The organism is Pseudomonas algeriensis (assembly GCF_048847255.1).
Taxonomy (GTDB): Bacteria; Pseudomonadota; Gammaproteobacteria; order Pseudomonadales; family Pseudomonadaceae; genus Aquipseudomonas.
Window position 1 is genome coordinate 1 of record NZ_JBKKRK010000012.1, and the last position, 57,671, is coordinate 57,671.

Consider the following 57,671-nt stretch of genomic DNA (forward strand, 5'->3'; position numbering starts at 1 on the left):
TTATCCCCGCTGGGCTGCGAAGCGGCCCTAATACCAGGCGCCTCGGTGTGCCAGACAGATTGAGTTGACTGTGTTTGGGGCTGCTTCGCAGCCCAGCGGGGATAAATCCCCTCGCCACAAAGGCATCAATCACCCGACTTCACTATAAAAAAGACAATCGGAGACACGCCATCATGGCCTTGGATTTAATCGTCGTTCTCATCTACGCCACCGGCATGATCGCCCTCGGCTGGTACGGCATGCGCCGCGCCAAGACCCGTGACGACTACCTCGTCGCCGGACGCAACCTCGGCCCAGGCTTCTACCTGGGCACCATGGCCGCCACCGTGCTCGGCGGCGCATCGACCATCGGCACCGTGCGCTTGGGCTATGTCCATGGCATTTCCGGATTCTGGCTGTGCGGCGCCATCGGCCTGGGCATCGTCGGGCTGAGCCTGTTTCTCGCCAAGCCGTTGCTCAAGCTCAAGATCTATACCGTGACCCAAGTGCTAGAGCGCCGTTACAACCCGGCTGCACGCCATGCCAGCGCATTGATCATGCTGGTCTACGCGCTGATGATCGGCGCCACCTCGACCATCGCCATCGGCACGGTCATGCAGGTGCTGTTCGGCCTGCCCTTCTGGGTTTCGATCCTGGTGGGCGGCGGCGTGGTGGTGCTGTATTCAACCATTGGCGGGATGTGGTCGCTGACCCTGACCGACATCGTGCAATTCCTGATCATGACCATCGGCCTGGTGTTCTTGCTGATGCCCCTGTCCATCAGTGACGCGGGTGGCTGGAACGCGATGGTGGCGGCCTTGCCGGCGCGCTATTTCGATTTCACGGCCATTGGCTGGGACACCATCATCACGTACTTCCTGATCTACTTCTTCGGCATCTTCATCGGCCAGGACATCTGGCAGCGGGTGTTCACCGCCCGCAGCGAAGGCGTGGCAAAAGTCGCCGGCACCGCCGCCGGCCTGTATTGCGTGCTCTACGGCCTGGCCGGTGCGCTGATCGGCATGGCCGCCAAGGTGCTGCTGCCGGACCTGGAAAACGTCAACAACGCCTTCGCCAGCGTGGTGCAACACAGCTTGCCCAACGGGATACGCGGCCTGGTGATCGCCGCGGCCCTCGCGGCGCTGATGTCCACTGCGGCGGCGGGTCTGTTGGCGGCCTCCACCACCGTGGTCCAGGACCTGCTGCCGCGTCTGCGCCAGGGTCGTGAAAGCGGCAACGGCGACGTCCATGAAAATCGCATCGCAACCCTGCTACTGGGCGCCGTGGTCCTGGCGATCGCCCTGGTGGTGAGCGACGTGATCAGCGCCCTGACCCTGGCCTACAACCTGCTGGTGGGCGGCATGCTGGTCCCGCTGATAGGCGCCATCTACTGGAAACGCGCTACCACGGCCGGCGCGATTACCAGCATGTCGCTGGGCTTCGTGACCGCGCTGTTCTTCATGGTCAAGGATGGCCTGGACGCGAATACGCCGATCTACTACAGCCTGAGCGTGGCGTTGGTGAGTTTCGTGGTGGTCAGCCTGCTTTCGCCACGGTCGAATGTGGTGCCAAAGGCGGCTTGATCGTCAACTCTCGGCAAGAAGAGATTCCTGTGGGAGCGAGCTTGCTCGCGATGACGGCGGTACATTCAACATGGATGCATGCCGGTCACCGCTATCGCGAGCAAGCTCCCTCCCACAGGTTCTGTCTTTAAGAAATAAAAAGATCGCAGCTGCGGGCCATCTCGACTGAAATGGTCCGCAGCTGCGATCTCTCCAAATCCGGCGGTTTTACCGGCGGCGCGGCTGGCGGCGGCGTTGCTCATCGTCAGTGCGGATCGGTATCGGCTGCATGGGCGGCTCGATCAGGCCGAGCGCGACACCCAAGTCGTGAAGCCAGTTCTGGATTTTCTCTTTCATCGTGGTGCCCCCTCAGGTGGTGCGAGCGGCAGATTTCTGTGGCCCCTTCGCACTGATAATAGTCCGAAGTCCTACGCAATGCTCGTTACAGATTGCAATGATCTGTTACTGAATTGATCCGAATCCCAGGCTGTGAGTTCAAGCCGATTGCGCCGTGATCATTGGCGCCCGCGGCCACGCTTGTTGTTGCATCTCGATCCAGGCGTTCAGGTTGGCTCCGACCATGCCTTTACGCCACATCAACCACGTTGTCGCATTCGCAAATGGCTCGGCCAGTGGATGGACCATCACACGCTCGCGCCCCGGCAGGCTGGCGAGCATCGACTCGGACATCAGCGCCACCCCGGACCCGGCGATGACACACGCCAGCATCCCCTGGTACGACTCGATCTCCATCGCCCGACCCATGGTTGCATGATCATGGGCAAACCAGGCCTCCAGGCGCATCCGGTACGAACAGCCCCGGCGAAAGGTGAACACTGCGCGGCCTTGCACGTCCAGCGCACTGCGTACCGGTGCGTGGTCAGCCTCGGTGATCAGCACCAGCCGCTCGTCGCACAACGGCACGCCATCGAGCCCCGCCAGTTCCAGCGGGCCGTCCACCAGCGCCGCGTCGAGGCGATTGGTGAGCAGGCCTTCAAGCAATTCGCCACTCGGCCCCGATTGCACTTGCAGGTTCACCGCCGGGTAGGCCCGGTGATAAGCCGCCAGCAGATCAGGCAAATGCGTCGCTGCCGTGCTGTACATGGTGCCGAGCAGGAAATCCCCGGCCGGCTGACCGCCCTGCACTGCCGCGTGGGCTTCGTCATGCAGGGCAAACAGCTTGGTCGCATAGTCCAACAGGACTTTTCCCGCAGGCGACAATTGCAAACGCTGACGCTCTCTTAGGAAAAGATCCACGCCCAACTGCTCTTCGAGCTGTTTGAGCCGCGTCGACAAGTTCGACGGCACCCGATGCAAGCGCTCGGCAGCCCGGGTGATCGAACCTTCCTCGGCCACGGCCTGGAAAATCCTAAGTTGGCTGAACTCCATGACCTTCTCCAAAAAAGAACAAGTTACTCACTATTATTCATTTTTAATGAAAGTCAATCAGTCCTAGCCTGACGGTCATTCGCCTCAGCGCTGGAGTACGACCATGTCGCCCTTGATTCGCCTGCTCGCCAGTTTCATTGCCCTGATGATGGCCATGGGCATTGGCCGCTTCGCCCTCACGCCGCAGTTACCTCATTTGATCGGCGAAGGTCAGGTGGACTTGACCGCCGCCGGTCTGATCGCCGCTGCCAACTACCTCGGTTATCTGCTCGGCGCGCTCGACGCCATGTTCGCCCGGCGTCCGGAACAGGTGCAGCGACGGTTGCTCGGCGGCCTGTGGCTGTGCGTGCTGCTAACCCTGGCGTCGTTCTGGGCCTGGGGCTTCTGGCCGCACCTGGCGTTGCGCTTCGGCACGGGCGTGGCGAGCGCCTGGGTGATGGTGATGATTACCGCCCTGAGCCAACCCTTGGCTGCGGCGACGGGCCGGCCACGGCTGGGCGCACTGGTATTCGCCGGACCTGGTTTGGGCATTTTTCTTACAGGCTTGCTGGCGCTTGGCTCGAACCTGTTGGGCCAGACATCCGACGTCTTGTGGCTGGTGTACGCCGGGGCGGCGCTGTTGATGTTGCTGGTGATCCTGCCGGTCCTGCCGAAACCCGTGCCTGCGGCTACCGTTGCAGCGCCCACCGCCGTGGCCAGCAACCGCGGCATCGCCCGGCTCTGCGTGGTTTATGCCTTGTATGGCGTGGGCTACATCATTCCGGCGACCTTCCTGTCGCAGATGGCTTCCGCCCAGTTCCACGGGCAATGGCAGGCAGACCTGTTCTGGCCTTGCTTCGGCCTGGCCGCCGCCATCGGCGTGTTGTTGGTGAGCCTGCGCCGGCCCAACCCGAACACCACCAGCCGCTGGTTGATGGCGACCTTGTGGCTGCAAGCCGCTGGCGTATTTGCCTGCCTGCTGGGCAGCGGCGCGGGATTGGCGCTGGGCGTGATCCTGTGTGGCACGCCGTTCCTGGCTTGCATGCAATTGATGGTGTTGCGTTCCCGAGAACTGGCGCCCCATGCCATCCAGCGCAACATCGGGTTGCTGACCGCCTGCTTCGCCATCGGCCAGCTCAGCGGACCGTTGCTGGCGGCGCTGAGCAGCCATTTCAGCGGCGGCTTGCAACCCGCACTGATCATTGCCGGCAGCGGCCTGGTGCTGGCGGGCGGCCTGTTGCTGCGGCCCGCCAACCGAGGCGCGGCGGAGCGTTGCGCCCAGACCGTCCCGCGTTGATCAGGCCTGGCCGGCCGGGTTCAGCGATGTGTTCAGGTGTGGGAAAGGTTGGCGTCGCGCCAAGGCGAAATACAACACCCCGCCGAGGAAACAACCGGTGAACCAGGCGAAATTGGCCATCGGTTGCAGGAACGGCGTGAACGTGATCGCCACGCCCATCAGCGTCGCCGGGATCAACGCCTTCACCGCCGTCCAGTTGACTCCCCCGCTGTAGTAATAACGCCCAGTCGGGCCGTCGTTGAACAGCGCATCGACGTCGATCTGCTGCTTCTTGATCAGGTAGTAATCCACCAGCAGGATGCCAAACAGCGGGCCGATAAACGCTGCCAGCACATCCAGCGTGTAGTGGATCACTTCAGGGTTGTTGAACAGGTTCCACGGCGTGATGAAAATCGAGGCCACCGCTGCAATCATGCCGCCGGCGCGCCAGCTGATCTTGCTCGGCGCGACGTTGGCGAAGTCGAACGCCGGGGACACGAAATTGGCGACGATGTTGATGCCAATGGTCGCGGTGACGAAAGCAAAAGCCCCCAGCAGGACGGCGACGTTGTTGTCGATGCGCGCCACGGTGGCGATCGGGTCGTGGAGCATCTCACCGAACACCGGCAACGTGCCGGAAACGATCACCACGGTCACCAGCGAGAACGCCAGGAAATTCACCGGCAGCCCCCAGAAATTACCGCGACGCACGTCAGACATGCTCCGGCAGTACCGGCTGAAATCACCGAAATTCAAGGTTGGGCCGGAAAAGTACGACACAACCAGGGCCGTTGCCACGATCACCTGGCCGAATGCCTGCCAGCCGGACAGCGATTTTTCCGCCAAGGTAAAACTGATGTTGCTCCAGCCGGCCTTCCAGACGATCCAGCCGGCCAGCAGGAACATCACGGCATACACCACCGGCCCGGCCCAGTCGATGAAGCGACGGATCGACTCCATGCCCGTCCAGAACACCAGCGCCTGAACAAACCACAGCCCAAGGAAACCGAACCATCCCAGGTAGGACAACCCTGCAAAATGTGGCGTCGCGTAGACTTCCATCGAAGGAAAAAACCGCAGGACCACGATGATCAGAGCGCTGGACGCCAGGTACGTCTGGATCCCATACCAAGCCACGGCGATCAGCCCACGAATGACCGCCGGGATGTTCGCCCCGAACACGCCGAACGCCAGCCTGCAAATGACCGGATAAGGCACCGCCGCTTGCTGGCTCGGCTTGGCGACCAGGTTGGCGATCAACTGCACGATACAAATCCCGCCGAGCAAGGCAATCAGCACCTGCCAACTCGCCAGGCCCAAGGCGAACAGGCTGGCAGCAAACACATAACCGCCGACGCTGTGCACATCACTCATCCAGAACGCGAAGATGTTGTACCAATTCCATTTCTGCGGCAGCGGGCCCAGGTCTTCGTTATAGAGGCGGGGGCTGTAGCCGTTGGGCAATTGCTCGGACATTGCGGGGCTCCTTTGGGTGCCGCCGTGCCCCCGAGTTTGATTGTCCACCACACTGCGCACGGGAGCCGGCGTGGTTTGTATACGGGTTGCTACGCAGAATGCGTGCCATGGATGGTGGATACGAGACAAACCGCGCTTTTCAGCGCAGGTAAAAATGGAACGAACACAACAGAACGCCCACGAACGGGGCGCGGGTGCATGGTTAAGGTGCAAGGATTTTTGTATACAGCGAAGATTTGTGGCGAGGGGATTTATCCCCGCTGGGCTGCGGAGCAGCCCCAAAAATAACCACTCAATCTGGCAGGTACACCGAGGCGTTCGAATCAGGGCTGCTTCGCAGCCCAGCGGGGATAAATCCCCTCGCCACAGGATGACCTAGCCAACGGTGGTTTGCTCGGCCTAACGATCAAGTCAGCTCAATACGATCTGCATGAATGACAATCTGCCCATCCTTGTACAGCGCACCGATGGCCTTTTTGAAGTTGCCCTTGCTCACACCAAACATACTGGTGATCAGCGCCGGATCGCTCTTGTCGCTCACCGCGAGCGTGCCGTTGTTCTCACGCAACTTGGCAAGAATCTTGGCGTTGAGGCTGGTCGCCGCTTCCTGGCCCACCGGCTGCAAGCTCAGGCTGATCTTGCCGTCCGGACGGACTTCCTTGATAAAGCCCTTTTCCTGTTTGCCGGCGCGCATGAACTTGAAGATTTCGTTCTTGTGGATCAAGCCCCAGTGCTTGTTATTGATGATTGCCTTGAAGCCCATGTCGGTGGCTTCGGCGACCAGCAAATCCACTTCCTGACCAGGCGTGTAGTTGGCCGGGGTCTTGTCCAGATAACGATCCAGGCGTGCCGTCGCGGTGATGCGGCGGGTGTGCTTGTCCAGATAGACGTGGACCACGCAGTACTCGCCGGCGGTCAGCTGGCGTTTCTCTTCGGAATACGGCAACAGCAAATCCTTGGGCAGGCCCCAGTCCAGGAACACGCCGATGCTGTTGACTTCAACCACTTTCAGACTGGCGAATTCGCCCACCTGGACTTTTGGTTTTTCTGTCGTAGCGATCAGTTTGTCGTCGCTGTCCAGATAAATGAAAACATTGAGCCAGTCTTCATCTTCGCTGGGAATATCCTTGGGGATATAACGGTTGGGCAGCAGGATCTCACCGTCCGCACCGCCGTCCAGATATAAACCGAAGTTAGTATGTTTAACCACTTGCAAACTGTTGTAGCGCCCGACTAAAGCCATTTCCAAATACCCTCGTTACGTGGGCGGCATTCTACCCGGTTTTGGCGTGCGATTCGTCGCCGCCAGCATCGATCGGCGTGCGCCCCTTGATTTTTCTGGCTTTTTGGCCCGCAGGCGGCCATTCGTCAGAAGACACTGGGTTTGAATCGCCCCGCTTACGTTTTAAATTTCAAGACACGTTGTTATTTAAAACAGTGGCTTAGGTCAATACACAGGCATGAGTCGGTCGATATTCCAGCCCTACTGCAAATAATTCAGGGGGATATTTGCCAAGCAATTGTCAAGTATTTCCTGTACGATGCCTGGCCCAATTAATTATCCATAGGTTAATGGCCGTCATGCGCGTAAAAGCATCCAACAGCAAAGCAAAGCCAGCTCCAGCCGTTGAAACCAGCGAGTCGATCAACGACCAAATCGCTGCGTTCCTCAAGTCCGGCGGTGAAATCCAGCAGATTGCCAAAGGTGTCAGCGGCCAGACATTCGGCCCGTCCAAGCAGATCAGCCTGGGCAAAAAGTAATCCCCGCGTCACCTGGTCCCAAAGCGCTTTGAATCTCGAAGCGCTTGGACTGGAACCCCTCTCTCAGTCCCCTTCCCCGCAAAAATCGACGAACGGCCATCTCGGTCGAGCATTCGCCGGTATGCTTGCACCTCTCTAGCTCAAGCGTTTCAGCTTGGTTACGGTTCCCTGCTCCTCGCTATTAATGGAGTGAAGCATTGCGCATTCCTGTTGTCCTGCTGACGTTCAGTCTGCTCGCTTGCCCTGCTTCTTATGGGCAGGTGTTTCAGCGTGAGCTCGGTGACTTCGACCTTAAACTCGGCACCACACCCAGCCGCAGCATGGCACAGGGCCTCGTCACGCCGTCGAGCACCGGCTCGTTCCATGGCGGCCTGGACCTGAGCCATGACAGCGGCTGGTACGTCGGACAATGGTCACCCAGCGCCGGTTTCTCCGCTGACCTGGAAGTCGATTCCTACATGGGTTTCAAACAGCCCTTCGACCAGACCTTGGGTTACGAAGTCGGCCTGATCCATTACAGCTACCCCACCGTCGATACCGTCGACAGCCAGGAATTCTATGGCGGCCTGACCATTCTAGGTAGCCGCTTCGGTGCTGCCTTGAGCAACGACCCGGACAAACAGAACAGCACCCTGTTCGCCGACCTCGGTGGCAACGTGCCCTTCGGCATCGGCATCAGCGCCAAGTACACCACCCACCAGCTTAATACCCCGGTCTCGGTGGAGAATGGTTACGTAGGCAGTTTCAGCGACTGGTCGTTGAAAATATCCCGTCCCTGGAAAGGCATCGACCTGGACCTGATCTACAGCGACTCAAGCCTCAGCGGCAGCAGTTGCTCGGCCTATTCCGGGCACAACAGCGAATGCGACAGCCTGCTGACCCTGAAGATGGCCCATCCTTTTTACTAAGCGTTACTTATTCGTTCGGCTGAACTGCCACGCGCCTGCCATGCTCAAACAAATCACCTCCGCCTTCGCAAGGACCCGCTCATGTCGCGCTGGTTAACACGCACCGCCATGTTCATCGCCCTGCTGCTGACACTCACCGCTTGCAGCCGTGTCGGCCTGGCCTACCGCAACCTCGACCTGATCATTCCCTGGACCCTCAACGATTACCTGGAGATCAACGGCGAGCAAAAGGACTGGTTCGACGATCGCCTCAAGGAACACCTGAGCTGGCACTGCACCACGCAACTGCCGGGCTATCTCGATTGGCTGGACCGCCTGAAGACCATGGTGCAAACCAACGCGGTAACCGACGAAGCCCTGCAGCAACGCACCCGCGAAGCCAAGGCCGCCATCGCCGAAACCGCCCGGGCAATCACCCCGTCGGCCATCGAACTGCTGCAAGGCCTGAGCGACGAACAAGTCGCCGACATGGACGCCGCGTTCGTCAAGGATCAACAAAAGCGTCAGCGCGAATACCTCAAGCCGACGTTGCAGCAGCAGATCCAGGAACGTGCCGAGCGCATGGAGAAACGGCTCAACGACTGGATCGGCCCGCTCAACGACGCCCAGCGCCAGCGTGTGATGGCTTGGTCTACCGCTCTTGGCGATCAAAACCAGCAATGGATCGCCAACCGCGCCCACTGGCAAAACCAGTTCAGCGAGGCCGTCGCCCAACGCCAAAGCCCCGACTTCCCGAAACGCATCGAGCAACTGCTGGTAAACCGCGAGAGCCTGTGGACGCCCGCTTATCGCGAGGCCTACAACAAAACCGAAGCCCAGGCCCGCAGCCTGTTGGTGGACCTGATGGCCGACAGCACCCCGGCGCAGCGTGAACGGCTATTGCAGAAAATCGACGGCGTAAAGAAGGATTTCAGTGATCTGAAATGCTTGAAGGCAGCACGCTCGTAAAACCACTGTGATCCATGTGGAAGATCCAATGTGGGAGCGAGCTTGCTCGCGATAGCGGCCTGACATTCAACAGGTGTTTTGCCTGTTTAATCGCCATCGCGAGCAAGCTCGCTCCCATACGGTTCAGTGCCAGCCTTTCAGGCAATCTGCGCCTTCGAAGCCAAATCATCAAAGGTAAACTCATCCAGCGCATCTTCCTGTTCATCCAGCACCTGACGCGGATGATCATTGCCCGGAATACTGCTGTCGATCAGGCTCAACAACCGCGAGCCGCGAGGCGTCAGCACGAAGTTTTCGCCATTGCCGCCCTCTTCCTCCGGCCGAGGCTCGATATACCCACGCTCCAGCAGTAATTTTTCGTACTCTCCGGCGACCGCTTTCAGATGATCAAGGTTCTCGATTTCCTCGCCCTGAGCCGCCTTTTCCGCCGCGTGCTGCTCCGCGTAGGGCCGAGGGGTAAAACTGTGGCCGGCGCCGTTCTGCACTTCGTGCAGCAACCGTTCGATCAAGTCCCAGTTATAAGTCGTCATCCTGGTCCATCCTCTAATGCTTAAAGAGTGAGATGCCTACTTAAAGTGTGACCGAGGCGGTTCAGCGCCGTTCAGCTTGGTTTTCCAACGGATCCACCAGCCAACCGACCAACGGTGTGTCGAAACCGTGGCCGCCCAAACGACTAGGCATTGCAAACGTCGATAATTGAATCCCTGAGGAGAAGCCCCATGAACATCGAGCACCCTCCGGTCGTCTCGCGGGAAGCCTGGCTCGCCGCCCACCGCGAACACTTGGCCCACGAAAAAGCCTTCACCCGTGAACGAGACAAACTCAGCGCCGAACGCCGCGCCCTGCCCTGGGTAAAAATCGACAAACCCTACCGCTTCCAAGGCCCCCAAGGCGAATTGAGCCTCGCCGACCTGTTCGGCGGCCGCAGCCAACTGATCATCTACCACTTCATGTTCGGCCCCGGCTGGACCGAAGGCTGCCAAGGCTGCTCGTTCCTGTCCGACCACATCGACGGCGCCAACCAACACCTGGCCCACCACGACGTGGCGGTGGTGGCCGTCTCCCGCGCCCCCTTCGCCGAATTCCAACCCTTCAAACGCCGCATGGGCTGGGCCTTCGACTAGGTCTCGTCGCAAGGCTGCGACTTCAACTACGACTTCGGCGTCAGCTTCAAAGCCGAAGACACCGCCGCCGGAACAGCCACCTACAACTACGAAAAAACCGACACCACCGAAGGCGAACTCCCAGGCCTGAGCGTCTTCTATCGCAACGAAGCCGGCGACATCTTCCACACCTACTCCACCTACGCGCGCGGCCTCGACATCCTGGTCGGCACCTACAACTACCTCGACCTCACGCCCAAGGGCCGCAATGAAGACGAGATCATGGATTGGGTTCGGCATCATGATAAGTATGAAGAGGCCAAGCCGCGTGGTTGCTGCCACAGCTGATGCGCCAAGCAGCCCAGTCGAGCGACGTGGCGAGGGAGCTTGCTCCCGCTCGGCTGCGTAGCGGTCGCCTTCTGTGTCCGCGGGCACCAACAGGATGGCTCAGGCGAAAGCGAGCTTCTTAACTACAACAAATCAATGTGCTGACGAGCCACCCAGAGATCGTAAGCATCCTGCATCGCCAGCCAACTCTCCGGCGAGCGGCCAAATACTACAGACAGCCGCATCGCCATTTCGGGCGACACGGGGCTAGTGCCCTTCAAGACACCGTTCAGTGCCGAGGGGGCTACATCGAGTTTTACTGCCAGCTCACGGCTGCTGATGCCGTTGGGCTCTAGATAAGTCTCAGTAATGAACACCCCGGGATGGGGAGGGTTGTGCATGTTAATCAGCTCGGCGCGGTGGAAGAAGTCCTCGTCTAGCGGAGGTATATCGCTGGTATCGATATCCGAGTCGTTCATCTTGAGCAGGCGCTCCCAATCGGTTTTCGATGTTTCCGACATAACGTATGCCTTCTATTTAGTAGCTATCGGGTGGAGACATGCAGACCTCATCGCCTCGCCGTTCGGTGTAGCCCACCACGCCAACCACATACTGATCAGACCAATGGTTCGACGCGGCGCACCTTTGACCAAAGAGACTACTGTCGAAACCGTCCTTCTGAAATCAGACGCGTCCCGTATAGAAGTACGAAGGATCCCGCTCGAAGGTTGAAACTTCCTACAAACGGACAGATGACAAAACAGCTCGTAAATGGAAGAAACGAGGACTTATCCGCATCCCAACGGACGCTAAGAGGCCAAGCCCTGCGGCCACTGATGCGGATAAGCACAATCTAGCCGAGCACCGCCCCGTGGCGAGGGAGCTTGCTCCCGCTCGACTGCGCAGCAGTCGCTTGCTTTAAGCCGACAAATGCCAGGCCAAACGTCCTACATAAAGCTCAGAAAGCGGCGTCTTGTGGCTCCGGAGTGGACCAGCTTATAGTCCCTCGTCGCCCAAAAAGGCGACCGGGTTTGGCGACCCGAATAAACAGAGAGACTCATCAACTTCCGAGGCTCTTGCTATGACTAGATTCATGCCCATCACTGGCGTCGACTGCACGCCCGCCACCCTGCTCATCGACACCGAAGCCCCACTCGACGTCCTCTTCGAAACCGCCGACTACCGCATCCGCACCGTGACCCAACTGCTGGAAAACATCGCGTTTCGTTCGGATATCAGCTCCGATACGGTTGTGCTTTCGGACTTTTGCAAAATGCTGACGATAGCGTTGCGTGATGGGTGTGACGTGCTGGATGTAATTGGGAGACGGTTGCGGGCGCAAGCTGCTGAGTGACGAAAACGGGCGACCTTTGGGTCGCCGTTTTCACATGTGCGGAAAGCTAAACAAAACCAGGGACACAGATAACGTAGTCTGTCCCCGGTTCTGCTTAGCTCCATCTGTGCTCTCATTTAAGGTTTGTATTGTCTGGTCCTGAAACGGCTGTAAACCTATTTCAGGACTAGACATCCTTTTAAGGACAAGCCAACACTTAACGACCTACAAAATTAGACGGAATCGCTGCTTGCTTAAATAAATAAACCTTCTCAACAGGGCAATCGGGATAGATCCATTTGGCCCAGTTCTTAATCAGCCATTCCCTTGAAATCTCTCGGGTATCTGAAAAACGACTTTCAAGAGGTAGGCGCACCACCAAAAGCCCCGCCTTATTACCGGACGCAACGGCAATAGAATGCCCGTACTGGTCGTCCGGAATATCAACGACCATGAAATCTACGATCTCCTCATACGGCCATTTAGCAGGGAGTCGGAATATCTGCCCACGAGTTATCGCTGGAGCCAGACTATCGACTAATTTGATACCTTTCATTATTTAACCCTCAAATCATGCCCACCAGATGTGTCCTTTGAATTAGGAACAGCAACCAAATCAAAATAATATTCGCCAATGTGTTTTCCTGTTTTGCCGTGCACCTGCTCCAACCTGCCAGGAAAAACGGGGACGGAAAAACGGGGACAGACCCTGAGGGATCCCCGAATTTTCTTATAGAAAATCAAGAAGTTGGAATATTGAAGAGACCTGCATGAGTCGGCAACTTGGTTTGCACCACGCAAAAACAAGATCCCGAACCCATGCAGGCCATCCGATTTTTACACAGAGCGCTCGCTCAAGCACTTCCCTCTGTCCATTCCCGTCGTCTGACTACGTTGATGAGTTGTGTTAGTTCATTGCTGCAAGGCCGTCGTCTGACGCTGACAGGACTAGGGCGGTCGATGCCAGGCCGGGCTTACCCCAAACATGCCATCAAGCGAGTAGATCGATTGCTGGGTAATCAGCACCTCAGAGCAGAGCGCCCACTGTTCTACTGGGTGATGTTACGAGCGTTGCTGGGCTCGCTAAAACATCCATTGATTTTGGTCGACTGGTCTCGAATTGACGCCCCAGGAGACGCGTTCTTGTTGAGAGCAGCGATTCCGTTGGCCGGACGCTCATTTCCCATTTATGAAAGTGTGCATGAGCGTGAGAGTTGCCCGAGATACCAAAAACGATTGCTCAACACACTGGCTGAACTACTGCCTGACGGCTGTATTCCCATCTTGGTAACTGACGCGGGTTTTCGGCGTCCATGGATGAAGGCGGTGGCAGCACAGGGCTGGTATTACGTAGCTCGCATACGAAATCGTGAGCTTTATCGCACTGGTGGCGCTGACTGGCAACCCGTGAAAAGCCTATATGCTCTGGCCACTTCATCACCCAGATCGTTGGGCCATGTCGAGATGACCCGTAGCGCTCCCCATTTCATCGACTTGTATTGTGTCCGGCACTCAGCCAAAGGACGAAAGCATCAACGCGTCACAGGCTCAATCGCCAAAAGCAAGCTCAGTCGACAGTCCGCCAGGCGTGAACGTGAACCTTGGTTGCTGGCGAGCAATCTGGAGCACAGTGAGTGGAATCCGGCGAAAATCGTCGCGATTTATAAAAGGCGCATGCAGATCGAAGAAGGCTTCCGGGATGTAAAAAGTGAGCACTTGGGGTTGGGGCTGAACCTGCATAGAAGTCATTGCCCTCGGCGCATTGAGGCGCTGCTGTTGATTGCGGCTCTGGCCAACTACCTCATCTTCCTGACAGGGCTACAGGCCCGTGAAAGCAAATTGGAACAGCGTTATCAAAGCAACAGCCTAAAAGATAGACGGGTGCTTTCGTTGTGGCGCTTGGGACTGGAGTATTGGCGTTGCTGTACGGACTTTGGCGGACGAGAGCATTTAGAAAAGCTCGAGCAGGCCCTGCGTGACGAGGTGCATTATCAGGCGCAGAGCCTGGCGTAGATTTATGGGGATCCCTCAGGGACAGACCACGTTTTCCTGCTATCGGGGAAACGCACATATAACGTGGTCTGTCCCCCGATTCTGCTGCCTGTCCCCGATTCTGCCTCGGTTCTTGCCCTTTTGGACCAGCACGAAGCCGGTGTTTGATTATTCGAAACCTCTACACATTAAGTACACCTACTAAAAGCCAAGCGCAGGGCCGCACCTATATCAGAAGGGCTACTACCGCTGGGGATAGTGACATACTTACTCTCACTTATACCCTTGCCGCTCCAAGCCTCTAGCTTTTCGTGATGGCTGGGGCGAATAGTGATCTGATCGCTCTTATTTTCGATACTGCACTTCCTCATATCTTTAAATAATGCACGCTTAGTCTTGTAGCCATAGCGTTCCAAAGTGCTGCCAGCCCACTGATCATATCGTTGATTGGTCAGATTGTAATCGTAGAGCTCCATATCAAAAGTAGCTTCAGGATGAATCCAAACATCCTTACGCGGCTCGGGAAGCACAAATCGGCTATGAGCCAAGGCGTCAAGCACAGCAAGGCCTAGCTCTTTATCGGCAGCGTCAGGGCTGAAAAAATGCTCTACACCTTGTGGGTCTGCTTGGCTACTTCGATATCCAGAAAAAGTTTTTATGGAAATGAAATTTTTATTCATTTTCGCATCTGCCCAAGCTGTTTTTACGACATCACTCATCTTAATCTACCTTGGTAATTTTCACCGTAACGCCTTTGCTCTGACCATACTCAACAGCTCTATTAATTTGATCCCATTGAGCACTCGTCGTAGCCTTTGGAACTGCCACTTGCAATTCACGACTAGTAATTTGACTAGAGGATACTGTTACGTCCTTCAAACCGTACTCAGTAAACCCTGCGGCGGTATCAATATTTCCCTTGAGCGATGAATAAACCTGACTTGGATTGGCAATTTTAACCGCAGTGGTCGTATAGACAAAAAGAGACAAAAAGGGGACGGATTTATTTTCCAGTCTTCACCCTTGGCCGCCCCTGACCTCGTTGTTCTACCCGGATACCAACTATCCGCTCTACCTCATCAACGAAGCGTCCCGTCCCAGTCAACTGGCCTCGCTGCAACGCATCACGGATCAAACGGACCTGCTCTGCAGGTATGGCCTCGCACACGAAAGCCTCATACCTACGACGCCGCTCCAAAGCTGTAGCGCCCAGAGCAACGAAGCAGGGATCGACATCCAGCCATTCGCTGTCAGGCCCATCACCCACCCTGCTTCTGTAGCTCGACCAAAGGTAGTCCGCCACATCGGCCACCATTTGAGCGCGTACGGGATTCAATTCAATGTAACGACAACAGGCAAGGAGATAGGCATCTGATTGCACCACGCTGGATTTGTAACGACTTTCCCATAGCGTACCGGAGCGCCCTTCGAGTCGATTGCGGTAACGCGTGGCTCGCGCCGCTAAAGCCTTCATCATCTGTCCCAATCCAGCGATGGACTCACCCGGAGCCAGTAACAGATGAACATGATTGGTCATCAAACAATAGGCGTAGACCCTGACCCCAAACGCGTCCTTGAGCTCGCGCAGATCCGTCAGGTAGCGTTGATAATCCTCGGGGACCGCAAAAACTACCTGACGGTTGTGACCGCGTTGCACGATATGGTGTGGGTAATTCGGCAAAACAATACGTCCCATCCTGGGCATATTTGACCTCTCCTCCGTGGAAGCTTCCAGCGTAGCAAAGGCTTAGAAAATAAATCTGTCCCCTTTTCCTTCCTTTTCCTTGACCCCAAACGCGTCCTTGAGCTCGCGCAGATCCGTCAGGTAGCGTTGATAATCCTCGGGGACCGCAAAAACTACCTGACGGTTGTGACCGCGTTGCACGATATGGTGTGGGTAATGCGGCAAAACAATACGTCCCATCCTGGGCATATTTGACCTCTCTTCCGTGGAAGCTTTCAGCGTAGCAAAGGCTCAGAAAATAAATCTGCCCCCTTTTTCCTGACAAAAAATGAATCTGTACCCTTTTTCCTGATTACCGAATCCGTACCGTGACCCAAGTGCTGGAAAATATCGCATTTCGTTCGGGGACCAGCTCCGATACGGTGGTGCTTTCTGATTTTTGCAAACTGCTGACGATATCGCTGCGCGATGGATGTGACGTGATGGATGTGATTGGGAGGCGATTGCGGGCGCAGGTAGTGGAGTAAATCAATGGCGGGCGATCTATGGGGTCGCCCGTTCGTATGTTGGCACTTATCGATACTTTTTGATAAAGACTGGGATTACTACCGGCGAAGCCGATCTGGGAGAACTGATCAAGCCCTCGCTTTTCACCACCGGCACACCTTTGCTTTTGATTGCCTCAAACAAACTCTCGGTGGCTGTCCCGTTTATAAATTCGCCGCCATCGGTAGACACACTCAGCGCTATTTGGCGTCGTTCCTCGGTCAGTTGGAGCTGTTTGGTCCGAAAGAAGTTGTGCAAGGCAATCTTCTGGAGCTTCGAAATTTTCACGTGAACGATTTCTACATACCTAAGTGCTTTGGCATCCCATTCTTGCACATAAAGCCCGTTCGCAGTCAGCGCGTAAGTGCACAAATAGTAAGCGCCCGTATTGGAGCCAGGCGTTGAAATAATCGTTGAGCAACGGCCATGCTGAAGGATCGGGTCCGTCAGCTCGGGAAAATCTTTGACGAGTTGAGCAGGAAATTCCTCACGATCATAGTAGACCGTGGCCTTGCCGTAAGGGGTTGTATTGCAGGCCGATAAGATCATTGTCAGGCTAAGAAAGGCACAAAGATAAAAGTAACGCATAACCCCCCATAAAACTTCATATCGATACGACAGAGTAGAAATAGGCCACGCCCTAGCCGCTCTCAAATCAAGGATAAAGCCAAACTCTTGCCTAACTTTAAGAAGGAGGCAAATCAATTCAGCAGCGATGCGCAACCTTTAATAATGTACCGAACGCCCCGTTCGTCGCCAGAAAAAGTCTGCCCTCTTTTTTGTTTTTCCGACAGTTACTACTTAGATACCACCACCTGATCATCCTTCAAGCTGTACAACCCTTGCAACACCCCTGTCAAACTAGGTAATTCAAAAACACTATCCGAAAAAAATGAAATGGGAAAATCCGAACGAATCTTTTGCAGTTCCGGAGAATAATTCCCCCATATCGGCTCGCTCATTCCATTCCAAAAATTAACGCACTGACCCTCACCAACAAACATAACAGGCTGCAGATGACCAATGGCTGAACCACTGCTCCAATAGATATATCCTATATTTTTTTCACCACAACAGGTTTCAAACCAAGTCCTGACAATGACTTGAAATCCGATATCAATCACATCCTTAGAGCATACAGGACGCACTGTCAGCTCATTTTGGACAGTCTCATCCATAGGAAAATACCAAGCACCATATTCTTCGATATCTAGCGCCGTTAAATCGTACACCTGTTTATCAAGCATAACCCACCTACTTAATTAAATACTTAACAGATTCAAAGAGCTCCGGACGTCCAATATCTTTATAGGCCTGCTGCAACCCCGTTTTTATTTGATCAGGGGTATAGATTGCTTTTTTGCCATCCTTCATCGGCGGCAGATATTGACTGATCGCCTTATGCATGGCATCCGGATTAATCGCTCCAGTGTGAGCATATTGAGTAATCAAAGTAGCCGGATGATCAAGCATGTCGTTACGGGTGTATCCCAACATTTCTCCCAAATATTGCGGTAGAGTGTGATGCGCTTGAAAGCCTTTATTCAACCCCTTTAACTCCCTGTAGGTCGGGTTGAGCATTTCAGGCAGGGTTTTCCCTGCGTCTTTTGCGTCCGAAGCGTAAGTCGCCAAGCTTTCAAGTAGATCACTGGCTTCCTGCGCCTTGCCCTCCTTCAGCAGGGCTTTGCTCTCACGCATCCCATAAGCAAAAATATCACCAGCGCCAGGGACCACACCTATCGAGGCAAAAATATAGTCCCATGCATCCTCAGCTTCTGCAAAAGCCTTTACATCTCCAACCCCCGGAGCCAGGTCAGTTCCTATAGAAAACAGGCTCTTGCTGATACCGGTCGAAATTTGCCGAACGACCGCATCATCAAGTACCTTGATGCTGCGAAGCTCTCCCAGAACGGTGAAATTCACTAGGTCAGGATCTTTCAAATCCTGCTCCAACTGCGCTAGCGCCTCCGGAGTGTCCAAATGCCTCAAGAGGTCAAATCGAGCTATCTGGGCTTCCGTTCGCGCGGCGGTGCAGGCTGGGCTCCTGGCAGCTCCATCACACGCCGCCCAAACGGCTTTATCACGATTCACGTCCAGTAGATTAAGCTCGTCCCTGCGGGCACAGGCCTGCATATCGCCATTGTTACAACGCTTAACGGCCTCCAAACGCTCAGTATTTTCAGTGTGATTAAGGAAATTGTTCTGCGTCGCGTTGGCGGCGATGCCTGCTGCGATGCGCGGGTCGCTGCCTGAAACCACCGCTGTGAGCACACCAAGCAATTGCGACATGGCCAGTAGGTTGGCTTCAGCCTGCTCGGCGCCCGGCTTGTTCGGATCATATCCCTCGGGTAGCGCCAGCTTCGCCAGATACCCGATAAGCGCTTCGTTGGCGCCTCCCGCCAAAGCCCCTGTTTTGAAATCACCGCCCATGGCCATCGATTTCAAGCCACCAACCAAGGCGTGGGCAGCGATTTTGGAGGGGCTGCCTTCGACCATGTGGTCGCCGACCGAATTAGCGGCAACAGCTCCGGCAATATCAATGACGGCACCGAGGAGGTTATTGACTAAGTTATCGCCCAGACTGCCGCCTTGTAGGGCGGTTTGAACCGCCGTCTCCGCGCTCGTCTTCAAGACGATTTGGCCGGCGCTGTTCCAATCGAAGCCTAGTTTAGTAGGGTCGTAGCCGAGGCTGTTCCCGATACCGCCCATCATCCCTGAAACCACATATCCCTTGAGACTTTCGCTGCTGGTGATGTCTTTTAGAACTGCGCCCAAATCACCTTGGTTGCTAATGGCGCTGTTCACTGCGCTGGTTTCCACCGCGATCAAAACCGCATTGGCAAAGCCTGCCGAGAAGGTTCCAGCGCCGGCCCCTACCAGGCCCGCACCAGCACCGCCCGTGACCACCGCCAGCACAATTGCCAAGACCATTTGGGCGGCGACGCCAAGACCCGAGTTCGAATACTGGAAACTCTGGTGGATTTCTTCCACACGACGCCAATCGACATCGCCTCGCTTTTCAGCCTCCTTCAACCACGCCAATTCGGGGTCGGCCTGTACCATCGCATCGATGGTTTGGCTGACGGTCTTCTGATCAATGTGCTTGATGTCGATTTTCAAGCCGTCGACGGCTTTGATGACCAGATCGCCCTTCGCCACTAGCTCACTTTGACGCAGCGTTTCGTCAGTGTGGCCTTTGCCCTTCATGGAATTCCAGGCCATGCTCGAATTGGTTTTTGTGTGGCTTTCCTGATCGAGATCCTTGACGCCTTCAAAGGTAATGGCGCCTCCGCTTTGCAGAGTCAGATCACCACCACTGTTCAACTTGGCAACTTGATATTTCTGATCCCCCCCGCTCATCAGTTTCAAGCCACCGCCGGTGGTTATCTCACTACCGACGTGAGTGACTTTGGTAACCTCTTCCCGCTTAAACTGCTTGCCCCAACGGCCTTTCTTTTTCCTGTCATACAGCGAGTAATCGCTGTCTTGCGCAGCCAGCAGTTCAAGTTTTTCGCCAGCTACCAGATACGCCTCGTCCCCCGCGGTGATCTGCGTGGAGACCACCGCCATGTTCTTGCCGGCGCTGAGGAAAATATCTCCCCCTGCCTTTATGCTGCTACCGACCTGTTTGACGTGGTCCTCTTGGGTCGTAACTTTCTTGGATTTGGAATAAGAGTGGCTTTCGTTGGCAGCGGAGCTCAGGAATACGTTCTCCACAGCCGTCATGCCGATGTCGCGCTTGGCTTCAATCTGGCTGCCCACTTCCGCGAGGTTTCGTCCGGCACGAACGACCAAGTCCCTGCCAACATCAAGCGTGGAGCCATACTGAGTGACGCTCGAAGTCTGTCTGCCAAGCGTCCCGCTGTTACGCTGTTCGGCGGTGACAATTTTGGCATCGCCGACAACATTGATAGTGGTGTCTCGCCCGCTCTGAAGGACTCCGCCATTGCTGGTGAAGTTGCCCCCAGCCTTGATGGTCAAATCGTTCGCGGCTTCGATACGTGCAGCACTGTCGACGTATTCGCGATGCAGGCGCTTATTGTCACCGCTGGCCGTGATGGAACGCTCAATGAGCACATCACCGGTGGAAGTGGTCAGGTTCACATCACGTCCTGCAAGGATACCGCCGGCCTTGTTGACGATATTCTTATCCGCCAACAGATCCAGCCGCCCAGCCGCTTCGACCAGCCCACTGTTAACGATGTCGTTCGTTGCCTTGGCACTGAGGTTATTGGTCGCTCGCAAAGTCCCCGCATTCTTCAGGTCCTGTCCGGCAATCAATTGGACATCAGCCCCCTGAATCAACGCCCCGTTCGGTGCCAGGCGGTTGTTGGCCTGGGCCATGTACAACACCGGCACCAAGACTTTCTCACCGTTCACCACATGCTCTTCAAGCCAGACAATGTCGTGCGTCAGCGCCGCGACTTGTTCCGAGGTCAGGCTTACGCCCACGGCCAGGTCCAGCTCTTGCTTGCTGGCGATGGCGTTGTTCATCAGGTACTTGAACATGTCCTCATTGGAGGTCTGGCCGTCAATGAAGCGCTGGCCGGTTCGGGCGACGACGGCCTCTTGAATCAACCGTTGTTCGTATAAACCATCGCCCAGGCGCTTGGCGCTTTGATCCGGGTCGTAGCCAAGGTTTTCCAACAGGTAATCCGAACTCATGAACTGCTTGAGGTCGGTGAGCACTGGGTTGGTTTCGATCAGGTATTTCTGTGGGTTGGATTTGAACGAGGTGTCTGGCAATCCCTGCACCCTTGCGACCGTTTGACCGGCCACCGACGCGCTCCCCGAAGAACCATCGCCAGCCTGCACTGGGGTGGCGGCAAGGGGATCGTTTTGGGCGGGCAATGGTAGTGGGCTTGCACCGTTGCTGAACAGATCACCCAAGCCTTGTTGACGCTGGCCGGTACTGATCGAGGCGCCGCCCAGTGTCCAACTCTGCGGCCCGGCGTTGGCCTGGGTCGCCTGTTGCGTGGCTCCACTTTGTCCACTTAAGCGAAATAGACCGTTTTGCCCCGTAGGCAGGCTGAAGCCGGGCAGGGTCAACGGATTGAGTTGCTGCTGTGCAAGATTGGGCGGTAGTTGCCCGTGAATCTCTACGATTGCCGGTGTCATTTGGCCGCGGAGTTGCGTCGAGCCTACTTTTGAAGCTCCGCTGCTTAACGTGACGCCTTCTCGAACCACGCTGTTGGTCAGGTTCTGGCTAGCATTGATGCGAACTGCACCGCCGGCTTGTACGACTGCGTTGGCGTAATCCGACGGGCCGTCGTAGGTGATGGTGTTTTCGAAGAATGCGGCATTTTTGACAAAAGCAGGGGCCTCGGTCCGCACGCCACTGTTGTAACGGGGTGGCGTGAACCCATAATTTCCGCCTTGGTATTCAACCCATATCCCACCAAAGTTGAGGTAAGTCATTGCCTCACCGCCACCGCGACGCCCCCCTATTCGCAAGAGAGATTCAACGCCTTGGCTATTCCATACGTGCAAGTTCGGACTGACAAAAGTTCCGTCCCGATAGCCCGCTGCTCCCGAATCATAGGAGGGATCATTGGCAGCGTTGTAATCCATGATCTGTCTCCAGAGAGGGAGGTATTTCATTTCATCATCCGGCGCTGCAAGTGAACGTCTTACACTGTAAGTACCAGCCCCCGCCCCTTGGTTCGTGAAGTTTTGCAAATTCAGAGTCAGGTCGTTTCCTGCACTAATGGTGGAGGCGTTGTTCAGCAATTCCCCACCATTACCGATAAAGTTTCGCCCCGCAGTCAGATTGGCTGATGCAGAATCCTTAACGATCTGGGATTGGTAGTTTTCCTCCCAAACCAGATATCCCGCAAAGTGAGGTTGAAATACTGCAAACGACGAACACGAATAACACTGAACCCCAATCGCCCCCGACACCAACCCACCGGTAGCCTCGAACACATCCTTACGGTTCTCAATATGGTCGGCAGCCAGAGTCAAGTCTCCGCCGCTTTCAATCGAGGCCGAAATATTGGCAATCGAAGCGCTCCAGCCATTGTTGTCATCACGACCAATGCTGACATTGCCCAGTCCATAAACATCGGCAAAACGGTTGGTGAAGTCATTGACGCGCAGCGCCATGTCGCCACCGCTGAAGATCAGGCCGTTCTGATTCAGCAGGCTGGACGCGGCCAGGCGAAGGTCGCCACTGCTGCCTAAGGTCCCGAAGTTGTTGATTGAGCCCGCGTTGACCGTCATCCCGGAAGCCGAAGTCATCCGGCCGGAATTGTTGAGCTGGCCGCTGATGTTGATGGTCGAGGTGCCGCCACTGGCAACGCTGCCAGCAGTGCCGAGGCTCATCGAAGCGGCGGTCAATCCCAGATTGCCCAGGCTGCTGTATTGACCGTTACCGCTGTAAGTGCCGCCCAATAGAAGGTTGGCCGTGCCGTCGCTGGCGATCAGCCCGTCGTTGCTCCAGTTGCCACCGTTGCCCACAAGGTTGGTGGACGCCAGTAACTGTCCGCTACCGGTCTGGGTCAGGTTGTTGACGTTGACGGTCAGCCGTCCCGCCTGGATTACGCTGCTGTTGGTCCAGCTGTCCGCCGCAAGGGTCAAGGCTCCGCGTGTGACAAGGCTGCCGCCCGCATCGGTAAGGTTCGCGGTGGAAATATCGAATGTGCCACTGCCAGTGTGCAATAAGCGGCCATCCAGGTTTTTGAATCCACTGGAGTTAAGAGTTAGCTCGCTGTTTGCCGTTTCGATTCTGCCGCTGCGATTGTCGAAGAGGCCACCAATCTGGAAATCGGTTTTTCCGCTATTACCCAGCGCACGCAGTCTGCCGCCCTGGTTATCCACACTCGCCGCGCGCACCGCCAACGTGCTGTCGCTTTCCAGGATGCCGTCAGTGTTGGTCAGAACGCCGCTTAGCCCAAGCTCGATGCGGTTGCCGGCGATCTGGCCGGCGCTGTTGTCCAGGTTGGCGCCGCTGACGTTGACCAGCCCGGTGGCGTAAATGCCGCCGCTGCGGTTGTTCAAATCGGCGGTCTTGAGGATGACATCCCCAGCCTGGGCCGCGATCCGCCCGCCGTTGTTGTTCAGCCCGGCCAAGGCGCGTATATCCAGGCGCTGCGCCTGGATCACGCCGCCCTTGTTGTTCACGTCGAAGCCGTTGCGCAATACACCCACGGTGCGCGCATCAAGGGCGCCCTTAACGGCAGCCAGGGTGCCGCCGCGGTTATCGATGTTGGCGGCGGTCAAGCTAACGTCGCCGGTCTGGGCGATGAGCTTGCCGCCCTGGTTATCGAGCTCACCACTCAGTGCGAGATCCAGGCCGGTCTGGCTCTGCATCTGACCTTGGCTATTGGCGAGGCTCGCAACATCGAGTTCGATACCCGCCGCCTGGCTGTAGATCAGGCCGTTGCTATGGTTCTGCACGGCGCTGGTGGCGGTGATCGCCAGGGCATTTTTTGCCGCGATGGTCCCGGTGTTGCTGTTATCCAGAGAGCCGGTGGTCAGGGTCATTTGATCCTGGCTGGCGATCTGACCGCCCTGGTTGTTGATCGCCGTCGCGCCTTTTATGGTCAGCGGGCCGGCGCTGGCAAGTATGGCGCCGCTGTTGTCGAGTACGCCATTGAGGTTCAGGTTGACCTCGGCGTTACCCACCAGCGTGCCCTGGCGGTTGTTTACGTCATTGGCGTCGAGGATCAGCGTTTGCTGCGCGTTGACCGCGCCACCAACGTTCGCCACGGAGGTGGCCTTGATGGTCAGGCCCGCGCCGCTGTCGATCAGGCCACCCTGGCCGTTATCGAGCGTGCCGCTGAGGATGAGACTTTGCGCGCCGCTGCTGCTGAGAATGCCTTTGGTGTTATCCACCGAAGCGGCTGTCACACCGAGGCTGCCTTGACTGACCAGCGCACCGCCGTTGCCGTTGAGCAGGTTGCCCAGCAGGTTGAGGTTCACGTTGCCGTTGCGGCTGGACAGCGTGCCGTTGTTGCGGTTGTCCAGGCTCGTGCCGTTGAACAGCAGCCCCTGCCAGCCGGAAATCAAACCGTTCTGGTTGATCAACGCCTGGCCGTCTAGGCCCAGGTTCTGGCTGCTGATCAACTTGCCGCCGCTGTTGTCCAGCGTGCGGCCTTTGAGGTCAAAGCTCTGGCTGCTGGAGATTTCGCCGCCCTGGTTGTTCAAGTCGCGCAAGGCGTTGAAGGTCAGCGGACCTTTGGCGGTGATCAGGCCGTTGCGATTGTTCAGGTCGCCGTTGCCCAGGTTTAGGGTGACGGCTTTTTCGCCAAGCAGGCGGCCGCCGTCTTGCGTCAGCGATGTCAGGGTCAGGTTGATGTCGCCCTTGGCCGACACTTCGCCACCGTCGCTGGAATCCAGGGAATCGGCGTCGAAGGTGAGGTCGCCTTGGGCGTTGATCAGGCCGTTGGTGCTGTTGTTCAGGGCCATGGCGTTGAGGACCAACGCGCCGCCGGCCAACACGCTGCCGCCCTGGTTGTTCAGGTTGCCGCTGTTGAGGGTGAGCAGTTGCGCGGCGCTGATCAGGCCTTGGGCCTGGTTATCGAGTTGTTGATCGACGGTCAGGACGAGGTTGCCGCGGCTGGTGATTGTGCCGCCGTTGTTGACCAGGCTTTGCGTCTGGGTATCGACGGTGGCCGCGCCGATCATGCCTTTGACGTTGTTTAGCGCCTGGGCGATGCGCAGGGTCAGGCCTTGGCTACTCAGCAGTTTGCCGTTGTCGTTGGTGAGGTTTTGTGCTGCCAGGGTGAAGGCTTCGGCGCTGGAGATCTCGCCACCCAGGTTGTTCACGCCGTTGAGGTTTTTCAGCAACAGCGTGCCCGGGGCGTTGATCAAACCGCCCTGGTTGTTGAGCTGGCCGTTGTTCATGTCCAGGCTTAACGTGGTATTGCTGAACAGCGTGCCGCCCTGCTGGTCCAGACCGGTAACCGACGCCGTCAGCGCGCCTTGGCTGCCGATGCTTGCGCCGCCCTGGTTGGTGACTTGGCCCGCGACGAGGTTCAACGTGCTGGCGCTGTTGAGGCGGCCATTCTGGCTGTTATCGAAAGCACCGGTGGTGACGTCCACCGCGCCTTTGGCGCTGATGCGGCCCTGCTGGCGATTGTCCAGCGCGGCGCTGGTGAGCAGCAGAGCGCCGTCGGTGACCAGTTCGCCGCCCTGGTTGTCGAGCCCCCCCAGACTATGCACGGTCAGGTCCTTGGCGCTGGACAGGCTGCCACCGGTGTTGGTCAGGTTGGCGGCGGTGACATCCAGCGAACCTTCGCTGCTGAGCTGGCCTTGGTTGTTGAGCAGGTCGCGGCTCAGGTTGATGCGCTGGTTCTGCTGGCTGATCAGGTAGCCGCCACTGCTGTCGAGGGAGCCGCCGTCCAGATCAAGTCCAGCCTTGGCACTGAGCAGGCCTTTGGTGCGGTTGAGCAGTTTATCGACCGTCAGCTTCAGCGTTTGCCCGGCGAACACCTGGCCGCCATCGCTGTTGTCGAGGTTCTGGCTAACCAGCGTGACGTCTGCGCTGCTCGACAGCTCGCCGCCACGGTTGTCGAGGTCGTCGACATCGAGATCCAGCGCGTTGGTCGAGCCGATCAAGCCGGCCTGGCGATTGTCGAGGCTGGTCGCAGTGAGCTTCAGGGCATCGGTGCTGATAAGCGTACCTTGACGGTTATCCACAGTGTTGACGGTGGCATTGAGCCCGGTCTTGCCGACGATTTCCCCGACACGGTTGTCCAGGCGATCACCAACCAATAGCAGCGCGCCGTCGGCGATCAGCGAGCCACGCTGGTTGTCGAGCAAGGCGTCGACCGTCAGGTCGAGTCGGTCACGGCTGCTGATCAAGCCATCGCTGTTGTCCAGGCTGTTGCTGCGACTGTCCACCGATGCCGCCGAGATGGCGCCGCGGGCGTTGTTCAGCACTTGGGCGATTCTGAGCATCAGGCCTTGGTTGCTCAGCAATTTACCGCCGCTGTTATCCAGGTTCTGTGCCGCCAGGGTGAACGCTTGCTGGCTGGAAATTTCCCCGCCCTGGTTGTTTACGTCCTTGAGATTGCTCAACAACAACGCACCCGAGGCGTTGATCAGGCCGCCCTGGTTGTTCAACTCGCCCTGGTTCATGTCCAGGCTGAGGCTGGCGTTGCTGAACAGTTCGCCGTCCTGTTGATCCAGGCCGGTAACGCTGGCATCCAGCGCTTTGGCGCTGGCGATGCGGCCAGCTGCGTTGTTCACCTGGCCGGCCTTCAGTCGCAGCGTATCGCTGCTGATGACGCTGCCTTGAGCGTTGAGCAGTTGCCCAGCCAGATTCAGGTTCAGCCCTTGTTGGGCAGAAACCGAGCCCTGGCGGTTATCCAGCGACCCAGCATTCAATTGAGCGTTGGTGCTCGCCGTGAGGCGTCCGCCCTGGTTGTTTATCTGGCCGCTGGCGGTGATGTTCAACGATTGCCCCGCCGCCACCAAACCCGCGACGTTATCCAGCGAGGCCACGCGCAACGTGATGTTGCTCAAGCTGCCAAGCTCGCCAGCGTTGTTGAACAACTGTCCGACATCAGCCGTCAGATTGCCGTTGCTGTTGACGATGCCTTGGGTGTTGAGGAGTTTGTCGGCGGTGACGTTCAGCGCGCCGCTGCTCAGCACACGACCCTTGTTCTGGTTATCCAGCGTCCCGGCCTTTACCGTGGCGGTTTGTCCGGCGCTGAGGGTGCCGCCCTGGTTGTTCAGCGTTTGCGCAATGTTGGTTGTGAGGTTACGGCTGGCAACGATGCTCTTGCCGCTGTTATTCAGACTTTGCGCAGTAACGCTCACATCCCCCGAAGCATTGCGCGTGTTATCCGCATTCACCCCCGCTTCAATAATCCCGTTGTTGCTCAACTGCCCACCGGCACTGAGGCTGATGCCATCGCGCGCCGCCAACGTCTGCCGGTTGGTTAAATCCCCCTGAGCCTGCGCATTCAACGTCGTCCCGGCATAAACCGGTCCCTGCACATCAACGCTCGCAGCCTTGACGTTGACCGCCCCGCTGGCCGAAGTATCGACCATGCTCAAATGCCCATTGGCATCGAGCTGGATATCCCCGCCACTGGCAATCAACTTGCCGTCCAGCTTCACCCCAACCCCGGCCTCGGTGCCGACCAACTTGATGGCCCCGGCATACATCCCGCCGAGGGCCGAGGAGTCGATCGCCAGTTCCGGCTTGGCGCTGCCATCGTCGGCACGGGCCGTGGCATTCAAGGTATCGGCGTTGACGTCGTTGCGACCGGCCACGATCGTCAGGTTCTTGGCCTGGATTTCGGCATTGATCTTGGCGCTGCGAGTGATGATTTCGAAATGATCGACGTTGTTCGCGTTGAGCCCCGCGCCTTCGATGGAGACGCTGCCCTGGTCCACTTGGTAGCGATCCAACCGACCATTTTCCACCACCGGTTTGCCGGTGCTCAGGGTCACTTTCGGGCTGTTGATGAAGCCGCAGCCGTTGCAGGTGATGCCATACGGGTTGGCAACGATGACGTGGGCCGACTGCCCTGCCACTTCGGTGTAGCCGCGCAACTGGCTGGGGTTGCCGCCGTTGACTTCGTTGAGGATGGTCGTGGCGGCCGTGCCGTTGAGATTCGGGTTGCCGAGGATGATCCCGCCCAGTTGCGTGGACTGGGTCCGGGATGTGGCGTTGTTGAGAATGATGCCGTTGCTGCCGACGTTGTAGTCGGTGAATGTGTTGTGGGACAGGCCGCTGCCGTTGGGCTTGGCGATGTTGACGATGGGCACGCCGTTGCCCGCCTTGCCGAGACTGGTGCCCGGCGCGCTGACCACGATGCCGTCGGCCTGGGCCCACAGCGGTTGCCAGAACATGACGTTGGCCAACAGGAACGCCAGGCCGCGCTTGGGCATGCCGAGGAACCGCTCGCGGTTTTTCAGGGCAGCAGAAGGTTGGCGGGCCAGGAAGGCGAGTTGGCGGTCGTCCATGATCGGGTCTCGTTGCAGCGAATCAGATGGATAGGTCGATGCGGAAGTAGATCGGTGCTTCGCGCTCGGTCAGGGCATCCGGGCGTTCCAGGGAATGGGCGAAGGTCACGCTGGCGCTCAGGTGTTGACCGCGGGCAAACAACTCCAGGGAATTGCTCGACATGCGTCCATGCTCGCTACCGTTGTAGCGATCGCCCCGGATCACGCCCTGGTCGTAACCCAGGCTGGTGCCGTATTCGGCGAACACCGGACGCAGCCATTCCACGGTCACCGGGCGGCTCCAGCGCAGGTCGTTGCGCCAGTAGCCACCGCTGTCCCCCGCCAAGGATTGATCCTTGTAGCCACGAATCGATGATTCCCCGCCCAGGCTCATGCGCTGCGGGCTGAACAACACGTCTTCGCTGCGCTGGCCGGTCATCAAGCTGCTGAAGCTGAAGGACTCTCCCCCTATCTGGAACGGTTGCAGATAGCTGAGTGTGGCGGTGTATTTGCGGTAACGGGAGTTGGCCTGACCCGGCCTCGGGTCGTCGTCACCTTGGGCATCGAAGGCGCCGATGCCTTGCTGCATGCCCAAATCCAGGTTGACGAAAGCGTTGCCGACCCGACGACCGTGGTTGATGCCGAACTGGCCTTCGCTGAGGCGATTGCTGCTGACATCGAGTTTGCTGTCCTCGATGTAACTGTTGGTACGCAGGTAGGCCAGGCCAGTGTTGAGAGAGGTTTTGCTCACCGCGTCGCGGTGGATCACCCGCTCGACGCGCAACTGATGGTTCTGGCTGTCGCCGGTCTGCTTGAAGTTGAAGCCATTGGCCGGGATCTGCGAGCGGTACTCGCTCTGGCTGTAGATGTAGCTGAAATTCCACCAACCCCAGGGCAGGTTGTAAAAGAGCATGGCGTTGTTGGAGGTGTGCTGGTGGTCGGTCATCGCATCGTGACCGCCGCGCAACATCAATTGATCGGCTAATCCCAGCGGACTGTCCCACTCGAAACGAGTGCCCCACTGTTGTTCGCCGGTGCTGCGCTGGCCGTCGTTGCTGCGAGAGAGGCCGGCGCGCCAAGGCTTTTGTGGATCGTTGGTGACGCGTACTTCACTGCCGCCAACGTTCTGGCCAGGGGTCAGCTCCATTTTGGCCTGGTTCGAAGGGAGGCGATTGAGCTGATCCACCAGTTGTTCAATTTCCCGCAGGTTGACCAACTCGCCGATCTTGCCGGGAAACGCCATCGCCAGTTCACGCTCGGACAACCGGCTGTTCTCGGCGCCCTTCAGGCCTTCCAGTCGCCCCTCCACGACCAACACGCTCAGGTGCCCGCCGGACAAATCCTGCTGTGGCAGATAGGCACGGCTGGTGACCAGGCCTTTCTCGATGTAGTAGTCGGTGATGACTTTGAGCAGTTCGTTGAGCTGCGGCACGCCCAGGCATTGGCCGATGTAGGGCTTGAGCAAACGCTCCTGATCGCTGGCGGACAAACTGTCGGCGCCTTTGAGCTCAATGGTCTTGATGGGAAAGCAACGGCTATCGGCAGGCGCTGTCGGCTGGGTAGGCTTCGCCTCCTTGCCCGGCAGGTCCTTGAGTTCTTCCAGACGCCGGCGCTGCTCTTCGAGCAAGCGATTCTGGCGTTCGCGGATCAGGTCGGTGTCGCCGGGAGTTGGGGCGGCATGAGCAAGGGAAAGCGGAGAAAGGCACAGCAAAGCCACGCACAACCTCGCCCAAGGGGCGGGTGAGAACATGTTCGATCCTTCGACAAAAGCGATATCAAAATAGTGGCGCGATATTAATGAGCCATCATTTTGGCGTCAACCAACCGTGCGTGCTTTGAGTTGATTGAGGCGTCCGTTCATCTGTAATCAAGCTGGTGCCGAAAAAGCGAGTTCCGCCACGCCCTAGAACGCCGCCATGGCGATCAAATGAACTTTCCAACGCAGCCCAGCCTCAACCGAATATCCGCCCATCAAAGGAATACGAGGCCCGAGCCATGAAAACCTTCCTCAAACTCACCCTCGCCGCCACCCTCGCCTGCGCCCTGCCCGCCTGGGCTACGTGCACGCCTGAAGAAGCCACCCTCAAGCGCGAGCAACTGGCGGATAAAGTGGCCAAGCTCACCGAGCAGGACCCGTCCAAGGCCAAGGAAATGAATGACGAACTGCAGGCCATGGATTTGGGAACGTCCAGCAAGGATCTGCCGGACAAGTGCCAGTTGATCGACAAGCGCTTGAAGGAGTTGGAAGAGGCGCAGAAGAAGGCGGAATGATCGCTGGGTCAGGCATGACCAGCTTTTGTGGCGAGGGGATTTATCCCCGCTGGGCTGCGAAGCGGCCCTCCCGATTAATCTGACATACCGAGTTACCAGATTTAGGGCCGCTTCGCGCCCCAGCGGGGATAAATCCCCTCGCCACGGGTGTCGTGTCAGATTCGTCTGTGCATAAAAAAACCGGACCCAAGGTCCGGTTTTTTCATGAAGCGCTAACGCCAACTCACTCAGCCGCCGGCGCCTCTGGCTTGCGGCGCTTGAGCGGGGCCATGCCGTCCTTGCTGACCAGTGACGGGGCGTCGGTCTTCGGGCGGTTGGCGGTCTTGCGTTTGGTCGGGGCCTTGGCGCCGGCCTTTTTCTTGTCGCCCTTGGCGTCGACCTTTTTCTTCTTCACGCCAACGGCCTTGCCCGATGCCTTGACCTTCTTCGGTCCGCTGTAGGTGCCTTTGACTTCCTTGATGGTGCGACGCTCGAAGCTCTGCTTGAGGTAGCGCTCGATACTCGACATCAGGTTCCAGTCGCCGTGGCAAATCAGCGAGATCGCCAAGCCATCGTTGCCAGCACGACCGGTACGGCCGATGCGGTGAACGTATTCATCACCACTGCGGGGCATGTCGAAGTTGATGACCATGTCCAGGCCTTCCACGTCCAGGCCACGGGCGGCGACGTCGGTGGCGACGAGGATTTTCACGCCGCCCTGCTTCAGACGGTCGATGGCCAGCTTGCGGTCCTTCTGGTCCTTCTCGCCGTGCAGCACGAACGCCTTGTATTCCTGGGCAACGAGGCGCCCGTAGATGCGGTCGGCCATGGCCCGGGTGTTGGTGAAGATGATGGCCTTTTCGTAGGTCTCGTTGGCCAGCAGCCAGTTCACGATCTGTTCTTTGTGCTGGTTGTGGTCAGCGGTGATGATTTGCTGGCGGGTGGTGGAGTTCAGCTGGCTGACCGCGTTGAGCTGCAGGTGCTCGGGGTTGTTCAGCACCTTGGCGATCATCTCGCGCAGGCCCGAACCGCCGGTGGTGGCGGAGAACAGCATGGTCTGCTGGCGGTTCACGCACTCGTCTACCAGGCGTTGCACGTCTTCGGCAAAACCCATGTCGAGCATGCGGTCGGCTTCGTCGAGCACCAGCACTTCGACTTCCTTGAGGTCGAGGTTGCCGGCGTTCAGCTGCTCGATCATCCGCCCAGGGGTGCCGATCAGGATGTCCGGAACCTTGCGCAGCATGGCGGCCTGGACCTTGAAATCTTCGCCGCCGGTGATCAGGCCGGACTTGATGAAGGTGAACTGCGAGAAGCGCTCCACTTCCTTCAAGGTCTGCTGGGCCAGTTCACGGGTTGGCAGCAGGATCAGCGTCTTGATGCTGACACGGACCTTGGCCGGGCCGATCAGGCGATTGAGGATCGGCAGCACGAACGCGGCCGTTTTGCCGCTGCCGGTCTGCGCCGTCACCCGCAGGTCACGCCCTTGGAGCGCGAGCGGAATAGCCGCTGCCTGCACCGGCGTTGGCTCGACAAATTTAAGCTCGGCCACGGCTTTGAGCAGGCGTTCGTGCAGGGCGAATTGGGAAAACACGGGTGCTACCTCGAAGAAATGCAAAAAAACAGCTGCATAGGGTAACGGTTTCGAGCGCGAAGGCCGAGTTTCTTTATGCAAACGGCCGCAAATCAGTGTGTTGTCATGATTGGATTCACGATCAACGGTCACTTCCCGCCGCTTAAAATGCTCTAATTCGCCCCTCGCGCTCATAAAAGAACCGACTCGCCCATGGATATCAAAAAACTCTGGCTCAACCTCCAGGATTTCTGGGGCGCCCTTGATCAACATCCGATCCTGCATTCGAGCCTTGCGCTGGTGTTGCTGCTGGCGATCGCGCTGGTGCTTGGACGGGTGGCGCGCTATTTGATCCTGCACGGCGCCAAGCTGATCGGCCGCCAGCCGGCGCTGCACTGGGTCAACGACCTGCGCCAGAACAAAGTTTTTCATCGCCTGGCGCAGACGACGCCGTCGCTGATCATTCAGTTCGGCTTGCACCTGGTGCCAGGGCTGAGCAAGACCAGCATGATTTTCCTGGGCAATGTCGCGCTGTCCTTCACCATCCTGTTCGTGTTGCTGGCCATCAGCGCCTTGCTCAGCGCCCTGCTGGACGTCTACGCCCGCACCGAACACGCGCGCACCCGCTCGATCAAGGGCTACGTGCAGCTCACGAAAATGGTGTTGTACGTGTTTGGCGCGATCATCATTGTCGCCACGCTGATCGATCGTTCGCCGCTGTTGCTGCTGTCGGGCCTGGGTGCGATGTCGGCGGTGATCCTGTTAGTCTACAAGGACACCCTGCTGTCGTTCGTCGCCAGCGTGCAGCTGACCAGCAACGACATGCTGCGGGTTGGCGATTGGATCGAAATGCCACAAGTGGGCGCCGACGGTGATGTAGTGGACATCACGCTGCACACGGTGAAGGTGCAGAATTTCGACAAGACCATCGTCTCGATCCCCACCTGGCGGTTGATGTCCGAGTCGTTCAAGAACTGGCGCGGCATGCAGCAATCCGGCGGACGACGGATCAAGCGCAGCCTGTTCATCGACGCCAGTGGCGTGCGCTTCCTGCATGACGACGAAGAGCAGCGCCTGTCCCAGGTTCGCCTGCTGACTGATTACATCGGCCGCAAACAGGCCGAGCTCAAGGCCTGGAACGAAGCCCAGGGCAACGTCGCGGCGATGTCGGCCAACCGTCGGCGCATGACCAACCTGGGCACCTTTCGCGCCTATGCCCTGGCCTATCTGAAAAGCCACCCCGAGATCCAGCCGAACATGACCTGCATGGTCCGGCAGCTACAGACCACCGCCCAAGGGATCCCGCTGGAGATCTACTGCTTCACGGGTACCACCGTGTGGGCCGACTACGAGCGCATCCAGGGGGATATTTTCGATTACCTGCTGGCGGTGATGCCGGAGTTCGGGCTGGGCTTGTACCAGCAGCCGAGCGGCACGGATTTGCGGGCGGGACTGCTGCCGGCGGCGCTGGGGGCGAGTCACTTGTCGGAGCCGGAGAAGCAGGCGGTCTAAAGCCAACCCCATTCGCCTGTGGGAGCGAGCTTGCTCGCGATAGCAGTGTGTCAGAAACATAGATGCTGACTGGTACAACGCCATCGCGAGCAGGCTCGCTCCCACAGAGGTCAGCGTGTAACGAGCGGTTGGCGTACCCCCAACCGACTGATCCACACCGCCGCCAGTATCACCGAACCACCCAACACCAACCGCCCCAGCGCCTCGTGCTGGTTCCAGATCAGCAGGTTCACCAGCAACCCCACCGGCACGTGCAGGTTATTCATCACCGCCAGCGTGCCGCCGTTGACCAGGCACGCGCCTTTGTTCCACCAGTAGAGGCCCAACGCGGTGGAAACCAGGCCGAGAAAGACCAGCACGCCCCACTGCAACGGCGCTTGCGGCCAGAAGTCGGCTTTGCCGAACAGCAGGAACGCCGGCAACGCCACCATCAATGCACCGAGGTAGAAATAACCGAAACGCCGGTAATGCGGCAGATCGCTTGGGTGACGCGCCACCAAGTGCTTGTAAAGCACCTGCCCGGCCGCGTAGGTGAAGTTGGCCAGTTGCAGCAGCAGGAAACCCATGAAGAAGTCCGGGTTGATCCTGTCATAACGAATCACCGCCGCACCGGCCACGGCCACCAGTGCCGCAACCAATGCCCAGGGATTGAAGCGCCGATTGAGGGCGTCTTCGATCAAGGTCACGTGCAGGGGTGTAAGGATGGTGAACAGCAGCACTTCCGGCACCGTCAACACCCGGAAACTCAGGTAGAGGCATACGTAGGTCACACCAAACTGCAAGGCACCGATCAAGAGCATGCCGCGCATGAACGACGGCTCGACCTGGCGCCAGCGCGTCAGGGGGATGAACACCAGCCCCGCCAGCACGACCCGCACCAGCACCGCGAAATAACTGTCGACATGCCCCGCCAGGTATTCGCCGATCAGGCTGAAGGAAAACGCCTGGATCAGCGTTACAAAAAGTAGATAGCCCATACCGCCCCTCGTTTTGAATGGCGGCGAAGATAGCGGGTTTTGGTGGTTGTCGCGAATCTCCGAACACTGAACCCTGTGGGAGCGAGCTTGCTCGCGATAGCGGCAGGCCGGCCAACATCTACATGGCTGATCCACCGCTATCGCGAGCAAGCTCGCTCCCACATGGGCATTCAGCGAATGGAATATCCCAGGCAAAAAAAAGCCCGATCTCGCTTAAGCGTTCAATCGGGCGGGTGCACTCAGGAGCTGTGAAAGTGCGAAGGGAGGTTCGATGCGCAAAACGGTTTGAAGGGAAGCGCCGAGTCACTAGAACACCCGGCGATTATCCGAAGATTAACGGCTCAGGCGACCTGGGAAAGCTTGGCGTTGGCCTGGTTCAAACCCTTCTCCTGGAAGTCGCCGCCCAGGTTCATGCCCTCGGCATGAATGAAGGTCACGTCGTGGATACCGATGAAGCCCATGACCTGGCGCAGGTACGGTTCCTGGTGATCGGTGGCGCCGCCGGCGTGGATGCCGCCGCGAGCGGTGAGCACGAAGGCGCGCTTTTCGGTCAGCAGACCTTGAGGACCGGTGGGGGTGTATTTGAAGGTCACACCAGCACGCAGCACATGGTCGAGCCAGGCTTTCAAAGTGCTGGGAATGGCGAAGTTGTACATCGGCGCCGCCATCACCAGGACATCGGCGGCCAGCAGTTCGTCAGTCAGTTCGTTGGAGCGTTCCAGCGAAGCGTTCTCGATGTCGTTGCGTTGCTCGGCAGGCTTCATCCAGCCGCCCAGCAGGTTGGCATCGAGGTGCGGCACCGGATTGATTGCCAGGTCGCGGACGTTGATCTCATCGGCCGGGTGCGCGGCTTTCCACTGGCTGATAAACGTTTGGGTCAGTTGACGGGAAACCGAATCTTGCTGGCGGGCGCTGCTTTCGATGATCAGGACGCGGGACATGGCTTGTAGGCTCCATCTGAGAATGTTGTCAGTCGATGGAGTGAAGGTTAAGCGTGATCATATCGATGAAAAAGCGCAAATAATTGCTGCGAACCATCGATATTTTCGTTTATAAGCGGAGCAAGCTTTGTGATGCTGCCCCGCCGCTGGCTATTTCGGCTTGCAGGTCAGCTCGATGCGCAGCTTGATGATGTTGCGGTTGAACTTGGCGGTGGCGTTCTTGAACTTGCCGGCGGCGACTTCGATGTTGCGGGTGCGCGGCGCCTCCGGGCCGTTGCGGAACACTACTTTGCAGGTTGCATCGGTGCTGCCGTAGTTGTTGACCTGGATCGAGCCGATGTCGGCGTCGGTGTCATAGGCGTTGTAGTCGATGCTCAGGCCGTTGAGGTGTTTTTCCACATCGATCGGGTAGGCAAATGCAGTCAGCGGCAGCAGGGCCAGCACCGCACAACAGATTTTTTTCATTCGGCAGTCTCCACCAAGGGACCGCCAGCTTAGGACAAGAGGAGCTCAATATGAAAGCGCCCCGCGTGACCCTTGATCAATGGCGAACGTTGCAGGCGGTGGTGGACCACGGTGGTTTCGCCCAGGCCGCCGAAGTGCTGCACCGCTCGCAATCGTCGGTGAGCTACACCGTGGCTCGCATGCAAGACCAGCTCGGCGTGCCGCTGCTGCGCATCGATGGGCGCAAGGCGGTGCTGACCGAGGCCGGCGGCGTGCTGCTGCGCCGCTCGCGGCAACTGGTGAAGCAGGCCAGCCAACTGGAAGACCTGGCCCACCACATGGAGCAAGGCTGGGAAGCGGAAGTGCGTCTGGTGGTGGATGCGGCCTACCCCAACGCCCGCCTCGTCCGCGCCCTCACGGCATTCATGCCACAAAGCCGGGGCTGCCGGGTGCGCCTGCGCGAAGAAGTGTTGTCGGGCGTCGAAGAAGTGCTGCTCGAAGGCGTGGCCGACCTGGCCATCAGCGGCTTCAGCATCCCGGGTTACCTGGGCGCGGAGTTGAGCGACGTCGAATTCGTCGCGGTGGCCCACCCCGAACATGCCCTGCATCGCCTCAACCGCGAACTGAGTTTCCAGGACCTGGAAAGCCAGCTGCAAGTGGTCATCCGTGACTCCGGTCGCCAGCAGCCCAGGGACGTCGGCTGGCTCGGTGCCGAACAACGCTGGACCGTAGGCAGCCTGGCCACCGCCGCGACGTTTGTCGGCAGCGGCCTGGGGTTCGCCTGGCTGCCGCGGCACATGATCGAACGAGAGCTCAAGGAAGGCTTGCTCAAGCGTCTACCCTTGGAGCAAGGAGGCAGCCGCAACTCGACTTTCTATCTGTTCTCCAACAAGGAAAAACCTCTGGGCCCGGCCACGCAAATCCTCATCGAGCTGCTGCGCACCTTTGATACCGCGCCGCTGGATGCGCCGTTCGCCGCACCTGAACAAGCCTGACAAGGAACTCGCCGATGGCCTATTTTGCGCACGAAGGTTGCAACCTGCACTATGAGGAATATGGCCACGGCGCGCTCCTGGTGCTGGTCCACGGGTTGGGCTCCAGCACACGGGATTGGGAAAAGCAGATCCCGGTGCTGTCCGCCCGCTATCGCCTGATCGTGTTGGATGTGCGCGGACACGGTCGGTCCGACAAGCCGCGTGAGCGCTACAGCATCGAAGGGTTCAGCGACGACCTGAGCGCCCTGATCGATTACCTCGGCCTGGGCGCGGTGCATCTGGTGGGCTGGTCCATGGGCGGCATGATCTGCTTCCAACTGGCCGTGGACGAACCCGCGCGGGTCAAGAGCCTGTGCATCGTCAACAGCGCCCCGGAGGTCAAGGTCCGCACGCCCGACGATTGCTGGCAATGGTTCAAGCGCTGGAGCCTGATGCGGCTGCTCAGCCCGGAAACCATCGGCAAGGCCCTCGGTGCCAAGCTGTTCCCCAAGCCCGAACAGACCGAGTTGCGCCTGGAAATGGCCCGGCGCTGGGCAATGAATGACAAACGTGCTTATCTGGCCAGCTTCGACGCCATTGTCGGCTGGGGCGTACAGGAACGCCTGTCGCAAGTTGCCTGTCCAACCCTCATCATTTGCGCCGACCACGACTACACCCCGGTGGCGCTGAAAGAAGCCTATTCAAAGCGTTTGCCTGACGCACGACTGGCAGTCATCACCGATTCACGGCACGCTACGCCGCTGGATCAACCCGAACGCTTCAACCAAACCCTGCTCGAATTCTTGATCGCAATCGATTCCACTACTCAGGATCACTGAACCCATGCTGAAAAAAATCGCCCTCGCCGCCGGCTCCGTCCTCTTTGCTGCCAACCTGATGGCCGCGCAACCGGCCAAGGCCCCTCACGTATTGCTGGACACCACCAACGGTCAGATTGAAATCGAACTGGACCCGGTCAAGGCCCCTATCAGTACCAAGAATTTTCTTGAGTACGTTGACAGCGGCTTCTACAACAACACGATTTTCCACCGTGTGATCCCGGGCTTCATGGCCCAGGGCGGCGGTTTCACCCAACAGATGCAACAGAAAGACACCAAGGCGCCGATCAAGAACGAAGCCAGCAATGGCCTGCACAACGTACGCGGCACCTTGTCGATGGCCCGCACATCCAACCCGGATTCGGCCACCAGCCAGTTCTTCATCAACGTGGCTGACAATGCCTTCCTCGATCCGGGGCGCGACGCCGGCTACGCGGTGTTCGCCAAAGTGGTCAAGGGCATGGACGTGGTGGACATCATCGTCAACTCCCAGACCACCACCAAACAAGGCATGCAAAACGTGCCGATCGACCCTGTGATCATCAAGTCGGCCAAGCGCATCGACTAAACCCGCAGGGCAAGCCTGGGCGGCGTCGGCGATCCCGCGCCGCCCACAGCAAGAAAGGAGAGCCCTGCCCGGGCTAGGTACCCCATGGTTTATCGCCGTTTCGAAAAACTGATCGACATCTTCCGCGACGCGCCGACTTCGGCCCCGCCGAACCGCGTCCTGCCCTTTTACACGTATTACCTGAAACAGGTCTGGCCCAGCTTCGCCGTGCTGCTGGTGGTCGGCCTGATCGGCGCGCTGATCGAAGTGGCGCTGTTCAGCTACCTGAGCCGCATCATCGACCTGACCCAGGCCACGCCCAACGCAGAGTTCTTCAAGCTCCACGGCCTCGAACTGGCCTGGATGGCGGTGGTCGCACTGGTTCTTCGGCCGATTTTTGTCGCCCTGCATGACTTGCTGGTTCACCAGACCCTGAGCCCCAGCATGACCAGCCTGATCCGCTGGCAAAACCACAGCTATGTGCTCAAGCAGAGCCTCAACTTCTTCCAGAACGATTTTGCCGGGCGTATCGCCCAACGCATCATGCAGACCGGCAACTCGCTGCGGGACTCGGCGGTGCAGGCCGTGGATGCGTTGTGGCACGTGCTGATCTACGCCGTCAGCTCGCTGGTGCTGTTCGCCGAAGCCGATTGGCGCCTGATGATCCCGCTGTTGATGTGGATCGCCGCCTACATCGGCGCGCTCTATTACTTCGTCCCCCGGGTCAAGGAACGCTCGGTGGTGTCCTCCGATGCCCGTTCAAAGCTCATGGGGCGGATCGTCGATGGCTACACCAACATCACCACCCTGAAGTTGTTCGCCCACACCAACTTCGAACAGCAATACGCTCGCGAAGCCATCGAAGAGCAGACTCAAAAAGCCCAGCTCGCCGGTCGCGTCGTGACCAGCATGGATGTGGTGATCACCAGCATGAACGGGCTGCTGATCGTCGGCACCACAGCCCTGGCGCTGTGGTTGTGGACCCAGTCGCTGATCAGCGTCGGCGCGATTGCACTGGCCACCGGACTGGTGATCCGCATCGTCAACATGTCCGGCTGGATCATGTGGGTGGTCACCGGCATTTTTGAGAATATCGGCATGGTCCAGGACGGCTTGCAGACCATCTCCCAGCCCGTCAGCGTCACCGACCGAGATCAGGCCAAGCCGTTGGCGGTGGCCCAGGGCGAAGTGCGTTTCGAGCAGGTGGATTTTCACTACGGCAAGAGAAGCGGCGTGATCAGCGACCTCAACCTGGTGATCAAGCCGGGCGAGAAAATCGGCCTGATCGGCCCGTCCGGCGCCGGCAAATCGACCTTGGTCAACCTGCTGCTGCGCCTTTATGACGTGCAGGGCGGGCGCATTCTCATCGACGGCCAGGACATCGCCCAGGTCGGCCAGGAAAGCCTGCGCGCACGCATCGGCATGATCACCCAGGACACGTCGCTGCTGCACCGTTCGATTCGCGACAACCTGCTTTACGGCAAGCCCGACGCCACCGACGCGCAACTCTGGGAAGCGGTACACAAGGCCCGGGCCGATGAATTCATCCCGTTGCTCTCGGACGCTGAGGGCCGCACCGGTTTCGATGCCCACGTGGGCGAGCGCGGCGTGAAGCTCTCTGGCGGCCAGCGTCAGCGCATCGCTATTGCCCGGGTGCTGCTCAAGGACGCGCCAATCCTGATCATGGACGAAGCGACCTCCGCGCTGGACTCGGAAGTCGAGGCGGCCATCCAGGAAAGCCTCGAGACGCTGATGCAAGGCAAAACCGTGATCGCCATCGCCCACCGCCTCTCCACCATCGCCCGGATGGACCGGCTGGTGGTGCTGGAGAAGGGTCGCATCGCCGAGACTGGCAGCCATGCCGAGTTGCTGGCCCAGGGTGGGTTGTACGCGCGGCTGTGGCAGCATCAGACGGGTGGGTTTGTGGGGATCGACTGAACCCTGGTTATGCACAAAACCCCGTGGCGAGGGAGCTTGCTCCCGCTGGGTTGCGTAGCAGCCCCAAACTGTATCTGGCACTGCGATGTGTCAGATACACCGCAGGGGCCTGCTGCGCAGTCCAGCGGGAGCGAGCTCCCTCGCCACGGGGGCTCAGAGAACTTCAGCACTGCCGATAAGGCAGTGCCGTTTTCGCTTCTTCGGCATACGCCATCACGCCCTCCTGCTCGCGCGCAAGAAAATCCGCCACCGCCGCTTTCAAGCCCGGATGGCGAAGGTAGTGCCATGAACGGGTGATCACCGGTTCGAAGCCGCGAATCAACTTGTGCTCACCCTGGGCCCCGGCGTCAAAACGATGCACGCCGTTTGCAATCGCGTAGTCCATGCCTTGATAGAAACACGTCTCGAAATGCAGCCGATCGAACTCTGCCAGGCAGCCCCAATAACGCCCATAAAAACTGTCGCCCGCCAACAGGCTGAACGCCATCGCCACCGGCCGTGAACCTTGCTTGGCCAGTACCACGCGAATGGCCTCGGGCATGCGCTCGGCCAGCAGGCTGAAAAAAGCACGGGTCAGATAAGGCGCCTGCCGACGCACCGCGTAGGTATTGGCGTAACAGGCATAGACAAAATCCCACTGCGCCTCGTCCAATTGATGGCCTTCCAGCCATTCGAAATCAATGCCCTGCCCCGCCACCTGCTCGCGCTCCTTGCGCATCTGCTTGCGCTTGCGGGAACTGAGCGCGTCAAGGAAATCCTGGAAATCCCGATAGCCGCGATTCTGCCAGTGGTACTGGCAACCGATTCGCTGCAACCAGCCCTCCTGCCTGGCCAATGCCTCGTCGGTGAAGGCGTCGGTGAAGTTGATGTGGGCGCTGGATAGCCCTTCGATCTCCAGATAGCCCGGCAGGCTGCCCAGCAGTTCCAAGCCATCCTCAACACGCGCCGTCAGCAGTCGCGGGCCGCTCACCGGACTGAATGGCACCGCCGTCAGTAGCTTGGGGTAATAGTCGATGCCGGCCCGGGCACAAGCGTCGGCCCAGCCATGATCGAACACGTACTCACCGTAGGAATGCCACTTGCGATAGCTGGGCAAGGCCGCCAGCAGCCGCCCCTCTTCAAGGTGCAGCAGATGCTCGGGCTGCCACCCGGAATGCGAACCCAGGCTGGCGCTGTCTTCCAGGGCGGTGAGAAAAGCGTGGCGCAAGAAGGGTTGGTTGACGGGCACCAGCGCGTCCCACTCATGTGGCGCGATGGCGGACAGGCTGTCCAAGACGTGAAGCGGCATGCGGTTCCCCGATATCCAGACGACGGATTGGGCGAGTATCGCCGATCCGAATCGCAAGGGGATAAAAAAACCCCGCCGGAGGCGGGGTTCAAAGGAGCTGTAACGGATGAAAGTGCAGCGGTGTATCAGGTCAAAATGGCTTAGAACACATACTGGGCACGGACTACGAAACCGTCGCCATCATCATCGCCGTTGGCGTTGGTGACTTTATCGGTCTTGGCCTTGACGTAGGCACCGGTGATTTTCACCGCTTCGTTGGCGTACCAGTTCACACCCAGGTTGTGGACCTTGGCTTCGGCATCGCCCACTTCGCGGGTCGCCGAGGCGGTGGTGATGTTGTCGTCTTCGACGGTCATGCTGTCGAAGCGGTAGAACACTTCCCAAGCGCCGATGGATTTGTTCTGAGGCTTGATGGCGTCGAATTTGCCGAGTTTATAGCCACGGGATTCACCGGTGAGGGTGTAGGCACCCTGGACGTAGAAGCCGTGACCTTTGAGGTCTTCGAACGCGTCGCTGTCAGCCTTGGTCTTGCGGGAGATGTATTCACCCTGGATAGACGCTGGGCCCATGGCGAAAGCGGCTTCCAGGCCGAAGGCGGTGTCGGTGTCGTAGGAACCGGCCGGCGAGTTGTTGGCGCCGCCCAGGACCGGACGGTTGCCGTTAGGGCCGGCGTCATTGCCGCCCAGGGTTTCAACGCCACGCATGCCCAGACGGGAGCGATAACGAGCGTCGAATGCGGTGTCCGAAACGTCACGCGAGGCCACGTTCAAACCGAAGTGCAGCACGTTGCCAGCTTCGTGCATCGGGGCAAATACGAAACGACCGTTGGCTTGCTTGATGCTGTTGCCGTCGGTGTCGTCGGTGTCTTTGCTGAACACACCGGCCGAGACGTAGAACGAATCGGCGAAGGTGCTGGAAGCCTGGATGCCCAGGCCGTTCTGGTGGCCGTTGGCCCAGTCGATCAGGTCGTAGGCGGCGTTACGCTCAGGTGCGGTGACCCATTTGGAGCTGGTGGCTTTTTCCAGGCCGAAATCCGGGTCGAAACGGCCGACCTTGATCGAAACCGGCTTGAAGCCGTTGTAGGCCAAGGAAGCTTCGTCGAAGTAGCCGTTATCGGAATCGCCGCTGTTGTGGGAGAAATCGTAGTTGATGGTGTAGGCCCAGTCCGTGTACAGCACACCGGACAACTCCAGGAAGCCACGGCGGATGTAAGCGGCATCGGCTTTGTCACCGTTGTCGGTGTAGATGCCATCGAACTGGCTGTAGTCAGCCTGCAAACGACCGCCGAGCTTGAAGCTGAACTCTTTGTCAGTGGTAGCGACCTCCAGGCCGCCCTTGGTCTTGACCACGATATCGGCGCCGTCAGTGGTCACGGTGCCGGCGAAAGCCTGGGCGGTTACTGCCATTGCCAGAGCGCTGGCGGCAAAACCTGCGAAGTGCTTACGGATCATCGAAGAATTCCCCTAGTTGGTAGTCTATGCGTTAGAAAACACGCGGAACTGGGCCCGCTGGTGTTGGGAGGGGATCTTGGCGATGGGGTGTGTCAGGCAAGTTGCTATCACATAAAGATTTTATGACAGCGGAACTTTTTACTTCGAAAGGGAATAACAGAAATGCCACAAAAATGTGGGAGCGAGCCTGCTCGCGAAGGCGGTGGATCAGTCAGATTCAAGTTGACAGATCTTCCGCCTTCGCGAGCAGGCTCGCTCCCACAGGAGTTTTTTACATTGAACGAGAGATCAACGCTTGCGCAGGATCACGCTGCCGATCGAATAGCCGGCGCCAAACGAGCTGAGCACCGCGACGGAGCCGCTGGGCAAGTCGTCCTGGTAGAGGTGGAACGAAATCACCGAGCCGGCCGAGCTGGTGTTGGCGTAGCGGTCGAGGATCACCGGGGCTTCCTCTTCGCTGGCTTCGCGTCCCAGCAACTTGCGCACGATCAGCTGGTTCATGCTCAAGTTGGCCTGATGCAGCCAGAATCGCTTCACTTCGCCGACGTTCAGCTGGTTTTCCTCCAGGTGGGCGCCGATCAGTTCAGCGACCATCGGGCAGACGTCACGGAACACCTTGCGTCCTTCCTGAACGAACAGTTTGTCCCGGGTGCCGATGCCCTCCTCCGCCGCGCGGTTGAGGAAGCCGAAGTTGTTGCGGATGTTGTTGGAAAACTTGGTGAGCAGCTTGGTGCTGACCACATCGAACTGATACGGCGACGTGGCCTGGTCCGCGCGCTCGATGATCACGGCGGTGGCCGCGTCGCCGAAGATGAAGTGGCTGTCGCGGTCACGGAAATTCAGGTGGCCTGTGCAGACTTCCGGGTTGACCATGAGGATCGCCCGGGCCTGGCCCAGTTGCACGCTGTTGGCGGCGGCCTGGATGCCGAACGTCGCCGAAGAACAGGCCACGTTCATGTCGAAACCGAAACCTTCGATGCCCAGGGCTTCCTGTACTTCGATGGCGATGGCCGGGTAAGGACGCTGCAAGTTCGAACAAGCCACGATCACGCCGTCGATGTCGGCGGCGGTGCGACCGGCGCGTTCCAGGGCCTGCTTCGCCGCGCCGACGGCCATTTCGCAGAGCACCGACCACTCGTCATTGGAGCGCTCGGGCAGGCGCGGCGTCATGCGTTGTGGGTCGAGGATGCCGTCCTTGTCCATGACAAAGCGGCTCTTGATGCCGGAAGCCTTTTCGATGAACGCGGCGTTGGATTCGGTCAATGCTTGCACTTCGCCGCGCTCGATGGCCTCGGCGTTATCGGCGTTGAACTGCGCGACGTAAGTATTGAAGGATTGCACCAGCTCTTCGTTGGAGATGCTGTTGGCCGGGGTGTACAGGCCGGTGCCGCTGATGACGACGTTATGCATGGTCGTGTCTCTATTCTGTTCAGGCAGAAAGTATTGGCACCGACGTACCAACACGCAAAGGGACTTTTCCCATCCGGGGGAAGCAGCCCTGGCATCGCTTTATTCCGATCCGCCCGTGACCTTGAAGCGCAAAACCACGGGACCGGTATTTATAGGCGCGAAGTTTGCCATAAACGCTGGCTTTTGGCCCATGTTCCCTTTTACCAGACAAGAATCCACAGGGAATAGGTGGTGGTCTGATCACCCCTCCACCAACCCCCACTGCTTACCCAGGCGCTTGTCGGAAATCGGCACCTTGGTCCCCAACTGCTGGGCGAACAGCGACACGCGGTATTCCTCCAGCCACCAACGGTAGAGCTCCAGTTGCGGGTCGCGCTTGCCTTCCTGGGCGTGTTTGCTGGCGCGGGCCTGGTATTGAGCCCAGAGATTGGAGAGCTCGCCGCTCCAGACCCGGTCCTTCTGGACCTGGCTGCCCAGCTTCTCGAAACGTTGCTCGATAGCCTTGAGATAGCGCGGCAGTTCCTTGAGCCATTGATGCGGGGTTTCCCGCACGAAGCCTGGGTACACCAAGTGGCCGAGCTGTTGCTTGATGTCGTTCAGCGCCACGGCCTGGGCCAGGTCGATCTTGCCCTTGAAGCGTTTTTGCAGGCCGTGCCAGAGCTTGAGGATGTCCAGGGTCAGCTTCGCCAGGCGTTCGGCGTGCTCGGTCCAGCCGCCGCGCTTGCGTTCGGCCAGGGCCGCCAGCGCGGCACCGTCACGGGGCAGGCTCGGCTCGCCTTCGAGGATGCAGCTGTCGAGGCTCGCCAGCAGGATGTCTTCCACCAGAGCGTCGACGCGCCCCAATTCACGATAGAGCAGGCCCAACTCCGTCAATCCCGGCAGCTTGCCACGGAGGAATTTCGCCGTTTCGGCCAATTGCTGCATGAGCAAACGCTGCAAGGCACGACGGTGCTGGAACTCGGCTTCGGCCGGGGTCGGGAAGCGCCCTTCCTTGACCACGCCGCCCTCTTCCACCAACGCCGGGTACACCGTCATCGACAACCCGGCGATCTTCTGCTGGGTTTTCTCGGCCACCGGTGCGAAGACTTTCGCCTCCACCGGTTCCTGGCTCTTGGCTGTTTGCGGCACGGCCAAGGCGGCCTGGCTGGCCTCGGCAAAACGCGCCGTCAGCTCGGCCAGGTCGCGGCCTTCACCGAGGAACTTGCCCTGGCCATCGACGATTTCCAGGTTCATGCGCAAATGGCTTTCTACCTGCTGCGCCGCTTCCGCCCAGGCGTCATCGCTGACCCGCGCGCCGGTCATGCGCAGCAATTCGCGCCCCAGGGATTGCGGCAACGAACCTTCGGCAAACGTGATGCGTTGCAACGCGGCCTTGACGAAGTCCGGCACCGGCACGAAGTTCTTGCGCAAGGCCTTGGGCAGGTTGCGCACCAGCGCGATGCACTTGGCTTCGATCATCCCCGGCACCAGCCATTCCAGGCGCTCAGGTGGCAGCATCGGCAGCAGCGGCGCCGGTACACGCAACGTGACGCCGTCGCGGGGATGGTTGGGCTCGAAGTGATAGCTTAACGGCAACGTCAAGTCGCCGACGCGCAAGGTGTCGGGGTACTGGTTGGCCGTCACCTCGCTGGCCTCCCGGGCCAGCACGTCTTCTTCGCGCATGATCAACAGCTGCGGATCTTTCTGGCTGTTGATCCGATACCAGCTGTCAAACGTCGCGGTCTGATGAATTTCGGCAGGCAGGCGCGCGTCGTAGAAGGCGAACAGCGTTTCCTCGTCCGCGAGGATGTCGCGGCGACGGGCCTTGGCTTCGAGCTCGTCGAGTTGTTCAAGCAACCGCGTATTGGCGCTCAGGCACTTGGCCTTGGACTGGATCTCGCCACGCACCAGCGCCTCGCGGATGAACAATTCACGGGACACCACCGGGTCCACCGGCCCGTAGTGAACGGGCCGACGACCAACGACGATCAGTCCGAACAAGGTGATCTGCTCATAAGCCACCACTTGCCCGCGCTTCTTCTCCCAATGGGGCTCGAAGTGGTTTTTCTTGATCAGGTGCCCCGCCAGCGGTTCGATCCAGTCCGGCTCGATCTTCGCCACCATGCGCGCGTACAACTTGGTGGTTTCCACCAGTTCGGCGGTCATCAGCCACTGCGGACGCTTCTTGCCCAGGCCTGACGATGGATGGACCCAGAAACGCCGCTGGCGAGCGCCGAGGTAATCGCCGTCTTCGGTTTTCTGGCCGATCTGGCTCAACAGCCCCGAGAGCACCGCCTTGTGCAGTTTCGGATAATCGGCCGGCTCTTTGTTGAGGCTCAACTGCATGTCGCGGCAGATCAGGCTCAACTGGCGGTGGGAATCACGCCATTCGCGCAGGCGCAGGTAGTTGAGGAAGTTCTTGCGGCACCAGTTGCGCAGCGGGTTGGCTGTCAGGGCCTGGCGCTGTTCTTCGAAACCTCGCCACAGATTGACCAGCCCGGCGAAGTCCGAATCCGCGTCCTTCCATTGGGCGTGAGCCTGGTCGGCGGCCTGTTGGCGCTCGGGCGGACGCTCGCGCGGATCCTGGATCGACATGGCGCTGGCGACAATCAGCACTTCCTGCAGGCTGCCCAGCTTCGCTGCTTCCAACAGCATGCGGCCCATGCGCGGGTCCACCGGCAAACGCGCCAATTGCCGACCCAACGGCGTCAATTGGCTGTTACGGTCCACCGCCGACAATTCTTGCAGCAGGTTGAATCCGTCGCTGATGGCCTTGCCGTCCGGCGGCTCGATGAACGGGAAATCGGTGATCTCGCCGAGACGCAGGTGCAGCATCTGCAGGATCACCGCCGCCAGGTTGGTGCGCAGGATTTCCGGATCGGTGAATTCAGGGCGACTGATGAAGTCATCTTCGCTGTACAACCGCACGCAGATCCCCGGCTCGACCCGCCCGCAACGGCCTTTGCGCTGGTTGGCGCTGGCCTGGGATATGGCTTCGATGGGCAGGCGCTGGACCTTCGCGCGATAGCTGTAGCGGCTGATGCGCGCGGTGCCGCTGTCGATTACGTAGCGGATACCCGGCACGGTCAATGAGGTTTCGGCGACGTTGGTGGCCAGCACCACGCGACGGCCCGGGTGGGACTGGAAGATCCGTTGCTGTTCGGCCGGCGACAAGCGCGCGTACAGCGGCAGGATCTCGGTGTGCTTGAGTTGGGCCTTGCGCAGCATTTCCGCGGCGTCGCGAATCTCCCGCTCGCCCGGCAGGAACACCAGCACGTCGCCGGGGCTGCGCCGTTCGCTGCGCTCGTAGGCAGCGATTTCGTCGAGGGTGGCGAGAATCGCCTGGTCGACGGTCAAGTCATCCTCGACCCGGTTACCCTCCTCGTCTTGCTCAAGGGTCAGCGGGCGATACCAGGTTTCCACCGGGAAGGTGCGGCCCGAGACTTCAACGATGGGGGCGTCATCGAAGTGCTTGGAGAAACGCTCCAGGTCGATGGTCGCCGACGTAATGATGACTTTCAGATCGGGGCGACGCGGCAACAGGGTCTTGAGGTAGCCCAGCAGGAAGTCGATATTCAGGCTGCGCTCGTGGGCTTCGTCGACGATGATCGTGTCGTAGCGTTCGAGGTAGCGGTCGTTCTGGGTTTCCGCCAGCAGGATGCCATCGGTCATCAACTTGATGAGCGTGTTGGCGTCGCTCTGGTCCTCGAAACGCACCTGATAACCCACCAGCGCCCCCAGGGGGGTCGCCAGCTCTTCGGCGACACGGCTCGCCACGCTGCGGGCGGCGATGCGGCGTGGCTGGGTGTGACCGATCAAACCCTGCTGGCCACGGCCGATCTCCAGGCAGATCTTCGGCAACTGGGTGGTTTTGCCCGAGCCGGTTTCGCCGGCGATGATCAGCACCTGATGCTTGAGCAGCGCCTCCTTGATCTCGTCGCGCTTGGCGGCGATCGGCAAGTTGTCGTCGTAGCGAATCGACGGCACGCTCGCCTTGCGCGCCAGCACCAGGTCGCACGACGCTTGCATCCGCGCTACCCACTGGGCCAGCTTGGCCTCGTCGGGCTTCTTGCGCAGCTCGAGCAACTGCCGCCGCAACCGGTGCCGGTCGGCGAGCATGGCGTGATCGAGGTTTTTCAGCAGTTTGTCGATAGCGGGGGTTTGGTCAGTCATCAGGTACGCAGGGTTCGTCGGTTTGAGCGAGGGGGCGATTGTCGCAGATTTGCGGCTATTGCGCCGAACACCAGAAGTGGCCTCACCACCGCCCCCTTGTGGGAGAGAGCTTGCTCGCGATAGCGGTGGATCAGCAATCGTTGATGTTAACTGGCACACCGTCATCGCGAGCAAGCTCGCCCCCACAGGTGGCTTTTGCTTGCCTGCTGGTTATTCGCTGTCCAGGTCTTTACGCCGATACGGGAACACATCGATCACCTTTCCCGCCCGGATCGCGTCCTGCAGGCCTTTCCAGTAGTCAGCGTTGTACAACTCGCCGTGCAACTGGTCGAACAGCTTGCGCTGCCCGGCGTCGGCGAACAGGAACGGCGGGAACTCTTCAGGGAAAACGTCCAGCGGGCCGATGGAATACCAGGGCTCGGACGCCATCTCATCTTCCGGCGTGCGCGGCTGGGGGATATGGCGGAAGTTGGCCTCGGTGAGAAAGCAGATCTCATCGTAATCGTAGAACACCACGCGGCCATGGCGGGTTACGCCGAAGTTCTTGAGCAGCATGTCGCCGGGGAAGATATTGGCGGCCGCCAGTTGCTTGATCGCCAGGCCATAATCTTCCAGCGCCTCGCGCACCTGAGCTTCGTTGGCGTTTTCCAGGTAGAGGTTCAGAGGCGTCATCCGGCGTTCGGTCCAGCAGTGGCGGATCAACACCGTGTCGCCCTCCACCGACACCGTGGACGGCGCCACATCCAGCAGTTCTTCCAGGCAGGCCGGCTCGAATTTGCTCAGGGGGAAGCGGAAGTCGGCGAACTCCTGGGTGTCGGCCATGCGCCCGACCCGGTCAACGCTTTTCACCAATCGGTATTTCTCGATGACCGTGGCCCGGTCGACGTTCTTCGACGGCGAGAAACGGTCCTTGATGATCTTGAACACGGTGTTGAAGCCCGGCAGGGTGAACACGCTCATGACCATGCCGCGCACGCCCGGCGCCATGATGAACTGGTCATCGGTGTTCGCCAGGTGGTTGATCAGCGCCCGGTAGAACTCCGACTTGCCGTGCTTGTAGAAACCAATCGAAGTGTACAGCTCGGCAATGTGCTTGCCCGGCAGGATGCGCTTGAGAAAGCCAATGAATTCCGCCGGCACCGGCACGTCCACCATGAAGTACGAACGGGTGAACGAGAAGATGATCGACACCTGCGCCTCGTCGGTGATCAGCGCGTCGATCTGGATACCCCGGCCTTCGCGGTGCAGCAACGGGATCACCAGGGGCCACTGATCGTCATGGGTGTAGATGCGGCCCACCAGGTAGGCGCCCTTGTTGCGATAGAGCACCGAGGAAAACAGTTCGACCGTCAGTTCCGGGTCCTTGCAGACCCAATCCGGCAGGTTTTCGCGTAGCTGGCTTTCGAGACGTCGCAGGTCGCCGGGCAGGTCGGCGTACTCTTCACTGAAGCGATAATCGGCAAAGATCGCCGCGAGCATTTTGTCCAGTTGCCCTTCGGGTTTATAGGTGCGGGTCTGTGCCGCGCGAGCACGACGCAGGCTCGGCCGGGTCGTGTGGATGAACATGGTGCCGTCACTGATCAGATCATGGCTGAACAGGCCGCAGAAGATCGAGTTGTACCAGGTCTCCGACAATTCATCGTCGAAGCGCAGGTCGATCAGGCTGATATAGGCGCTCTTCACCAATGGCCAGCAACCGACGTCCATCAATGCCTCGGCGCTAAAGGCCTGGCGCAACCGGGCGACGGTTTCGAAGACTTTTTCTTCATATAGATTGATGCGCGCCGCCGAGGCCGCCTGCGCCTCCAACCATTGCGCCTGCTCGAACCGGGCGCGGGCGCCGTCGGTGATCTGCCGGAAATGCTCACGATAATCGTCGAAACCGTCGAGGATCGAACGGGCGATATCGGTCGCGGGCCATGGCTGCGGCATAGGGTAAACCTCGGCGGGTCATGCTTGTTATTGGCGACTGAGCTTAGAGGCCAATCCCTGGGCAACGCAACCATTGCCATCGGTGTTTAGCGGGGTGACACTTGCGACCCGATCAAGGAAGGATGCACCCGTGAACCTCGTCGATATCCTGCGCTTGCTGTCACTGGCCGCCATCTGGGGCGCGAGCTTCTTGTTCATGCGCATTATCGCTCCGGTCATCGGCACGATTCCCACGGCTTTCTTTCGCGTCTCCATTGCCTTCGTCGGCCTGCTGGTCATTCTTGCGCTGATGCGTGTCGACTGGAATTTTCGCGGCAAGCTAAAAGCCGTGATGGTTTTGGGCTTGATCAATTCCGGCATTCCCGCAACGTTCTACTCCCTGGCGGCCCAAGTGTTGCCGGCGGGCTACTCGGCGATCTTCAACGCGACGACGCCGCTGATGGGCGTGCTGATCGGTGGATTGTTTTTCCGTGAGCCACTCACGGCGGCCAAGGTCAGCGGGGTTTTTCTCGGCCTGATGGGCGTCGCGATCCTCACCCGCGCAGGTCCGGTGGCGTTCGACCAGCAACTGTTGATGGGCGCCCTCGCCTGCCTGCTCGCCACGACCTGCTATGGCTTTGCCGGTTTTCTGACCCGGCGCTGGCTCGATCATCAAGGCGGGCTGGACAGCCGCTTGTCCGCCCTTGGCAGCATGTTCGGCGCCACGATCTTCCTGTTGCCGCTGTTTGGCTACAGCGTGATCACCCAACCACCGGCCAGCTGGGGCGGCTGGAGCGTATGGCTGTCGCTGCTGGGCCTGGGCCTGGTGTGTACGGCGCTGGCGTACATTCTTTATTTCCGCTTGCTCAGCTCCATTGGCCCAGTCAAATCCATGACAACGACCTTTCTGATCCCGCCGTTCGGCGTGCTGTGGGGCGCATTGCTGCTGGATGAGCCACTGGGCATGGCCCATGTGTATGGCGGGGTGTTGATTGCGGCGGCGTTGTGGTTGGTGTTGAAGCCTGGGGTGGTCAAGCCGGTTGGAGCGTCTGCCCGGTAATTCATCGGTGTAGCGGAGTAGGCCATCGCGAGCAAGCTCGCTCCCACAGGGTTATGCGCAGCCTTTTGTGGGAGCGAGCTTGCTCGCGATAGCGGTGGAACTGCCAGCGATCAGCTAGCGACTTTTACGAAACACAAACACCAAACCCACGATGATCAACCCCATCCCCAGCAAGCTCAACAACGCCAACCGGTTGCCGAACACCAGGTAGTCCATGATCGCCGTCACCGCCGGCACCAGGTAGAACAGGCTGGTGACGTTGACCAGATTGCCCCGGGCAATCAGCCGGTACAGCAGCAACGTCGCCAACACCGACACCACCAGCCCCATCCACAACACCGGCACGATGAAACCCGCGCTGCGCTCGAAGTGGAAGGGTTGGAACGGCACGAACACCGAGCACAACACCAGCCCGGCCAGGTACTGCACCGGCAGCGTGCCCAGTGGGTTGTCGGTGATGCGCTTCTGCATGATGGAGCCCGCCGTCATGCTCACCAGCGCCAGCAACCCGCACAGCATGCCCGCCAGGGACATGCCGGCCAGGCCAATGCCTTGGTAAACCACCATCACCAACCCCACCAGCCCCAGCGCCAGGCCGAACATGCGCTGCCAGCAACGCTGACGCTCCATGAGCACCACGGTAAGGATCGGCTGCACGCCCATGAGCGTCGCCATTACTCCAGGGGTGACGTTCAGTTGCAGCGCCAGCAGATAGAAAATCTGATAGGCGCCCAACAGCACCAGTCCCGTCGCCGCCGCGTACAGCATCGGCTTGCCGGTGCCGGGCAGCTTGAACTTCAACATGGGGATCAACAGCACCAATGCGCACAACGCGATGGCGAAGCGGATCAGCAGGAAGGCGAAAGGTGACGCGTGGGCCAGGCCCAATTTGGAGAAGATCGCCCCGCTGCTCCACAACAGAACGAACAGGCTCGTCGAAGCCGTCGCCAATAAGGCGTTTTTGGAAAAGGAAAACATGAAAACCACCTGTAGTCAGGCAAAAAGCCAACTCAGCCGAAGCTGAAATCCAGTCGTTTTTTCAGGCGGGCGCAGGGAACGGCAACCGTTGCCGATCAGCCCTGAACGCCAACACCCGGCGGTGATACGCAGGCGTATACCGGTGAGCGACTGACAGGTGGAGGGTATTGACCGATCTGCTCAGGCGACCTTTTCCCGCACGGCACGACGCCAGCGTTGAACGCTGGGACCACGACCGCGGTGACTGGGAATGAAGGCATGAGCCGATCTCTTGGAGGGTGGGTTCGAAAACCGAGCGCTGACTATAACCAGCGCTCGACATGTAACGCAATGTTTAAACAAACAACCAGTAGCCGAGCGCCGTCAGCACAGCCACGGCCAGCACCGGCCGCATCACCCGATACGCCTTGGGGTGCTTGCGCTTGAATTGCTTGACCCTACCGCTGATGCCGTCACTGAACGACTTGCTCCAGGCGTAGGCCCGGTTGATACCGCCGACGCGTTCGTCGTCGAGGTTCTGCGGCGCGGTAGCGCGGCCAAGGAATGCACTGATAGCGCGATTGAGACGAGTCATCAGCGGGTTTTTAAGTGGACGCTCGACATCGCAGAACAGGATAACGCGGGTCTGCGGCGTTTCGTTCTTGACCCAGTGCACGTAGGTTTCGTCGAACATGACGTCTTCACCGTCGCGCCAGGCGTAGATTTGTCCGTCTACGAAGATCCGGCAATCATCGGAGTTGGGCGTGGACAACCCGAGGTGATAGCGCAGGGACCCAGCGAACGGATCGCGATGGGGGTTCAGGTGACTGTCGCCCGGCAGCAGGGCAAACATCGCGCCCCGAACGTTGGGAATTCGATTGACCAGCTCAACGGTCCTTGGGCAGAGCTGCTTCGCCGAGGGCAGCGGCTTGTCATACCACTTGAGATAGAAGCGCTTCCAGCCCTTCTTGAAGAAAGAGCCGAAGCCGGCATCGTTGTTCTTCTCGGCGGCGCGAATATAACCCTCGTCGAACAGGCGCATGGCTTCGTCGCGGATCACCTGCCAGTTTTCCTTGAGCACGTCCAGCTCTGGGAACTTGCTGCGATCCAGATAAGGTTTGGACGGCACGCTGGAGAACAAGTACATCAGGGCGTTATAGGGCGCGAAGAATGCCGAGTGGTTGACGAACTGGCGCAGGACAGGCAAACGCGCCTTGCCACGTAAATGCACGTAAAGCGTGCTGCCCAAAAACAGCAGCAATACCGAAGCCTTCGCGACAAACGAAACGGTCATTTCTTTTTCAACTCCTTGTTTAAATGCAACTTGCGCTACGCCATCTGCCCGACGCGGCGGCCGGCCATGTTAAATATCCCTGTCCAGGTTAAACATCGCCGGAGGCGACATTCACTGTTGAGAAAAATGCAACAAAGCCCTTGTTACCATGCGTCGCCTGAACCTTGGCTGACGCACTCTCAAACGTGACTCCTTTTCGTGGCGAGGGAGCTTGCTCCCGCTCGACTGCGCAGCAGTCGCCTCCAACCGCAAGGATCGCCGGGGCGCGCTTCGCACGCCAGCGGGAACAAGCTCCCTCGCCACATGGATCAAGCTTCCCCTCCACAGAAAGCTATTTCGCCATTGCACAGAGGTTTACTGCTGGGTCTCCTGCTCGGTAAACAAGTCACTGAACAACATGCTCGACAGGTATCGTTCGCCCGAATCCGGCAGGATTACCACGATGGTCTTGCCCTGCATTTCCGGCTTTTCCGCCAGGCGTGCCGCCACGGCCATCGCCGCGCCGCAAGAGATGCCGCAGAGAATTCCCTCTTCCTGCATCAAGCGCAGGGCCATGGCCTTGGACTCGTCATCGGTCACCCGCTCCACCTGATCGACGATCGACAGATCGAGGTTCTTCGGCACGAAGCCCGCGCCGATACCCTGGATCTTGTGGGGGCTGGGCTTGATTTCCTGCCCCGCCATCACCTGGGTGATCACCGGGGAAGCCTCGGGCTCTACCGCCACCGACAGGATCGGTTTGCCGCACGTATTCTTGATATACCGCGAGACACCGGTAATGGTTCCGCCCGTCCCGACGCCCGCGACCAGAACGTCCACCGCGCCATCGGTGTCGTTCCAGATTTCCGGGCCGGTGGTTTTCTCGTGGATCGCCGGGTTGGCCGGATTTTCGAACTGCTGCGGCATGAAGTATTTCGAGGGGTCGCTGGCCATGATCTCGGCGGCTTTCTCGATGGCACCTTTCATGCCCTTGGCCGGCTCGGTGAGCACCAGTTCCGCCCCCAGGGCCTTGAGCACCTTGCGCCGCTCGATGCTCATGGACGCCGGCATGGTCAGCATCAATTTATAGCCACGGGCGGCGGCCACGAATGCCAGGCCGATGCCGGTGTTGCCCGAAGTCGGTTCGACGATGGTCATGCCAGGCTTGAGTTTGCCGCAGCTTTCGGCGTCCCAGATCATGTTCGCGCCTATCCGGCACTTGACCGAATACCCCGGGTTGCGCCCTTCGATCTTGGCCAGGATGGTCACGCCGCGCGGGGCGATGCGATTGATCTGCACCAGTGGCGTATTGCCAATGGAATGGGCGTTGTCAGCGTATATACGACTCATGACCGGGTCCTTAATGCAGAGGGAATTTAGCGCTTAAAGGTAAGCCTGTTGCCCAAAGGCGTCCAGTTGCACCGAACGTTCCCGTTGTTACAAGAGTCAATGGCTTTAACAACGGAGACTACTGTCATGAAGCGTCGATACAGCTGGCCACTGTGGGCCTTCGTCGCCATCGTTGCGCTGTTGGTGGCCCTGCATTTCGCATTGCCTTACCTGGTGCGCAACTACCTCAACGACAAACTGGCGGACATGGGTGATTACCGCGGCCAGGTCGTCGATGTCGACCTGGCCCTCTGGCGTGGAGCCTACCGGATCAATGGCTTGAAGATCGTCAAGGTCGACGGCAAGGTGCCGGTGCCATTCGTCGATGCTCCGGTGGTCGACCTGTCCGTGAGCTGGCACTCGCTGTGGTATGACCATGCGGTGGTGGCCGAAGTGGAATTTGCCCGTCCCGAAGTCAACTTCGTCGACGGCGGGGCCGACCGGCAGAACTCACAGACCGGTCAGGGCACCAACTGGCGCGAGCAGTTGAGCAAACTGCTGCCTATCACCTTCAACGAAGTGCGCCTGCGGGATGGCAAGGTCACATTTCGCAATTTCAACTCCAAGCCACCGGTCAACCTGCGGGCCACAGAGGTCAACGCCAGCTTCTATAACCTGACCAACGTGGTCGACACCGAAGGCAAGCGCGACGCCCGGTTCGAGGGCAAGGCCCTGGTGGCCGAACACGCGCCCCTGGAGGTGCAAGCGACCTTCGATCCCTTGAGCAATTTCGAGGACTTCGACTTCCGTCTGCGGGCCAGAAACATCGAGTTGAAACGCCTGAACGACTTTGCCGCGGCCTATGGGAAATTCGACTTCAATGCCGGTCACGGCGATCTGGTGGTCGAAGCCGAAGCTGACAATGCTCGGCTCAGCGGCTACATCAAGCCGCTGCTTCGCGACGTCGACGTGTTCGATTGGCAGCAGGACGTGGAGAACGAGAAAAAGAACATCTTCCGCTCGGTCTGGGAAGCCTTGGTCGGCACGGGCGAAACGGCCCTGAAAAATCAGAGCAAGAACCAGTTCGCCACGCGGGTGGAGCTGAGTGGCAACGTGCATCAGCAGAACATCAGTGCCTTCGAAGCCTTCCTGCAAATCCTGCGCAACGGTTTCGTACAGGCCTTCAATGCCCGTTATGAACAGCCACCGCCTTCGCCCGACTAAGGCTTGCGCGTGACGGTGTATCGACCGGTCGACTCCGCCACGCTGGCCTCGCCCCGTTGCAACGAGTCCCAGCCAAGACACGCCAGGGCCAGCGAACGCGGCACAGCCTCACGACCACTGCTGTAGCGGCTGATGCTGCGAGTACTGACCCCCAATGCTTGAGCCGCCTGGTACAGCGGCAGGCCGGTGCGGGCACGCCAACCGATGAAGATGCGGGTATTTTCGTCCACGGCGTTCTGCGCCAGTGCGTCCAGGTACAAGGTATCGGCACCGATCTGGATATCCAGCGCCGGCCATTCCACGCTCCAGCCGTCGTCGCCCAGGGTTGCGTCCGCAAACGCTCCGTCCTCAAGCAAAGGCTGCAAGCCGGGATAACGTCGTACATCGGCGCTCAAGTCCAGCCTCAGTTGCTGGCCGTCGATGAACGTAAGGTCCAGGCTGAGCGGCAATACAGGCTGCACGGCCAATAGCCGCGGCCGTTTCATGGGTAGCATCGTTGCCAATCCTCCAGCAGTTGCGCCTGATGAGCCCTGACCCAGTCCAGCGCTTCCTTGATGATCAATGGCGGCGCCCGGCCCATCATGACTTGGACGGTGTCCAGGCTCAGGACCACATCCACCCCGCCACCCGTGAGGTGGACATGGGGCGGAGGATGATCTCTTTCCCGCAACTGAATGCGATAGGTATCTCTGAATCGATATTTAGTAGACATGCCATCCAATGTATCGCCAAATTGGCGATACGCAATGCTGGCAAGACGCCGAGACTGAGTCAACATGTGACGCTCCATTCAGAGACTGAATACAGCGTCTGCGTTCACAGTCGGCGGGGCCTCGCGGTATAGTCGGGCACGACATTTATTTCGCGCGCCCCGCCTCGCCGGGCCGGCGACACGTTCGAGGAATTGCAGATGAAGTTCGAAGGCACCAGCGCCTACGTGGCCACCGATGACCTGAAACTGGCCGTCAACGCCGCCATCACCCTGGAGCGGCCGCTGTTGGTCAAGGGCGAACCGGGCACTGGCAAGACCATGCTCGCCGAACAACTGGCGGAGTCCTTCGGCGCGCGCCTGATCACCTGGCACATCAAGTCCACCACCAAGGCCCACCAGGGCCTGTACGAGTACGATGCGGTCAGCCGCCTGCGGGACTCGCAGTTGGGCGTGGACAAGGTCCACGACGTGCGCAATTACTTGAAGAAGGGCAAGCTCTGGGAAGCCTTCGAGTCCGAAGAACGGGTGATCCTGCTGATCGACGAGATCGACAAGGCCGACATCGAGTTCCCCAACGACCTGCTGCAAGAGCTCGACAAGATGGAGTTCTACGTCTACGAGACCGACGAAACCATCAAGGCCAAGCAGCGCCCGATCATCATCATTACCTCCAACAACGAAAAGGAACTGCCGGACGCCTTCCTGCGTCGCTGCTTCTTCCACTACATCGCATTTCCCGACCGCGCCA

At 59.1% G+C, this 57,671-nt stretch carries 44 protein-coding genes and 3 pseudogenes (1 of these 47 running past the window's edge); 18 read left to right on the forward strand and 29 right to left on the reverse strand.

The features are described 5' to 3' along the window. Positions 1-173: 173 nt before the first annotated feature. The gene (locus ACLK1G_RS17875; protein WP_420766637.1) at positions 174-1,562 is read left to right on the forward strand and encodes a sodium:solute symporter family protein; all 1,389 of its coding nucleotides are present in this window, start codon (positions 174-176) and stop codon (positions 1,560-1,562) included. Between the two features lie 207 nt (positions 1,563-1,769). Here ACLK1G_RS17875 and ACLK1G_RS17880 read toward each other — a convergent pair whose 3' ends face one another. Both ACLK1G_RS17880 and ptrR read right to left on the reverse strand, forming a co-directional pair. Continuing rightward, positions 1,770-1,898, reverse strand: coding sequence for a PA1414 family protein (locus ACLK1G_RS17880; RefSeq protein WP_256222727.1), 129 nt, complete (start codon positions 1,896-1,898; stop codon positions 1,770-1,772). Between the two features lie 138 nt (positions 1,899-2,036). Continuing rightward, entirely contained in the window at positions 2,037-2,930 is an 894-nt protein-coding gene (gene ptrR / locus ACLK1G_RS17885) for a putrescine utilization regulator PtrR (protein ID WP_420766638.1), read from the reverse strand. Between the two features lie 103 nt (positions 2,931-3,033). On the opposite strand from ptrR, the gene ACLK1G_RS17890 reads away from it, so the two are divergent. Further along, the gene (locus ACLK1G_RS17890; RefSeq protein WP_420766639.1) at positions 3,034-4,206 is read left to right on the forward strand and encodes an MFS transporter; all 1,173 of its coding nucleotides are present in this window, start codon (positions 3,034-3,036) and stop codon (positions 4,204-4,206) included. Here ACLK1G_RS17890 and ACLK1G_RS17895 read toward each other — a convergent pair whose 3' ends face one another. Both ACLK1G_RS17895 and ACLK1G_RS17900 read right to left on the reverse strand, forming a co-directional pair. Then, positions 4,207-5,661, reverse strand: coding sequence for an NCS1 family nucleobase:cation symporter-1 (locus tag ACLK1G_RS17895; protein WP_420766640.1), 1,455 nt, complete (start codon positions 5,659-5,661; stop codon positions 4,207-4,209). A gap of 406 nt (positions 5,662-6,067) precedes the next feature. Continuing rightward, positions 6,068-6,904: a CvfB family protein gene (locus ACLK1G_RS17900; protein ID WP_420766641.1), complete on the reverse strand. Its 837-nt coding sequence runs from the start codon at positions 6,902-6,904 to the stop codon at positions 6,068-6,070. A 329-nt stretch (positions 6,905-7,233) separates the two neighbouring features. Here ACLK1G_RS17900 and ACLK1G_RS17905 point away from each other — a divergent pair, with 329 nt between their 5' ends. The 3 genes from ACLK1G_RS17905 to ACLK1G_RS17915 all read left to right on the forward strand — a co-directional run bounded on the left by ACLK1G_RS17905 (position 7,234) and on the right by ACLK1G_RS17915 (position 9,278). Further along, complete coding sequence (locus ACLK1G_RS17905) at positions 7,234-7,422, forward strand: hypothetical protein (RefSeq protein ID WP_018607615.1); 189 nt, start codon at positions 7,234-7,236, stop codon at positions 7,420-7,422. Between the two features lie 197 nt (positions 7,423-7,619). Beyond that, complete coding sequence (locus ACLK1G_RS17910) at positions 7,620-8,330, forward strand: TorF family putative porin (protein WP_420766642.1); 711 nt, start codon at positions 7,620-7,622, stop codon at positions 8,328-8,330. 81 nt (positions 8,331-8,411) lie between these two features. Then, on the forward strand, positions 8,412-9,278 hold the full coding sequence (locus ACLK1G_RS17915) for a DUF6279 family lipoprotein (RefSeq protein ID WP_420766643.1): 867 nt from the start codon (positions 8,412-8,414) through the stop codon (positions 9,276-9,278). Positions 9,279-9,415: 137 nt separating this feature from the next. Here the strand turns inward: ACLK1G_RS17915 and ACLK1G_RS17920 are convergent, their stop codons facing one another. Next, positions 9,416-9,808 carry a hypothetical protein gene (locus ACLK1G_RS17920; RefSeq protein WP_030141150.1) on the reverse strand — a complete coding sequence of 131 codons (393 nt, stop codon included), beginning with the start codon at positions 9,806-9,808 and terminating at the stop codon, positions 9,416-9,418. 189 nt (positions 9,809-9,997) lie between these two features. Here ACLK1G_RS17920 and ACLK1G_RS17925 point away from each other — a divergent pair. Beyond that, positions 9,998-10,729 (forward strand): annotated as a pseudogene (locus ACLK1G_RS17925) (DUF899 domain-containing protein). Positions 10,730-10,828: 99 nt separating this feature from the next. On the opposite strand, the pseudogene ACLK1G_RS17930 reads toward ACLK1G_RS17925, so the two are convergent. Continuing rightward, a pseudogene (locus ACLK1G_RS17930) lies at positions 10,829-11,109 on the reverse strand (HigA family addiction module antitoxin). A gap of 680 nt (positions 11,110-11,789) precedes the next feature. Between ACLK1G_RS17930 and ACLK1G_RS17935 the strand changes: the two are divergent. After that, a complete protein-coding gene (locus ACLK1G_RS17935) occupies positions 11,790-12,062 on the forward strand; it encodes a hypothetical protein (protein WP_420766644.1) in 273 nt (90 codons plus the stop codon). A 196-nt stretch (positions 12,063-12,258) separates the two neighbouring features. Here ACLK1G_RS17935 and imm45 read toward each other — a convergent pair whose 3' ends face one another. Beyond that, positions 12,259-12,597, reverse strand: a complete 339-nt coding sequence (gene imm45, locus ACLK1G_RS17940) for an Imm45 family immunity protein (RefSeq protein ID WP_420766645.1) — start codon at positions 12,595-12,597, stop codon at positions 12,259-12,261. A 263-nt stretch (positions 12,598-12,860) separates the two neighbouring features. Here imm45 and ACLK1G_RS17945 point away from each other — a divergent pair, with 263 nt between their 5' ends. Next, positions 12,861-14,054 carry an IS4 family transposase gene (locus ACLK1G_RS17945; protein ID WP_420766646.1) on the forward strand — a complete coding sequence of 398 codons (1,194 nt, stop codon included), beginning with the start codon at positions 12,861-12,863 and terminating at the stop codon, positions 14,052-14,054. 167 nt (positions 14,055-14,221) lie between these two features. Here the strand turns inward: ACLK1G_RS17945 and ACLK1G_RS17950 are convergent, their stop codons facing one another. The 4 genes and pseudogenes from ACLK1G_RS17950 to ACLK1G_RS17965 form a co-directional block, all read right to left on the reverse strand. Beyond that, a complete protein-coding gene (locus ACLK1G_RS17950; RefSeq protein WP_420766647.1) occupies positions 14,222-14,752 on the reverse strand; it encodes a contact-dependent growth inhibition system immunity protein in 531 nt (176 codons plus the stop codon). A gap of 1 nt (position 14,753) precedes the next feature. Beyond that, positions 14,754-15,023, reverse strand: a complete 270-nt coding sequence (locus tag ACLK1G_RS17955) for an endonuclease toxin domain-containing protein (protein WP_420766648.1) — start codon at positions 15,021-15,023, stop codon at positions 14,754-14,756. 13 nt (positions 15,024-15,036) lie between these two features. Beyond that, entirely contained in the window at positions 15,037-15,738 is a 702-nt protein-coding gene (locus ACLK1G_RS17960) for a transposase (protein WP_420766649.1), read from the reverse strand. Between the two features lie 78 nt (positions 15,739-15,816). After that, positions 15,817-15,966, reverse strand: a pseudogene (locus ACLK1G_RS17965) (transposase); the annotation flags it as partial. A 119-nt stretch (positions 15,967-16,085) separates the two neighbouring features. Here ACLK1G_RS17965 and ACLK1G_RS17970 point away from each other — a divergent pair. Further along, positions 16,086-16,244, forward strand: coding sequence for a hypothetical protein (locus ACLK1G_RS17970; RefSeq protein ID WP_420766650.1), 159 nt, complete (start codon positions 16,086-16,088; stop codon positions 16,242-16,244). A gap of 46 nt (positions 16,245-16,290) precedes the next feature. On the opposite strand, the gene ACLK1G_RS17975 is transcribed toward ACLK1G_RS17970, so the two are convergent. The 4 genes from ACLK1G_RS17975 to ACLK1G_RS17990 all read right to left on the reverse strand — a co-directional run bounded on the left by ACLK1G_RS17975 (position 16,291) and on the right by ACLK1G_RS17990 (position 29,914). Further along, on the reverse strand, positions 16,291-16,851 hold the full coding sequence (locus ACLK1G_RS17975; protein WP_420766651.1) for a hypothetical protein: 561 nt from the start codon (positions 16,849-16,851) through the stop codon (positions 16,291-16,293). 209 nt (positions 16,852-17,060) lie between these two features. Beyond that, the gene (locus tag ACLK1G_RS17980) at positions 17,061-17,510 is read right to left on the reverse strand and encodes a hypothetical protein (protein ID WP_420766652.1); all 450 of its coding nucleotides are present in this window, start codon (positions 17,508-17,510) and stop codon (positions 17,061-17,063) included. Between the two features lie 7 nt (positions 17,511-17,517). After that, positions 17,518-28,185: a two-partner secretion domain-containing protein gene (locus tag ACLK1G_RS17985; RefSeq protein WP_420766653.1), complete on the reverse strand. Its 10,668-nt coding sequence runs from the start codon at positions 28,183-28,185 to the stop codon at positions 17,518-17,520. Positions 28,186-28,207: 22 nt separating this feature from the next. Then, on the reverse strand, positions 28,208-29,914 hold the full coding sequence (locus tag ACLK1G_RS17990; protein WP_420766654.1) for a ShlB/FhaC/HecB family hemolysin secretion/activation protein: 1,707 nt from the start codon (positions 29,912-29,914) through the stop codon (positions 28,208-28,210). Between the two features lie 245 nt (positions 29,915-30,159). Here ACLK1G_RS17990 and ACLK1G_RS17995 point away from each other — a divergent pair, with 245 nt between their 5' ends. Further along, positions 30,160-30,435 carry a hypothetical protein gene (locus ACLK1G_RS17995; RefSeq protein WP_420766655.1) on the forward strand — a complete coding sequence of 92 codons (276 nt, stop codon included), beginning with the start codon at positions 30,160-30,162 and terminating at the stop codon, positions 30,433-30,435. A gap of 223 nt (positions 30,436-30,658) precedes the next feature. Here ACLK1G_RS17995 and ACLK1G_RS18000 read toward each other — a convergent pair whose 3' ends face one another. Beyond that, entirely contained in the window at positions 30,659-32,005 is a 1,347-nt protein-coding gene (locus tag ACLK1G_RS18000) for a DEAD/DEAH box helicase (RefSeq protein ID WP_420766656.1), read from the reverse strand. Positions 32,006-32,197: 192 nt separating this feature from the next. On the opposite strand from ACLK1G_RS18000, the gene ACLK1G_RS18005 reads away from it, so the two are divergent. Further along, entirely contained in the window at positions 32,198-33,496 is a 1,299-nt protein-coding gene (locus tag ACLK1G_RS18005) for a mechanosensitive ion channel family protein (protein WP_420766657.1), read from the forward strand. 110 nt (positions 33,497-33,606) lie between these two features. Here ACLK1G_RS18005 and ACLK1G_RS18010 read toward each other — a convergent pair whose 3' ends face one another. The 3 genes from ACLK1G_RS18010 to ACLK1G_RS18020 all read right to left on the reverse strand — a co-directional run bounded on the left by ACLK1G_RS18010 (position 33,607) and on the right by ACLK1G_RS18020 (position 35,879). After that, positions 33,607-34,473 carry a carboxylate/amino acid/amine transporter gene (locus ACLK1G_RS18010; protein ID WP_420766658.1) on the reverse strand — a complete coding sequence of 289 codons (867 nt, stop codon included), beginning with the start codon at positions 34,471-34,473 and terminating at the stop codon, positions 33,607-33,609. Between the two features lie 341 nt (positions 34,474-34,814). Continuing rightward, positions 34,815-35,414, reverse strand: a complete 600-nt coding sequence (locus ACLK1G_RS18015; protein WP_420766659.1) for an FMN-dependent NADH-azoreductase — start codon at positions 35,412-35,414, stop codon at positions 34,815-34,817. 150 nt (positions 35,415-35,564) lie between these two features. Continuing rightward, positions 35,565-35,879: a 3-phosphoglycerate kinase gene (locus ACLK1G_RS18020; protein ID WP_420766660.1), complete on the reverse strand. Its 315-nt coding sequence runs from the start codon at positions 35,877-35,879 to the stop codon at positions 35,565-35,567. A gap of 50 nt (positions 35,880-35,929) precedes the next feature. Here ACLK1G_RS18020 and ACLK1G_RS18025 point away from each other — a divergent pair, with 50 nt between their 5' ends. The 4 genes from ACLK1G_RS18025 (at position 35,930) to ACLK1G_RS18040 (ending at position 40,156) form a co-directional block, all read left to right on the forward strand. Then, complete coding sequence (locus tag ACLK1G_RS18025) at positions 35,930-36,853, forward strand: PA3225 family LysR-type transcriptional regulator (protein ID WP_256233402.1); 924 nt, start codon at positions 35,930-35,932, stop codon at positions 36,851-36,853. A gap of 14 nt (positions 36,854-36,867) precedes the next feature. After that, positions 36,868-37,671, forward strand: a complete 804-nt coding sequence (locus ACLK1G_RS18030; protein ID WP_420766661.1) for an alpha/beta fold hydrolase — start codon at positions 36,868-36,870, stop codon at positions 37,669-37,671. Positions 37,672-37,675: 4 nt separating this feature from the next. Further along, positions 37,676-38,239 (forward strand): peptidylprolyl isomerase, encoded by a 564-nt coding sequence (locus ACLK1G_RS18035; RefSeq protein ID WP_420766662.1) that lies wholly within the window; start codon positions 37,676-37,678, stop codon positions 38,237-38,239. Between the two features lie 84 nt (positions 38,240-38,323). Beyond that, entirely contained in the window at positions 38,324-40,156 is a 1,833-nt protein-coding gene (locus tag ACLK1G_RS18040) for an ABC transporter ATP-binding protein (protein ID WP_420766663.1), read from the forward strand. Between the two features lie 163 nt (positions 40,157-40,319). On the opposite strand, the gene ACLK1G_RS18045 is transcribed toward ACLK1G_RS18040, so the two are convergent. The 5 genes from ACLK1G_RS18045 to aceK form a co-directional block, all read right to left on the reverse strand. Then, positions 40,320-41,444 (reverse strand): GNAT family N-acetyltransferase, encoded by a 1,125-nt coding sequence (locus ACLK1G_RS18045; protein ID WP_420766664.1) that lies wholly within the window; start codon positions 41,442-41,444, stop codon positions 40,320-40,322. 140 nt (positions 41,445-41,584) lie between these two features. Beyond that, a complete protein-coding gene (locus tag ACLK1G_RS18050; protein ID WP_420766665.1) occupies positions 41,585-42,895 on the reverse strand; it encodes an OprO/OprP family phosphate-selective porin in 1,311 nt (436 codons plus the stop codon). Between the two features lie 288 nt (positions 42,896-43,183). Beyond that, the gene (locus ACLK1G_RS18055) at positions 43,184-44,305 is read right to left on the reverse strand and encodes a beta-ketoacyl-ACP synthase III (protein WP_420766666.1); all 1,122 of its coding nucleotides are present in this window, start codon (positions 44,303-44,305) and stop codon (positions 43,184-43,186) included. A 240-nt stretch (positions 44,306-44,545) separates the two neighbouring features. Then, complete coding sequence (hrpA, locus tag ACLK1G_RS18060; RefSeq protein ID WP_420766667.1) at positions 44,546-48,457, reverse strand: ATP-dependent RNA helicase HrpA; 3,912 nt, start codon at positions 48,455-48,457, stop codon at positions 44,546-44,548. Positions 48,458-48,667: 210 nt separating this feature from the next. Continuing rightward, entirely contained in the window at positions 48,668-50,389 is a 1,722-nt protein-coding gene (gene aceK / locus ACLK1G_RS18065; RefSeq protein WP_420766668.1) for a bifunctional isocitrate dehydrogenase kinase/phosphatase, read from the reverse strand. Between the two features lie 130 nt (positions 50,390-50,519). Here aceK and ACLK1G_RS18070 point away from each other — a divergent pair, with 130 nt between their 5' ends. Next, on the forward strand, positions 50,520-51,428 hold the full coding sequence (locus ACLK1G_RS18070) for a DMT family transporter (protein WP_420766669.1): 909 nt from the start codon (positions 50,520-50,522) through the stop codon (positions 51,426-51,428). A 114-nt stretch (positions 51,429-51,542) separates the two neighbouring features. Here ACLK1G_RS18070 and ACLK1G_RS18075 read toward each other — a convergent pair whose 3' ends face one another. The 3 genes from ACLK1G_RS18075 to cysK form a co-directional block, all read right to left on the reverse strand. Continuing rightward, positions 51,543-52,406 carry a DMT family transporter gene (locus ACLK1G_RS18075; RefSeq protein ID WP_420766670.1) on the reverse strand — a complete coding sequence of 288 codons (864 nt, stop codon included), beginning with the start codon at positions 52,404-52,406 and terminating at the stop codon, positions 51,543-51,545. Positions 52,407-52,740: 334 nt separating this feature from the next. Beyond that, positions 52,741-53,679, reverse strand: coding sequence for an aspartyl/asparaginyl beta-hydroxylase domain-containing protein (locus tag ACLK1G_RS18080; RefSeq protein WP_420766671.1), 939 nt, complete (start codon positions 53,677-53,679; stop codon positions 52,741-52,743). A 354-nt stretch (positions 53,680-54,033) separates the two neighbouring features. Next, positions 54,034-55,008 (reverse strand): cysteine synthase A, encoded by a 975-nt coding sequence (cysK, locus tag ACLK1G_RS18085; RefSeq protein WP_420766672.1) that lies wholly within the window; start codon positions 55,006-55,008, stop codon positions 54,034-54,036. Positions 55,009-55,134: 126 nt separating this feature from the next. Here cysK and ACLK1G_RS18090 point away from each other — a divergent pair, with 126 nt between their 5' ends. Continuing rightward, positions 55,135-56,211 (forward strand): DUF748 domain-containing protein, encoded by a 1,077-nt coding sequence (locus ACLK1G_RS18090; protein ID WP_420766673.1) that lies wholly within the window; start codon positions 55,135-55,137, stop codon positions 56,209-56,211. On the opposite strand, the gene ACLK1G_RS18095 is transcribed toward ACLK1G_RS18090, so the two are convergent. Together ACLK1G_RS18095 and ACLK1G_RS18100 are read right to left on the reverse strand one after the other, a co-directional pair. Next, entirely contained in the window at positions 56,208-56,705 is a 498-nt protein-coding gene (locus tag ACLK1G_RS18095; RefSeq protein ID WP_420766674.1) for a DUF2442 domain-containing protein, read from the reverse strand. The genes ACLK1G_RS18090 and ACLK1G_RS18095 overlap by 4 nt on opposite strands. Then, on the reverse strand, positions 56,693-56,923 hold the full coding sequence (locus ACLK1G_RS18100; protein WP_420766767.1) for a DUF4160 domain-containing protein: 231 nt from the start codon (positions 56,921-56,923) through the stop codon (positions 56,693-56,695). Before ACLK1G_RS18100 ends, ACLK1G_RS18095 begins: the two co-directional genes overlap by 13 nt. A gap of 198 nt (positions 56,924-57,121) precedes the next feature. On the opposite strand from ACLK1G_RS18100, the gene ACLK1G_RS18105 reads away from it, so the two are divergent. Next, positions 57,122-57,671, forward strand: partial view of an AAA family ATPase gene (locus tag ACLK1G_RS18105; RefSeq protein WP_053143593.1) — the 5' portion only. It continues 296 nt past the right edge of the window; the window shows 550 of its 846 coding nt (coding positions 1-550); its start codon is at positions 57,122-57,124; its stop codon lies off the right edge, out of view.

Bases quoted from the DNA above. Each gene is read 5' to 3' on its own strand.
- ptrR (WP_420766638.1), bottom strand. From the start codon at position 2,930: ATGGAGTTCAGCCAACTTAGGATTTTCCAGGCCGTGGCCGAGGAAGGT.
- ACLK1G_RS17995 (WP_420766655.1), top strand. From the start codon at position 30,160: ATGAAAACCTTCCTCAAACTCACCCTCGCCGCCACCCTCGCCTGCGCC.
- ACLK1G_RS17915 (WP_420766643.1), top strand. From the start codon at position 8,412: ATGTCGCGCTGGTTAACACGCACCGCCATGTTCATCGCCCTGCTGCTG.
- ACLK1G_RS18090 (WP_420766673.1), top strand. From the start codon at position 55,135: ATGAAGCGTCGATACAGCTGGCCACTGTGGGCCTTCGTCGCCATCGTT.
- ACLK1G_RS17900 (WP_420766641.1), bottom strand. From the start codon at position 6,904: ATGGCTTTAGTCGGGCGCTACAACAGTTTGCAAGTGGTTAAACATACT.
- ACLK1G_RS18030 (WP_420766661.1), top strand. From the start codon at position 36,868: ATGGCCTATTTTGCGCACGAAGGTTGCAACCTGCACTATGAGGAATAT.
- ACLK1G_RS17960 (WP_420766649.1), bottom strand. From the start codon at position 15,738: ATGCCCAGGATGGGACGTATTGTTTTGCCGAATTACCCACACCATATC.
- ACLK1G_RS17875 (WP_420766637.1), top strand. From the start codon at position 174: ATGGCCTTGGATTTAATCGTCGTTCTCATCTACGCCACCGGCATGATC.
- ACLK1G_RS18010 (WP_420766658.1), bottom strand. From the start codon at position 34,473: ATGGGCTATCTACTTTTTGTAACGCTGATCCAGGCGTTTTCCTTCAGC.
- ACLK1G_RS18020 (WP_420766660.1), bottom strand. From the start codon at position 35,879: ATGAAAAAAATCTGTTGTGCGGTGCTGGCCCTGCTGCCGCTGACTGCA.
- ACLK1G_RS18015 (WP_420766659.1), bottom strand. From the start codon at position 35,414: ATGTCCCGCGTCCTGATCATCGAAAGCAGCGCCCGCCAGCAAGATTCG.
- ACLK1G_RS17935 (WP_420766644.1), top strand. From the start codon at position 11,790: ATGACTAGATTCATGCCCATCACTGGCGTCGACTGCACGCCCGCCACC.
- ACLK1G_RS18080 (WP_420766671.1), bottom strand. From the start codon at position 53,679: ATGACCGTTTCGTTTGTCGCGAAGGCTTCGGTATTGCTGCTGTTTTTG.
- ACLK1G_RS17905 (WP_018607615.1), top strand. From the start codon at position 7,234: ATGGCCGTCATGCGCGTAAAAGCATCCAACAGCAAAGCAAAGCCAGCT.
- ACLK1G_RS18025 (WP_256233402.1), top strand. From the start codon at position 35,930: ATGAAAGCGCCCCGCGTGACCCTTGATCAATGGCGAACGTTGCAGGCG.
- ACLK1G_RS18050 (WP_420766665.1), bottom strand. From the start codon at position 42,895: ATGATCCGTAAGCACTTCGCAGGTTTTGCCGCCAGCGCTCTGGCAATG.
- ACLK1G_RS18055 (WP_420766666.1), bottom strand. From the start codon at position 44,305: ATGCATAACGTCGTCATCAGCGGCACCGGCCTGTACACCCCGGCCAAC.
- ACLK1G_RS18095 (WP_420766674.1), bottom strand. From the start codon at position 56,705: ATGCTACCCATGAAACGGCCGCGGCTATTGGCCGTGCAGCCTGTATTG.
- ACLK1G_RS18075 (WP_420766670.1), bottom strand. From the start codon at position 52,406: ATGTTTTCCTTTTCCAAAAACGCCTTATTGGCGACGGCTTCGACGAGC.
- ACLK1G_RS18005 (WP_420766657.1), top strand. From the start codon at position 32,198: ATGGATATCAAAAAACTCTGGCTCAACCTCCAGGATTTCTGGGGCGCC.
- ACLK1G_RS17975 (WP_420766651.1), bottom strand. From the start codon at position 16,851: ATGCGTTACTTTTATCTTTGTGCCTTTCTTAGCCTGACAATGATCTTA.
- ACLK1G_RS17880 (WP_256222727.1), bottom strand. From the start codon at position 1,898: ATGAAAGAGAAAATCCAGAACTGGCTTCACGACTTGGGTGTCGCGCTC.
- ACLK1G_RS17990 (WP_420766654.1), bottom strand. From the start codon at position 29,914: ATGTTCTCACCCGCCCCTTGGGCGAGGTTGTGCGTGGCTTTGCTGTGC.
- ACLK1G_RS18040 (WP_420766663.1), top strand. From the start codon at position 38,324: ATGGTTTATCGCCGTTTCGAAAAACTGATCGACATCTTCCGCGACGCG.
- ACLK1G_RS17920 (WP_030141150.1), bottom strand. From the start codon at position 9,808: ATGACGACTTATAACTGGGACTTGATCGAACGGTTGCTGCACGAAGTG.
- cysK (WP_420766672.1), bottom strand. From the start codon at position 55,008: ATGAGTCGTATATACGCTGACAACGCCCATTCCATTGGCAATACGCCA.
- ACLK1G_RS17945 (WP_420766646.1), top strand. From the start codon at position 12,861: ATGCAGGCCATCCGATTTTTACACAGAGCGCTCGCTCAAGCACTTCCC.
- ACLK1G_RS17950 (WP_420766647.1), bottom strand. From the start codon at position 14,752: ATGAGTGATGTCGTAAAAACAGCTTGGGCAGATGCGAAAATGAATAAA.
- ACLK1G_RS18045 (WP_420766664.1), bottom strand. From the start codon at position 41,444: ATGCCGCTTCACGTCTTGGACAGCCTGTCCGCCATCGCGCCACATGAG.
- ACLK1G_RS17985 (WP_420766653.1), bottom strand. From the start codon at position 28,185: ATGGACGACCGCCAACTCGCCTTCCTGGCCCGCCAACCTTCTGCTGCC.
- ACLK1G_RS18100 (WP_420766767.1), bottom strand. From the start codon at position 56,923: ATGTCTACTAAATATCGATTCAGAGATACCTATCGCATTCAGTTGCGG.
- ACLK1G_RS17895 (WP_420766640.1), bottom strand. From the start codon at position 5,661: ATGTCCGAGCAATTGCCCAACGGCTACAGCCCCCGCCTCTATAACGAA.
- aceK (WP_420766668.1), bottom strand. From the start codon at position 50,389: ATGCCGCAGCCATGGCCCGCGACCGATATCGCCCGTTCGATCCTCGAC.
- ACLK1G_RS17890 (WP_420766639.1), top strand. From the start codon at position 3,034: ATGTCGCCCTTGATTCGCCTGCTCGCCAGTTTCATTGCCCTGATGATG.
- ACLK1G_RS17980 (WP_420766652.1), bottom strand. From the start codon at position 17,510: ATGCTTGATAAACAGGTGTACGATTTAACGGCGCTAGATATCGAAGAA.
- hrpA (WP_420766667.1), bottom strand. From the start codon at position 48,457: ATGACTGACCAAACCCCCGCTATCGACAAACTGCTGAAAAACCTCGAT.
- imm45 (WP_420766645.1), bottom strand. From the start codon at position 12,597: ATGAAAGGTATCAAATTAGTCGATAGTCTGGCTCCAGCGATAACTCGT.
- ACLK1G_RS18035 (WP_420766662.1), top strand. From the start codon at position 37,676: ATGCTGAAAAAAATCGCCCTCGCCGCCGGCTCCGTCCTCTTTGCTGCC.